Annotated in this window: 36 protein-coding genes, 1 other RNA gene and 1 pseudogene; 15 read left to right on the top strand and 23 right to left on the bottom strand. The window is 40.2% G+C overall.

Features of this window, described 5'->3' with window-relative positions; all coding sequences use genetic code 11:
* Positions 1–185: 185 nt before the first annotated feature.
* Together I6F53_RS15825 and I6F53_RS15820 are read right to left on the bottom strand one after the other, a co-directional pair.
* Positions 186–623: a hypothetical protein gene (locus tag I6F53_RS15825; protein ID WP_197240217.1), complete on the bottom strand. Its 438-nt coding sequence runs from the start codon at positions 621–623 to the stop codon at positions 186–188.
* A gap of 295 nt (positions 624–918) precedes the next feature.
* On the bottom strand, positions 919–1,542 hold the full coding sequence (locus I6F53_RS15820; protein ID WP_197240216.1) for a hypothetical protein: 624 nt from the start codon (positions 1,540–1,542) through the stop codon (positions 919–921).
* Between the two features lie 426 nt (positions 1,543–1,968).
* On the opposite strand from I6F53_RS15820, the gene I6F53_RS15815 reads away from it, so the two are divergent.
* The 5 genes from I6F53_RS15815 to I6F53_RS15795 all read left to right on the top strand — a co-directional run bounded on the left by I6F53_RS15815 (position 1,969) and on the right by I6F53_RS15795 (position 6,906).
* Complete coding sequence (locus tag I6F53_RS15815) at positions 1,969–3,393, top strand: sugar porter family MFS transporter (protein WP_197240215.1); 1,425 nt, start codon at positions 1,969–1,971, stop codon at positions 3,391–3,393.
* 240 nt (positions 3,394–3,633) lie between these two features.
* Positions 3,634–4,893 carry an OmpP1/FadL family transporter gene (locus I6F53_RS15810; protein WP_197240214.1) on the top strand — a complete coding sequence of 420 codons (1,260 nt, stop codon included), beginning with the start codon at positions 3,634–3,636 and terminating at the stop codon, positions 4,891–4,893.
* Between the two features lie 3 nt (positions 4,894–4,896).
* Positions 4,897–5,310, top strand: a complete 414-nt coding sequence (locus tag I6F53_RS15805; RefSeq protein WP_165740903.1) for a YeeE/YedE family protein — start codon at positions 4,897–4,899, stop codon at positions 5,308–5,310.
* Positions 5,311–5,313: 3 nt separating this feature from the next.
* Positions 5,314–5,715 carry a DUF6691 family protein gene (locus tag I6F53_RS15800; RefSeq protein ID WP_165740904.1) on the top strand — a complete coding sequence of 134 codons (402 nt, stop codon included), beginning with the start codon at positions 5,314–5,316 and terminating at the stop codon, positions 5,713–5,715.
* A gap of 96 nt (positions 5,716–5,811) precedes the next feature.
* Positions 5,812–6,906: a mechanosensitive ion channel family protein gene (locus I6F53_RS15795; protein WP_197240213.1), complete on the top strand. Its 1,095-nt coding sequence runs from the start codon at positions 5,812–5,814 to the stop codon at positions 6,904–6,906.
* A 33-nt stretch (positions 6,907–6,939) separates the two neighbouring features.
* Here I6F53_RS15795 and I6F53_RS15790 read toward each other — a convergent pair whose 3' ends face one another.
* Complete coding sequence (locus I6F53_RS15790) at positions 6,940–9,075, bottom strand: TonB-dependent siderophore receptor (RefSeq protein WP_197240212.1); 2,136 nt, start codon at positions 9,073–9,075, stop codon at positions 6,940–6,942.
* A 234-nt stretch (positions 9,076–9,309) separates the two neighbouring features.
* On the opposite strand from I6F53_RS15790, the gene zigA reads away from it, so the two are divergent.
* From zigA to I6F53_RS15775, 3 genes and pseudogenes are all read left to right on the top strand, one after another.
* Positions 9,310–10,512, top strand: coding sequence for a zinc metallochaperone GTPase ZigA (gene zigA / locus I6F53_RS15785; RefSeq protein WP_197240211.1), 1,203 nt, complete (start codon positions 9,310–9,312; stop codon positions 10,510–10,512).
* Positions 10,509–11,198: a DUF1826 domain-containing protein gene (locus tag I6F53_RS15780; RefSeq protein WP_197240210.1), complete on the top strand. Its 690-nt coding sequence runs from the start codon at positions 10,509–10,511 to the stop codon at positions 11,196–11,198. Before zigA ends, I6F53_RS15780 begins: the two co-directional genes overlap by 4 nt.
* Positions 11,199–11,401: 203 nt before the next feature.
* Positions 11,402–12,556, top strand: a pseudogene (locus tag I6F53_RS15775) (multidrug effflux MFS transporter); the annotation flags it as partial.
* Between the two features lie 262 nt (positions 12,557–12,818).
* Here the strand turns inward: I6F53_RS15775 and I6F53_RS15770 are convergent.
* The 3 genes from I6F53_RS15770 to I6F53_RS15760 all read right to left on the bottom strand — a co-directional run bounded on the left by I6F53_RS15770 (position 12,819) and on the right by I6F53_RS15760 (position 15,751).
* Positions 12,819–14,342, bottom strand: coding sequence for an acetyl-CoA hydrolase/transferase family protein (locus I6F53_RS15770; RefSeq protein WP_197240208.1), 1,524 nt, complete (start codon positions 14,340–14,342; stop codon positions 12,819–12,821).
* Between the two features lie 297 nt (positions 14,343–14,639).
* An RNA gene (ffs, locus tag I6F53_RS15765) (signal recognition particle sRNA small type) lies at positions 14,640–14,736 on the bottom strand.
* Positions 14,737–14,875: 139 nt separating this feature from the next.
* The gene (locus I6F53_RS15760; protein WP_197240207.1) at positions 14,876–15,751 is read right to left on the bottom strand and encodes a DUF3014 domain-containing protein; all 876 of its coding nucleotides are present in this window, start codon (positions 15,749–15,751) and stop codon (positions 14,876–14,878) included.
* A gap of 219 nt (positions 15,752–15,970) precedes the next feature.
* On the opposite strand from I6F53_RS15760, the gene I6F53_RS15755 reads away from it, so the two are divergent.
* Positions 15,971–17,116: a patatin-like phospholipase family protein gene (locus tag I6F53_RS15755; protein ID WP_024599802.1), complete on the top strand. Its 1,146-nt coding sequence runs from the start codon at positions 15,971–15,973 to the stop codon at positions 17,114–17,116.
* Positions 17,117–17,131: 15 nt separating this feature from the next.
* On the opposite strand, the gene I6F53_RS15750 is transcribed toward I6F53_RS15755, so the two are convergent.
* Positions 17,132–19,105, bottom strand: coding sequence for a monovalent cation:proton antiporter-2 (CPA2) family protein (locus I6F53_RS15750; RefSeq protein WP_197240206.1), 1,974 nt, complete (start codon positions 19,103–19,105; stop codon positions 17,132–17,134).
* 133 nt (positions 19,106–19,238) lie between these two features.
* On the opposite strand from I6F53_RS15750, the gene I6F53_RS15745 reads away from it, so the two are divergent.
* The gene (locus I6F53_RS15745) at positions 19,239–20,135 is read left to right on the top strand and encodes a GGDEF domain-containing protein (protein WP_197240205.1); all 897 of its coding nucleotides are present in this window, start codon (positions 19,239–19,241) and stop codon (positions 20,133–20,135) included.
* 73 nt (positions 20,136–20,208) lie between these two features.
* Here I6F53_RS15745 and I6F53_RS15740 read toward each other — a convergent pair whose 3' ends face one another.
* From I6F53_RS15740 to lpxB, 6 genes are all read right to left on the bottom strand, one after another.
* Complete coding sequence (locus tag I6F53_RS15740) at positions 20,209–20,550, bottom strand: hypothetical protein (protein WP_197178554.1); 342 nt, start codon at positions 20,548–20,550, stop codon at positions 20,209–20,211.
* Positions 20,551–21,870 carry a tRNA lysidine(34) synthetase TilS gene (gene tilS, locus I6F53_RS15735; RefSeq protein ID WP_197240204.1) on the bottom strand — a complete coding sequence of 440 codons (1,320 nt, stop codon included), beginning with the start codon at positions 21,868–21,870 and terminating at the stop codon, positions 20,551–20,553.
* 83 nt (positions 21,871–21,953) lie between these two features.
* A complete protein-coding gene (gene accA, locus I6F53_RS15730; protein WP_197240203.1) occupies positions 21,954–22,910 on the bottom strand; it encodes an acetyl-CoA carboxylase carboxyl transferase subunit alpha in 957 nt (318 codons plus the stop codon).
* A gap of 16 nt (positions 22,911–22,926) precedes the next feature.
* A complete protein-coding gene (gene dnaE, locus I6F53_RS15725; protein WP_197240202.1) occupies positions 22,927–26,418 on the bottom strand; it encodes a DNA polymerase III subunit alpha in 3,492 nt (1,163 codons plus the stop codon).
* A 2-nt stretch (positions 26,419–26,420) separates the two neighbouring features.
* Entirely contained in the window at positions 26,421–27,023 is a 603-nt protein-coding gene (gene rnhB, locus I6F53_RS15720; RefSeq protein WP_197240201.1) for a ribonuclease HII, read from the bottom strand.
* On the bottom strand, positions 27,013–28,170 hold the full coding sequence (lpxB, locus tag I6F53_RS15715) for a lipid-A-disaccharide synthase (protein WP_197240200.1): 1,158 nt from the start codon (positions 28,168–28,170) through the stop codon (positions 27,013–27,015). The genes rnhB and lpxB overlap by 11 nt, the downstream gene beginning before the upstream one ends.
* Before the next feature lie 299 nt (positions 28,171–28,469).
* Between lpxB and I6F53_RS15710 the strand changes: the two genes are divergently transcribed.
* From I6F53_RS15710 to cydC, 5 genes are read left to right on the top strand one after another with little or no spacing between them, the layout of a single operon-like run.
* On the top strand, positions 28,470–30,053 hold the full coding sequence (locus tag I6F53_RS15710) for a cytochrome ubiquinol oxidase subunit I (RefSeq protein WP_165739353.1): 1,584 nt from the start codon (positions 28,470–28,472) through the stop codon (positions 30,051–30,053).
* Positions 30,050–31,189, top strand: a complete 1,140-nt coding sequence (gene cydB / locus I6F53_RS15705; RefSeq protein WP_231615026.1) for a cytochrome d ubiquinol oxidase subunit II — start codon at positions 30,050–30,052, stop codon at positions 31,187–31,189. The genes I6F53_RS15710 and cydB overlap by 4 nt, the downstream gene beginning before the upstream one ends.
* A gap of 12 nt (positions 31,190–31,201) precedes the next feature.
* On the top strand, positions 31,202–31,366 hold the full coding sequence (gene cydX / locus I6F53_RS15700) for a cytochrome bd-I oxidase subunit CydX (protein WP_197178565.1): 165 nt from the start codon (positions 31,202–31,204) through the stop codon (positions 31,364–31,366).
* Positions 31,356–33,149 (top strand): thiol reductant ABC exporter subunit CydD, encoded by a 1,794-nt coding sequence (gene cydD / locus I6F53_RS15695; protein ID WP_197240199.1) that lies wholly within the window; start codon positions 31,356–31,358, stop codon positions 33,147–33,149. Before cydX ends, cydD begins: the two co-directional genes overlap by 11 nt.
* Positions 33,142–34,887, top strand: a complete 1,746-nt coding sequence (cydC, locus tag I6F53_RS15690) for a thiol reductant ABC exporter subunit CydC (RefSeq protein ID WP_197240198.1) — start codon at positions 33,142–33,144, stop codon at positions 34,885–34,887. Before cydD ends, cydC begins: the two co-directional genes overlap by 8 nt.
* On the opposite strand, the gene I6F53_RS15685 is transcribed toward cydC, so the two are convergent.
* The 10 genes from I6F53_RS15685 to I6F53_RS15640 all read right to left on the bottom strand — a co-directional run bounded on the left by I6F53_RS15685 (position 34,870) and on the right by I6F53_RS15640 (position 45,010).
* Positions 34,870–35,262 carry a septal ring lytic transglycosylase RlpA family protein gene (locus I6F53_RS15685; RefSeq protein ID WP_197178572.1) on the bottom strand — a complete coding sequence of 131 codons (393 nt, stop codon included), beginning with the start codon at positions 35,260–35,262 and terminating at the stop codon, positions 34,870–34,872. The two genes, cydC and I6F53_RS15685, sit on opposite strands and share 18 nt — an antisense overlap.
* Positions 35,263–35,408: 146 nt before the next feature.
* On the bottom strand, positions 35,409–36,179 hold the full coding sequence (gene lpxA / locus I6F53_RS15680; RefSeq protein ID WP_197160167.1) for an acyl-ACP--UDP-N-acetylglucosamine O-acyltransferase: 771 nt from the start codon (positions 36,177–36,179) through the stop codon (positions 35,409–35,411).
* A gap of 2 nt (positions 36,180–36,181) precedes the next feature.
* Positions 36,182–36,634: a 3-hydroxyacyl-ACP dehydratase FabZ gene (gene fabZ / locus I6F53_RS15675; RefSeq protein ID WP_166421101.1), complete on the bottom strand. Its 453-nt coding sequence runs from the start codon at positions 36,632–36,634 to the stop codon at positions 36,182–36,184.
* A gap of 20 nt (positions 36,635–36,654) precedes the next feature.
* On the bottom strand, positions 36,655–37,683 hold the full coding sequence (lpxD, locus tag I6F53_RS15670; RefSeq protein WP_197240197.1) for a UDP-3-O-(3-hydroxymyristoyl)glucosamine N-acyltransferase: 1,029 nt from the start codon (positions 37,681–37,683) through the stop codon (positions 36,655–36,657).
* A gap of 7 nt (positions 37,684–37,690) precedes the next feature.
* A complete protein-coding gene (locus I6F53_RS15665; RefSeq protein WP_024606271.1) occupies positions 37,691–38,209 on the bottom strand; it encodes an OmpH family outer membrane protein in 519 nt (172 codons plus the stop codon).
* Positions 38,210–38,220: 11 nt separating this feature from the next.
* Positions 38,221–40,692 carry an outer membrane protein assembly factor BamA gene (bamA, locus tag I6F53_RS15660; protein WP_166421103.1) on the bottom strand — a complete coding sequence of 824 codons (2,472 nt, stop codon included), beginning with the start codon at positions 40,690–40,692 and terminating at the stop codon, positions 38,221–38,223.
* A 96-nt stretch (positions 40,693–40,788) separates the two neighbouring features.
* Positions 40,789–42,141, bottom strand: coding sequence for a sigma E protease regulator RseP (rseP, locus tag I6F53_RS15655; protein ID WP_197240196.1), 1,353 nt, complete (start codon positions 42,139–42,141; stop codon positions 40,789–40,791).
* A gap of 1 nt (position 42,142) precedes the next feature.
* A complete protein-coding gene (gene ispC / locus I6F53_RS15650) occupies positions 42,143–43,348 on the bottom strand; it encodes a 1-deoxy-D-xylulose-5-phosphate reductoisomerase (protein ID WP_197240195.1) in 1,206 nt (401 codons plus the stop codon).
* On the bottom strand, positions 43,345–44,211 hold the full coding sequence (locus tag I6F53_RS15645) for a phosphatidate cytidylyltransferase (RefSeq protein ID WP_197240194.1): 867 nt from the start codon (positions 44,209–44,211) through the stop codon (positions 43,345–43,347). The genes ispC and I6F53_RS15645 overlap by 4 nt, the downstream gene beginning before the upstream one ends.
* Before the next feature lie 19 nt (positions 44,212–44,230).
* Entirely contained in the window at positions 44,231–45,010 is a 780-nt protein-coding gene (locus tag I6F53_RS15640) for an isoprenyl transferase (RefSeq protein ID WP_166421107.1), read from the bottom strand.
* Positions 45,011–45,236 lie beyond the last annotated feature (226 nt).

The raw sequence follows: 45,236 nt of genomic DNA, 5'->3' as shown, positions 1-45,236 counted from the left end.
TATCTCCTAATTGAAATTCAGAAATAGCTTAATCGGTTTGACGAGTTACTGGCAGGTGCACTTTGCTAGACGCTTACTAATTAAACGTGAAACCTGAGGGAATAGTCCATTAGAAAGTGATTTTACGGGCTGTATGTATACAAAAATCATCCGACACTTTCCACTTTAGAGTAATTCTAGAGCCTTCACTTATGTGCTTGTTCGCAATATTTACTTAAATATATAGGGCCAAGTATTTCTAAATTTTTGTTCCATAATTCTGATATTAATGAGAGCGAAAACCGATGAAAGTGTTCCGCTTTAAGATCTCTACTTTTAACTATGCCATTAAGCGGTACAAAATGTTCGTCTAATAACCTAAATATTGGAGTGTGAGCGGCGTCATTTCTTAGATCGCGAAACCAGTCATAAAGAAGAAATTGGAATTCATCAATTTTCTCTTCTTTTTTTAACTTTTGTAACCTTTGATAATGATTTTTTAAAACCACATTTGGCATATAGTGATCAGATAAGGTTTTCACCATCATTTCAACAAAAGCATGAGATACAATAACAAGTAAACGCGGGTTATCTTTGACAATACCGATCTCATCTCCAATTTGAAGCATATAATCAGAATCCAACGCGACTCTCCTTATATTGTTAACGAGCCTGTAGAATTTCTATTTTAGAAAAAATAGCCTCAGAATTTATTAAAAATTTAGCCTCAAATTGCGTTGCTACGTAAAATCTGAGGGAATAATCTATTAGGAAGTGAATTTTACGGGCTGTATGAACACAAAAATTATCCGTTACTTTCCACTTCTGAGTAATTCTACAGCCTCAACGCCGCATTAAGCGGGTTAAAATTGTAGATTATACTACGAAGCGGAATTTAACCCACTGTTTTATTTAATTTAAATGCGTTTTTAGGTATTTTCATTTAGTGCTACGCCAGAGTATATTAGCTACATTTTCCATAGCTTCAATTACCTCAAACAAGTACGCCTGTTTGATATTGAGGTGAACTCTTGCGTATTCTTCAGCATCTAAATTTGGACTTTTATTAACTATTTTCAGTTGTTTTTTATGACTTTCTTTATCTAAATACCCTGCGTTATGAGCTACAATATTTCTAATATCACGAGCATCAATTATTTGATTCCAGCTCTTTATTTCCGTTGGGACACTAATTTTTGCAATTTTTACTAAATATCTTTTTGCCCTTTCAATCCCAGAACCATTATATTCTTTTAAACTACAGCAAAAATCATTTTCAAAATGCAGACTGTTGCATAATTGATTTAAGTAATCTTCAAATAAAGATACCAGCATAAGTAAGTATGATTGTTTTTGATATTGAGGGAATATTTCCTGAAAGTGAGCACTAAGATCACTCCGATATCGGTATCTATCCCAGCAAGTCCTTTCATCCGTTTCTATATCTGATTCATTGTATTTGATTGATTCCTCTTCCCAATGTCGATCTGATAATTCGACAAAAATTCGAAATCGCTCTAAATCATACAAGAAGTATGGCGATACCTGTTCAGATTTCTGCACTCTACCTCCTGATACCTAACAACTTAGTCTAAAACATCTGTCGCTTTAGACAGACAAATGTTCCTATTTTATAATCTATTAACCTTAACCACCAAATAACCACATGTAAACAATTACTAAACCTCATATCAGTTTATGTAACTGCAAAAACACACCTAAAGGTACAGATCAGTAATATTGTTCCAAGAGGCACTTTCCATATAAAGCACATTGTTTATTAAAATTCAGTCTGTGTTATTTAAAAATTGGTTACCTAGTTTTAAAGTATTTAAACTAAAGCCTTTAAGCTAATACCTTCAAATTAAAGCTTTTAAGAATGCCTCAATTTATACTCACCAACCCCGTTATACCCGCACAAATGTATTCAGCCATAGCGCTTTACGATATTATGCTCCTTTATATTTAATTTATATTTCAGGGCATATAATGACAACACACACATCGCCTACTCATTCAGCCAACACAGCTGAAAACACCTCTCTTTTTTACGTAATATTTATCTCTGCAGTGGCTGCTATTGGTGGCTTTTTATTTGGTTTTGACTCGGGCGTTATTAACGGTACGGTATCGGCGCTGGGTAATGCATTTAATTCTAGCAGTGTGGCTACGGGCTTTAATGTAGCGTCTGTGTTACTTGGTTGTGCCTTAGGTGCACTTGCTGCAGGGCCGCTAGCTGATAAGTTTGGCCGCCGTGCAATTATGATCATCACTGCGATTATTTTTGCCATTAGTGCGTTTGGGTCGGGTATTAGCGAAAGCTCTGCGGAGTTTATTTTTTACCGCTTATTTGGTGGTTTAGGTATTGGTGCTGCATCGGTATTGGCGCCAGCTTACATTGCTGAAGTTGCACCACCCGCACTACGTGGTCGTTTAGCGACACTACAACAACTCGCTATTGTACTGGGTTTGTTTGCTGCGTTTTTAAGTAACTATTTAATAGCTGATGCAGCAGGCAGCGCGCAAAATATTTTAATGCTTGATATAGCCGCTTGGCGCTGGATGTTTTGGGCAGAGCTTGTGCCTGCTGTACTATTTTTAGTCGGTGTGTTGTTTATTCCGGAGTCGCCTCGTTATTTAGTGGCGCAAGGTAAAATAAACGATGCCAAAGCGGTATTTAGTAAAATTTCGAACGACAATGTTGATGCGCAAATAAGCGATGTTAAACGCTCCTTGCATAGCGATACAAAGCCAAGTATTCGTGATTTATTTATTGATGGCAGTAAAAAAGTACACCCAATTGTTTGGGTAGGTGTGGCGCTGAGTGTGTTTCAGCAATTTGTGGGTATTAACGTGGTGTTTTATTACGGCTCTGAGCTTTGGCAAGCCGCTGGGTTTGATGAGTCGCAATCGTTATTTATAAACGTGCTCGCAGGCACTACCAATATTGTATCGACCTTTATTGCCATTGCGTTAGTTGACAAAGTTGGCCGTAAACCACTGTTGCTAGTGGGCAGTATTGGTATGTTTATTAGTTTAAGCGCACTTACTTATATATTTGGTAGCGCAGGCCTTGATGAAGCAGGCAAGCTTGCGCTTAGCGATAACATGGGTACGTTTGCACTTATTATGGCTAATTTATTTGTGGTATTTTTTGGCTTAAGTTGGGGCCCAATTGTATGGGTGTTATTAGGCGAAATGTTTAATAACCGTATTCGTGGTGCAGCGCTTGCCGTTGCTGCCAGTGCCCAGTGGATTGCTAACTTTGCAATCACCATGACCTTCCCTATTATGCTTGCCAATATAGGCCTTGCCGGTGCTTATGGCTTTTATGCGTTATCAGCACTTATAAGCATCTTTTTTGTTGTTAAATACATTAAAGAAACGCGCGGTAAAACGCTCGAATCTATGTGATTTTAAAAAGCGGTGATATTAGTCGCCGCTTTGCCTTTGTATAAAGCAGCGTTATCTAGGGTCTTATATGGACTCCCTGTATAAATAACCTAAAGGTTAAATAGCAATCTTTGCTCATTTATTTTAACTTTATAGCCAATGCTCTATTACCTTTTATTATAACTAATCTATTTAAATTCCTTTTTAGAATATCAAAAATTAGCTATTGTCCGCCCATTCCAACTTTATGTGTCTACTAAAATGAAAAAACAGTTAATATCAGGCTTAGCTTTAACGTGTGCGTTAGGTTCGTTCAGTGCATTTGCTACTAATGGTTATTTTACTCACGGCTATGGCATGACCCACAAAGGCATGGCTGGCGCAGGTGTTGCCCTTTCAGAAGAGTTAATGTCTGGCGCTAATAATCCTGCTACTTTTTTGCCAAACGGAACACAGCTATCTCTGGGCTTAGAGCTTTTTTCACCTGAGCGAAAATACACTGCATCGAAAGTAGATACTTTTTACCCTGGCGCATTTTATCTTGAAGCAAAAACACAAAAAAGCGACAACTCCGTATTCGCCATTCCAGAATTTGCTATTGGCCACCAATTAAATGAAAAAGTAAATATTGGCTTATTAGTGTATGGCAATGGCGGTATGAATACCGAGTACGGCGCAGAGTCTGCTCCTGAAGGAACCTTTTATGGTGGTACGGCAGGCGTTGATTTAAAGCAGCTCTTTATAAGCCCAACAGTAAGCTATAAGTTGAATGAACAAACACGCCTTGGTGTATCCCCTATTTACGTAGTCCAACAATTTGAAGCGCAAGGGCTTGGAAACTTTGCTCCTTTTTCGCAGTCACCAGAAGCGCTTACTAATAATGGTACTGATACAAGTACGGGGTTTGGTGTTCAATTAGGGATAAGCCATGCAATTAACTCATCGCTTAGTTTAGGCGCAAGTTACCGCTCATCAGTGTCGATGGAAGAGTTTGATAGCTATAAAGGTTTGTTTGCAGAGCAAGGCGGATTTGATCTGCCAAGTTCGTTTCAAATTGGTGCAGCTTATAAACTTACACCTAGTAATCAGGTGGTATTTGATTGGCAAAAAATAAATTACAGCGAAGTAAAAAGTATTTCAAACCCAGTTGATAACTTGATGTCAGCGCCTTTAGGAGCTAACGCAGGTGCTGGATTTGGCTGGAACGATATGACTATTTATAAGCTTGGCTATCAGTGGCAGCGTACATCGCAACAAAAGATTCGTTTTGGGGTGTCTTACACCGAGCAACCTATTCCTTCGTCGCAAGTTATATTAAATATTTTAGCGCCGGGCGTTCAGGAGTGGCATTTTACAACGGGCTTTAGCCATTCTTTTACCAACAAGGTACAATTAAACGCTATGGCTTTTTATTCGCCAGCTAAAAAAGTAACGGGTGCTAACTATTTAGCGCCAAATCAGCAAATATCAATCGAAATGAAACAAACCGGTTTAGGTGTTTCTATTGTTTGGGAAATTTAAAAAATGGTAACAGAATTCACCCCAGTATCGGCTGCAATAGGCGGTGCATTAATAGGTATAGCGTGTACGTTATTACTTGTTTTATACGGAAAAATTGCGGGTATATCAGGCATTGTTAAATCTGTATTTGCTAAAGCAAATTCGGGCTCGCGTTGGCAGTTATACTTTATTTTAGGATTGTTGTTGGCAGGTGTAGCTGTAAGGGTATTTGCGCCTTCTTTATTAGAGGGCGAATTACAGTTGCCGCCTTGGCTTATTATTGTTGCGGGGCTTTTAGTTGGCGCTGGTACAACTTTAGCTAATGGGTGCACAAGTGGCCATGGTGTGTGCGGCATGTCGCGCTTTTCTACTCGCTCTTGGGTTGCAACATGCACATTTATGCTTGTCGCCTTCATTACAGCAAACCTTGTAGGATAAATAATGAAAGCAATTATGATGGTTGTTATAGGCTTTATATTTGGCTTAGGACTTATTATTAGCGGGATGACAAACCCCGCTAAAGTGATTAACTTTCTTACCTACGGGAACCAATGGGACGCAAGCTTAATTATAGTGATGGCTGTTGCCATGCTAATAATGATGCTTACATGGTTATGGGTTGCAAAAAAAGAGAAGCCACTTATTTCAGGCACATTTAATTTAAGTGATTTAAAAAAAGTTGATTCGCGCTTAATTATTGGCTCAGTACTTTTTGGTTTAGGATGGGGTTTAAGTGGCATATGCCCAGGCCCGGGCTTGGTTCAATTAGTGTCTCTTAAAATGGAGTTTTTATTGTTTTTTGCAGCCGTGCTAGGCGGTATGTGGTTAGCCAAAAAAGTATAATATTTGCTGCCGACTAAACTCGGCAGCTACTTTACCCAAACAAAGGTACATAACTTGCTGCAATATATATAAAACTATATTGAACAGGTTTAAGTTATGCTAGATAAAGCGCTGGAATTTTCTAACAGCACACCTTGGTTAAGCGCAGCGTCCTCCCTTTTACTTATAGCTATACTACTGTTTTTAATTCGTTTTTTTGTAATGTACTGGCTAAAAAAATGGACTTCAAAAACCAAATTTATATTCGATACTTTACTAATAGAGTCAATATCTAAGCCGCTAACACTGTGCACAATTATTGTGCTACTCACCATTTTAGAGCACGACACCTTCATTATTAGTACTTCTATTTCTCAACAGATCCCTTTTAATAGCATTAATATTGTATTAGCGCTGCTTGCACTTATTATGTTTTTAGACCGCTTTATTATTGGCACTATTAATTACTATGGCGAACAATCTGCCGTGGTTTTTAATTCCAAAAGCATAATTAAAGGCGTGATACGCGTTACATTATCGTCAGTAGGATTACTGGTGTTAATGGGCACGTTAGGTATTTCTATTACGCCTATTATTGCCTCGTTAGGAATTACATCACTGGCTGTTGCCCTTGCTTTGCAACCTACCCTCGAAAACTTTTTTTCTGGCGTGCAGCTAGTAATAGATAAACCTATGAGGGTGGGTGATTTTATTGAGCTTGAATCTAAGGAGCAAGGCTTTGTTGATCATATAGGCTGGCGATCTACATGGGTTAAAATGCTACCCAACAATATGATTATTATACCTAATAGCCAATTATCTAAGTCGCGTATTATTAATTACTTTTACCCTGAAAAAGAGCTAAGCGTGCCTGTTGATATAAGCGTGCATTACGATTCAGATTTAGAATTTGTTGAGCAAGTAACACTTGAAGTGGCTCGTGAAATACTTATTTCACACGAATGGGGTGTTGATGATTACAATACCTTTGTGGTTTTTCATACCTTTGACAGATCAAGTATTAACTTTACGGTTATGCTGCGCGCAAAAGAATACTTTAATCGCTTTTGGGTTAAATCTGCTTTTATAAAAGCCCTGCATAAACGCTATAAAAAAGAAGGTATTGTAATCCCCTTCCCTATTACGGCTATTAACACGACTCAAGAAGCAGCTAAATTTAATAGTGATAAAAAGGTGCAAGGCAACACTTAAAAAAAGCGCGAGTAACTCTCGCGCTAATAAGTATTAAAACTTGTAAGTTATTTGCCCAATAATTTCACGAGGGCTGCCAGGAAAGTGGCCGTTCCGCTCACTAAACCCACTTACAGCATATTCTTTATCAAACAGATTATTAATATTTACACTCAATAACACGTTATCAAAGCGACTCGTCCAGCTCATATCAAATACGGTAAATGGTTTTACTTTTTGACCACTTGTACTAAGTTGCTCACTTACGTAATTTGCACCAAAGGCAATTGATGAATCAATCGAATCCAGTGCGTAGCGAGTCCATAAACCTGCCTGGTGGCGTGGTGCATTAGCAAAGCGCGAACCATCTCCAAATGTATTTGAAAGCGTATCACCCGTTACGCCGTCTACCACTTGCGTATCGTTGTACGCGTAGTTAGCCGTTACGGTCCAGTGCTGCGACAAATCGCCAACTAAAGTTGTTTCAAATCCTCGGCTTTCTACTTCACCTATATTTAAAAGTGCAGCAATGCCATCCCCCGCGCCAGTATCGTCAGGGTTGCTCATTACCACGTTTTCTTTATTAATTTGGTAAATTGCAAAGGTGCTCATTATTTTGCCGTCAAGCCATTGGTTTTTCATACCCAGTTCGGTTTGCTTGCCGGTTTCTGGTTCTAAATTACCTTCGCCCTCTACATCTTCTTGGTCGGCTGACGATGTAGGGTTAAAGCTCTCTGAGTAGTTAATATATACCGATGTGTTTTCTACTGGCTGATAAGTAACAGCAACGCGCGGCGTTATGTCGTTATCTGAGTAACTAAAACCAGTTTCTTGATTAAACTCTTTAAAATGGTCATAGCGCAAACCTGCAATAATTGTCCACTGCTCGCCTACGCTAATTACGTCTTGTGCATACACACCAAATCGGTCGGTATCAACGCCATCGCGGTTCATGTCGGTAAGGTTATAAGTGCTTGGGTCGGTTTCACCGTAGTTTAAATTAAAAATATTTAAATTAGCGACGCCATCGGCCTCATATCGGGCACGTAAGTAGTCATATTCGGTATCAACGGTGTGGTAATCACCACCAAATAAAAACTGATGGGTTAATTGTCCTTGTCCAAAGTTATAAACAAAGTCGGTGGTTAAGCTTGCTTCTTTATTGGCACGAAATTGCTTACGGTATTCTCGTTTGATGGTTTCGTCATCAATGTTTGCTTCGCCATCACCATTTACATCTACCCAGCTTTGCGACTCATGGTAGGCTTGGTCTCGCTCGTTATCCATGTAGCGAAACGTAGTACTTAAAGAAAAATCATCATTAAAATAATGGCTAAGTTCTGCTTGAAGCACCAAAGCTTCCATATTTTGATAATCAACCGCTTCATTAGCGTTATAACTTGGGTCAACTAAAAAGTTGCCGTTGTCATCTACCGGTACGCCCCGTAAGCGGTTACCGCCCAGGTCTTGTTTTATGTAGTCAACACTTGTGGTTAAGGTTGTTGAATCACTTAAATCAAATAACAATCCGCCTGTTAGCTCGGTATTAGCTGAGTCTGCATTGTTACGAAAGCTGTCTTGCTCTTCATAATAACCACCCAATCTATAAGCCATTGTATCGTTTAAACCACCCGTCATATCGAGTGATGCACCACGGGTGTTGTAATTACCCAAAGTAAGCTTTAATTCGCGTTTTTGTGTGTAGCTTGGCTTTTTAGTTACGTAATTAATCATCCCACCAGGTTCGCCACCGCCATACAAAGCAGAGGCAGGCCCTTTTAATACTTCAACACGTTCTACATTAAATAACTGCGGTACACCAAAGCCCGAATATGGGTCGCCACGCACACCATCGTAAAATACATTTGCGTCATCTCTAAAACCACGAAAAGTTACGCCTGAGTAGCTATATTCGCTCACTCCCGCAATAGATCGGTACAAATCGGTAATGTCGCGGGCTGCTTGGTCAATTATAAGCTGCTCTGTTAAAACCTGAGCAGACTGAGGAAGCTTAATAAGATCTAAATTGGTTTTAGTACCAATCTTACTTTCGGTTTCTAGGTAAAATTGCTGGGCGCGGCCTGTTACTTCAATTTTTTCAATGTCTTTATTTTGCTCGGCAAGTGCCAAATGAGGAAAAGCAGATAAAGACGCGGCAATACTCAATGCCAAATAGCTAGGGTTAAACATGATAATTCCTGAGAGGAGTGTAAGTAGTTAACAAGCTAAATGATAACTCTTATCATTTTTAAGATCAACGAAATTGAACTTTAACACTTCTTAATTTTAGAACGAATAACACTTAAAACAGTGAGTTACTTGATGAGTTACTACATAAATAAGTAATAAAGTGACTAACATAACTAGCACACCAAATTGATATGGTATAACATAATGAAAAATGTAATTTAGCAAGACTCTAAAATGATAAATAAACTGCCCGTCACAGTGTTATCTGGTTTTTTAGGCGCTGGTAAAACAACCGTGCTCAGCCATATCCTTAATAACAGGCAAGGTAAAAAAGTCGCCGTTATAGTTAATGATATGAGCGATATAAATATCGATGCCGCCACAATTAAAAGTGCTGTATCGCTAAGTCACAGCGACGAAAAACTCGTTGAAATGAGTAATGGCTGTATTTGCTGCACTCTACGAGAGGACTTACTTGTTGAAGTTGGCAAACTTGCAAAAGAGGGTCGCTTTGATTACCTCGTCATTGAATCTACGGGTATATCTGAGCCCCTCCCGGTTGCCGAAACATTTACCTTTACTGATGAAAACGGTATTTCACTTGGTGATGTTGCCACCCTTGATACCATGGTAACGGTAGTTGATGCGGTTAACTTTTTAAACGATTACGAACAAGCAAACGATCTACAAGACACTGGCGAATCGTTAGGAGAAGACGACGAGCGAAGCGTCGCTGGCCTACTTGTTGATCAGGTTGAATTTGCCGATGTTATTTTAATTAGTAAAACTGATTTAATTACAAACGATGAATTAAATCGACTTACTGCCATTTTAAATACGCTTAATACTCAAGCTAAAATTATTCCTATATCAAACGGCAATATTAATATTAATGAAGTGCTAAACACCGGCCTGTTTAATTTTGAGCGAGCACAACAAGCTCCAGGCTGGCTTAAAGAAATGCGCGGTGAACATATTCCCGAGACCGAAGAGTATGGTATTAGCAGCTTTAACTATACGGCGCGCCGCCCATTTGATCCTGAAAAATTTTATAACTTTCTTCACAGTACCGAACAATATGGCAAGCTTATTCGCTCAAAAGGTTACTTTTGGCTGGCTACTCGGCCTTTATTTTGCGGGCAATGGAGCCAAGCAGGCGGTATTGCTCACTACGGATTTGCTGGCATGTTTTTTAAAGCCATCCCTCAAAAAGAGTGGCCTACAGAGCCCGAATTGCTAGCCGATATAAACAGTAAATGGGTAGAACCCTTTGGTGATATGCGCCAAGAGCTTGTGTTTATTGGTCAATCTTTGAATCAACAAGCGATGATTGAGGCTCTTGATGACTGCTTATTATCAGAAGATGCCGTACTTAAAGGTAAGGACTTTTGGAGAACCTATAACGACCCGTTTCCTATTTGGGAGGAAGAATTATGAACGCACTAGCCCCTTTAACTCACTCTACGCCAGCTACAATGCAGCTATTGCGTAAAGCGGCTCAAAGCACTAATGCTAATGTACTTCCGCAAATTTATAACGAAGATACCAACATTGTTATTTGGCAAAGAAGCGCAGCCGAAAAACTAACAAAAGCAGTTAATACACTCATTGCCACCAGCGCGTTAAAACCATTAGAACTTGCTGTATCGCCCGATGACGCTTTTGATCAGTTAATAAAGGCACTGAAGCCAGAAGATAATAACCGTGATGAGGTTAATACACTTTGTGAAGATATTGCCCTACTTGTTGAAATGTTTTGCTGCCTATTTGATTTAAAGCGCGCAGGTTTAAGACTAAAAGTGCTAGATAAACCCATGTGTCCGCGCTTTCACGTAGACAAAATTCCGTGCCGATTAGTTACAACCTATCAAGGTGTTGCTACGCAGTGGTTAAATCACAGCGATGTAAACCGCTCAAAGCTAGGTACTGGTAATTTAGGTAAACCAGATGAAGAGTCTGGCTTATTTAAAAGCTTAAGTAATATTAACCAGCTAACAGAAGGTGATGTTGTCCTGCTTAAAGGAGAGTACTGGGATGACAACGAAGGTGCAGGTTTAGTGCACCGCTCACCACCGGTAGCTGCAAAAGAGCAACGCTTATTACTAACCCTAGATTTTATTTAATATATTTTTTATAAGAAGGTGTTGCCTTAGCAATATCCTCTTATAACGTTAAGCAAACATAAAATATTACTATAAAACGTCATAATTTATTAAATATTGAATGTAGACTGTGAAATAATTACAACTTATGTACTGTGTTATTTTGGAGTTTTAGTGTGAAAGTAGAGTAACCTTTTTTAGGTAAAACCGGCACGTTATTATTTTTAGTTATTGTGAGTGCCTTTCCGCCTTTAACTACCGATTTATATTTACCTGCCTTGCCAACTATGGTCGAAAAGTTAAGCACTAATCAGGCAATGGTTAACTTAACCCTTAGCGTTTATTTTGTAGCTTATGCTATTGGGTTACTTTTTTGGGGGCCATTAAGCGAAAAATATGGGCGAAAACCTATAATAATGCTTGGCTTAAGTATTTACATAATAGGCAGTTTACTCTGCGCACTTTCGAATCAAGTAGAAATGCTTATTGGCGCCCGTTTAATTCAAGCCTTTGGTGGCAGTGCCGTAACGGTTGTAGCAACGGCTATAGTAAAAGATTTATACGATGGTCGAGAGCGAGAAAAAATAATAGCCACTATTATTTCGTTAGTGATTATTGCCCCTATGGTTGCACCTGTCATTGGCGCATTATTATTAAAAGTAGGCTCTTGGCATATGATGTTTTACGCACTGGCTGGTTTTGGCACTATGTCGATGTTATTAGCGCTTACTTACCAAGAAACATTACAAAGTAAATACACAGGATCAATTATACAATCTTGGGGAAGATTAGGCGTTGTTATAAAAAATCCGCGTTTTCTTTCTTTACTCGCTATTTTTACTATTCCCCCCATGACACTAATGGCATTTTTAGCAGCTGGTTCGTATATTTATATTGATGGCTTTGGCTTATCAGAGCAAACCTTTAGTTATGCGTTTGCTGCTAATGCGTTTTGCGCATCGTTTGGTCCTAGTATTTATATGAAGCTTTCTCAAAAAATATCAGTGAAAAAAATAATTACTACCTGCTTTACATTACTCATGTTATGCGGCGTACTTACTCTTACTTTTGGGCACCTTTCCCCGTGGATTTTCGCAAGTATTGCAGCTCCCGCCACACTTATGGTTATTATTACGCGCGTACCAGGTACTAATTTAATGTTAGATCAGCAAACTGGCGATACAGGCTCCGCTGTGGCGATTATTCAATTTTGTTCGATGATTGCAGGGGCAACAGGCATGATGCTGGTGTCAATTCGCCCAGATGAACTTATAAGTGACTTAGGTATTATTCAGTTAAGTATCGGCACTATTGCTTTGGTTTTATGGTTACTGGTAAAAAATAAAGCGTACGTGATAAACAATCTATCTAAAATTTAAGCAACCTGATTTATGGTTAATAAACTTGCTAACACATTGAATAATAGTGATATTATATTTATTTTTTCTAGCCAAAAACCGCCAACAAAAAAGGCGAATTTACGTACCAATTACTGGCCTAATGAAAATGAATTCAACGCAGTTACCGCTGAAAAAAGCTGCTTGTAGTAGATTTATTACCCACAGCTCAGATTACATTCTCTGTTGCAAAAAAAACGCTCCATAAAGGAGCGTTATTTAAACGAGTTCAACTAATGCTGGTTTAAGCTGATAGCGGTATATCTTGCACTATAGATGCTTTTTTCATGCTGCCTTCTTGCTCTAGGCGAATATGCCAGCTAAACGCTTCTTCGAGTAAATGCGGGGTATGCCCGCCACGCTCACAAGCGCGATTGTAATAGTCGAACATCGCTTCGCGATAATCTGGGTGCACACAATGCTTAATAACTTGTACAGCACGCTCACGCGGTGCTAAGCCACGTAAATCAGCTAAGCCTTGCTCAGTTACTAAAATATCAACATCGTGCTCGTTATGATCAACATGGCTCGCCATAGGCACAACACTTGAAATAGCGCCATTTTTAGCAATCGACTTAGTCACAAATATAGCTAAATGGGCATTTCGGGCAAAGTCACCCGAGCCGCCAATACCATTCATCATTCGTGTGCCACACACATGCGTTGAATTTACATTGCCGTACATATCAAACTCAAGCGCAGTATTAATGGCAATAATACCTAAACGGCGCACTATTTCAGGGTGGTTCGAAATCTCTTGAGGGCGTAACACTAGCTTGTCTTTGTATTTTTCTAAATTATTAAATACTTGCGCGTTACAACGCTCAGACAAAACAATTGAGCTGCCTGATGCAAAGCTCATCTTACCTGCATCAATTAAGTCAAACGTCGAATCTTGCAGTACCTCTGAATACATTGTTAGGTCTTTAAAGTCAGAGTCGAGTAGCCCCATCATCACCGCATTAGCAATGTTACCAATGCCTGCTTGTAATGGACCTAAATTAGCTGGCAATTTATTTTGAGCCACCTCATCTTTAAAAAAGTTAACTAAATGGCGCGCAATTAATGCGGTGTCTTCATCTGGGTCGGTAACGGTCGAAAACGAATCGCTTTGGTTAGTAAAAACAATACCAACAATTTTTGCAGGATCGATAGCAATTGCAGTGCTACCAATGCGGTCGTCTACTTTAACTAACGGCATTGGTTGGCGAGTAGGACGATACGAAGGAATGTATATATCGTGCAAACCTTCAAGATTAGGGTTATGCAGCATATTAATTTCAACAATGACTTCTTTTGCAAAAATAGCAAAGCTTGCTGAGTTACCAACCGATGTAGTAGGCACAATATGCCCTTCTTCGGTAATGGCAACGGCTTCAATAACAGCTACATCAGGCATAGTTAATTGATGATTGCGTAAATGCTCAACCGTTTCAGATAAATGCTGATCAATAAACATTACTTCACCGTTATTAATCGCTTTACGTAAAGTGCTATCTACTTGAAAAGGCATACGACGCGCTAAAATTCCCGCTTCTGTAAGGAGTTTATCTAAGTCATTACCTAGTGATGCACCCGTCATTAAATTTATTTTGATAGGACTTTTTTTGACTTGCTCAATTAATGCTCTGGGTACTGCTTTAGCTTCTCCGGCACGAGTGAAGCCACTCATCCCTACAGTCATTCCATCTTTAATAAACAGACTTGCCTGCTCAGCAGACATAACTTTATTATGCAGATTACTATTGCGAATACGTTCCAAGTTCATTTTGAGCCCCTTTCTAAATTTGGCATTATTCTAATCCTAACTTCGTACTACACAATATAGACTTAAGTCGCATTTACGAATCGAGGATGAGCAACATGTTTAAAAGGGAGGTTAATTTACTTTTAATTAATACTATCACGTAGTTATTAGTAATATTTTTAACAAAAATGACATAACAATCTATAAAGTAATTTATAAAGTAATCTATAAATAAATAGTATTATTTAATTAGAGGAATTATTTTTGAGGAATTAACTTTATTAGTTCAAACACCCAAATGAGGAATTTGGGTGGCAGTCTTACCAGCCACATCTCGGCACACACGTCACAAACTGTGGCTGCTCCCTTCCGGGCCTGACCAGGTTCGCCTGCTAGTGTTGCGAGAGGACCAATAAGACTACCATTGAGGGCCTTGGTTGGCGCGGGAAGGATTATCTCTACTTTTGCTCTGTTATTCAAGGGATAATCTAAAAAGAAAGTGCGATTGCATATTTCATATACAATCGCGGCGTATTTAGCTGTTTTAGTGCGTATTAATTGCTCTCTAACTGCGCTTTTATATTACGAAGTGCTGCTTTTACCTTTTTCATGTTTTCTGGGCCCATGCGTAAAAGCTGTTTTTGTGCATCAGGAAGCTGTTCCCATTCAGAGAATGCATATTGATACGTTACTGAATCACGAAGTAACGGTAAGTCACCTTCTGGCTCTGGCGTATCAAGTAATAAATCGATTGCATCTTCAAGAGTTTGATTAAACTCGTCATCGCCGTAACCAATTTCACTGTATGCATTATTAATAAGTGGCTTATATTCTTCGTACATACGAACGGCTTGCGCTGCACTCATACTGGTAAATATTTTTACATACGGTGTGTAACGCTCATAGCTATTAGGGTTAATTGTTAAAATATCACCTTCATTTACGCTAAACGTTTCTTCTGGTTGAACAACAGGCGTGTGCTTTTTAGCTACTTTACCTTTAGCTAGGTTATCTACAAATACAACACCACGGCGAATTACGTCGTCGGTTACCATTAAGCTCATTACTGAATCACTTAGGTACTCATCCATTTTAGCAACTACAACGGCATCGCTTTCATTAAGCGTTGGTAATGGCTTTACTTCAGGGACAGGCTCACTTGGGCTTTGTGCTGGCACTTCAAGCTCTGCTGGCTTTTCTGGCATAACTGATGGCGCGTCAACTACGGGATCGTTTTCAGGTTTAAGCTCCATCATTGGTTGCTCTTTTGGTGCTTGCTCTACCTCTGTGCGTGTTTGTGGCTCATCACTTGGCTTTAATAGTACAAACGCGGCTGCGCACACAACTATTATTAAAATAATAACGGCGAAAAGAAAATTGTTATTAGGCGGACGTTTTTGAACATCTGACGCTTCTGGTTTATCTGACATACAAACTCCATAAAAATTAAAAGTGCGTTATCACTCAGAGTACCCTGAGTGGAAAAAATTCATTATGAATAGTAACTATAAATACATAACTATTTTAGCTTACAAATATAAACATAAGCTTACTGTACTTACTATTACTCAGTTATCCTTTGATTCTTCTAGCTTAAAGACTTACAGTTAATAAATAAAGTAAAGACGTTGAACAGTTTAAACACCAATATGAAAATCAAGCAAGTCGATCCAGAAAAACCAAAAATAGCCCTATTATTAACGGGCGGTGGCGCACGAGCTGCTTATCAAGTGGGTGTACTTAAAGCGCTCGCTCATAGCATGCCGCGTACAGCTCCATTACCGTTTAGAGTAATAAATGGCACCTCTGCAGGGGCTATTAACTCTGCTGCTTTAGCATGTTACGCCTCTTGTGCACATTTAGCTGTACGAAAACTTGAATCAGTTTGGAAAAACTTTTCGACCTCTATGGTTTATAAAAGTGACTTTTTAAGTGTATTTGGTCATATTGCGCGCAATATTTTAACCAGCTTTCAGTCAGAGCATATTAATCACCCACCAGCGAGTTTGCTAAATAATCGCCCTCTACGTGGTTTGCTCAATGAGATTTTAGACTTACACCGGATAGAGCGTAACTTACACCGAAATTATTTAGATGCGCTTTCAATTACGGCTTCTAGTTATACAACGGGCGACTCTGTTGCGTTTTTTCAATCAAATACACAAACACCATGGCAACGCGCTAAACGCGAAGGCCAAGCCACGCGTATTAACGTTGAGCATTTAATGGCGTCGAGTGCGATTCCTATGGTGTTTCCAAGCGTAAATATTTATAACCATTATTTTGGTGATGGCTCAATACATCAGTTATCGCCGCTCAGCCCATCTATTCATTTAGGGGCTGAAAAAATATTTATTATTGGGGTCGACCAACCTAAAGAGCTTCACCCACCGGGTTACTCGCCACATTACCCTGGCTTATCGGCTGTTGCAGGGCATTTACTCGACAGTGTATTTACCGACACAATGCAGTCTGATTTAGAGCGGTTAGAACGTGTTAATCGCACTTTAGGGCTACTGCCCGCTCGCGATAAACATCAAGAACTTAAACAAATCGATACCTTTGTTATTAACCCGTCGCAAAACTTTAATGCTATTGCTGCGCAGTATTACGACGATATGCCGTGGGCGATTAAAGTATTGCTGCGTACAATCGGTGTTAAAAAACATTCGCAATCGAGTTTAACCAGTTACCTATTGTTTGAAAAACGCTACACCCAGCATCTAATGCAAATTGGCTATGAAGATGGCATGGCGCAGTTACCTAAAATGCGTGAGTTTTTAGAGTTAGATTAAGCCCAAACAGGCACGTTATTCTATTCCGTCGAGCAGGTAGTGCTCTACCCGCTCTACTCGCCTTGGTTTACCTTGTAGTACTAAAACGTCGTTAGCTAACAAGGTTGTTTGCGCTGATGGCGTGTCTATTTCGGCTCCTTCTCTGCGCAGTGCTTTTACGAGTACTCGCCGCTTTTCTAAATTAAGATCTTCAATTGTTTTACTCACGGCATAAGCTTGCTGAGGTAGCGCAACAACGTGTAAATATTCTAATCGGTCAGTTGAGGCATCTTCGCTATCTTTAAAATACCCTGCGTAAAAGCTTTGCATTAGCGGGTAACGGTTTCGACGCTCTTTACTCACTCGGCGCACAATACGTGTCATGGGTACGCCCGACATAGACAACACATGCGAAACGAGCATTAAGCTCGCCTCTAACGACTCGGGCACTACTTCGGTTACACCAAGCGCTTTTAAATAATCGAGCTGGCTGTCGTCACGAGTTCTAATAAGTATTTTAACGTTAGGTGCTATTTGTTTTATGGCATCGATAACAACTTGTGCGTGGTCAAACTCAGTAAAAGTAATAATTACCAGCCGAGCTCGCTCTACTCCTGCGCATTTTAAAATATCTTTTTGCTTAACATAGCCAAATATTACAGGTTCACCCGCCGCTTTGCCTTCTTGTACAAGTATTGGGTTACTTTCAATAGCAACGTAATCTATTGCTTCGGGCTTTAAAAAGCGCGCTATGGTTTGCCCAACACGCGAAAAACCACAAATAACAACATGGTCACTATAAAGCGTACTGCTTTGTGGCTCTGCTTCTAGCGCTAAACTTGGACGATCGAGTATGCCCAAACGATTTAAAATAAATGGCGTTTTATCAATCAAAAATGGTGTAAGCGCCATTGAAAGCACACCCAACGCAATTAAAAATGAGGCTTGCTCTGAGTTTAATAACTGATGCTGCCCAGCAAGTGCAATAAGTACAAAACCAAATTCCCCCATTTGCCACAGCATGATGCCACAGGCGAGTGAATCTTGGTTTCGTTCATGCATTAGCCGCGCACTAAGTGCGACCACTGTAATTTTCAATACGAGTAAACCAAGCAATGCGCCAACAATTATTACTATATGCGCCAGTACAAATAAAATATCTAACTGCATACCCACAGTTACAAAAAACAGCCCCATTAATATATCGCGAAATGGTCGTATATCGGCCTCTAACTGGTGCCTGTAATGGCTCTCACCTAACATCATTCCCGCTAAAAAAGCGCCCAAAGCCATAGACAAGCCAAACATATACGTTAAAAAGCCCGCAAATAGCGCCACTAATATGGTTGTAAGTACAAACAATTCATCGGTTCGTACTTGCGCTATTTCTTTAAAAACAATGGGCAATATCCATTTACCTATGGCCCAAAGTAGCACACATACAAAAGCCCCCTTGCTTAGGGCAAATGCTAGAGCCCAACCAATGGTTTGAGAGTCACTTGATGCAAATAAAGGGAGTATTATTAATAGAGGAACGACAGCAATATCTTGAAATAGCAGTACACCTACGGCCAATTGCCCTCGGCGCTGATTAAGCTCACCTGTTTCTTTTAATAACTTGACCACTACAGCCGTTGAAGAAAGCGCCATAATTGTGCCAATGGTAAAACTGGTGAGTAAGGAAAAGTCTAAACAATATAAAATAATAATGAAGAGTAAACTGGTTATACCTACTTGCAGCGAGCCCAGTCCAAATACTAGGTTTCGCATTGCCATTAGCCGCGAAATAGAAAACTCTAATCCTAAACTAAATAACAAAAACACAATTCCAAGCTCTGCTACAAACTCTATTTCGTGAGATTGTGCCAACCAGCCAATGCCATGACTACCGGCTAAAACCCCAGTTGCTAGGTACGCTAAAATAGGCGGCAAGCCAATGCGTTTAAAAAACCACACAAACAACACTGCCGCTACTAATAAGCCAAAAATTTGAGCATTAATACTTTGCAAATGCAGCCTCGCGTTTAAATTAAACTAGTAGCTTGTAAGTAAATATAACAACCATCTGTTTTTCATGCAATTTTAAAATATGGCACAAAAATCGCTTAGTTACTGCAAAGCAACACCCTCGGGGGAGATTTTAGTGGAAAACGTCCATATTTTGACGCAGCGTGTGTCTGGTCGCGGTGATTTTTTGCCGTTTTCGGCCGAACATACACAAATAAACGAGTCTGCGGCAACGCATGATCTTGTTACAGAGCTACAAACTAGCCTAGTAATAGAAGATGTTTTAGCTATATATGCAAAATTTGCAAAGCAATTGCTAAATTTTTCTGGATTACAGTTCCAATCAACCTTAGGTACAGCTCAAACTTCAGATAGCAATACCGATAATACTCCATATATCTTTGATCTATCTATTGAGAAAGATCATTTAGGCCAGCTAATTTATTTTAGTAAATTTCCGCTTGGTCAAGCAATTGAGAAAAAACTAAATATTTTACATACTGCGCTGGTTTATCCACTTCGCAATGCGATGATGTATAGCCGTGTACTAAAACTTGCCACAAAAGATGCATTAACAGGTTTAAACAACCGTAGTCAATTTAATGACTTTTTGCTGCAAAAGCTCGAAAACTGTCGCCGTTACCAGCGCCCATTTAGTTTAATGCTGCTTGATTTAGATAACTTTAAACAAGTTAATGACAACTTTGGTCATAAAATTGGTGACGATACACTTAAAGAATTTTCAAAAGTACTGTGTAGCAGCATACGCGGTACCGACTCAGTATTTAGATTTGGTGGTGATGAGTTTGCTCTACTCATTGAAGACCCTGAGTTTACAACTAACAAGGTCGTCGCTGAGCGCATAATGTGCTTAGTCAGAAAATCGCCATTAATGTCTAAATACAAAGTAACAACCAGCGTTGGTTTTACTTTAGCTAACAGCCAAGATAGCGAAACCGAAATTTTTGCTCGAGCCGATAAAGGTTTGTACAAAGCAAAAGCATCTGGCAGAAACTGCGCAAAAGCTTATTAATATTTGCTTAAATTAATTAAATAAAAAAGCCTAGCTTCCCCCGCTAGGCTTTTTTATTGCTAAAAATCCAATACTAAGGTTTTGCACTCACCAATTTATAAATAAACAAAGCAGCACAAAAGCCAAAAAAGAATCCACTAATTAAATTAAGTAATGCGGTAATAGTAGCAAGTGGTGTAAATAATACTAAAAGTAGTGGGAGGCTCACGCCTAAAATAAAAAACAATCCCCCCTTACCTAACCAGTAAGCCAATAAAAGTGCTGCAGATACAACCCCACCCACTACTGCATAGCCTAACGTTACAATATTTAACTCAAGTAAAACATTAGCGATAACAGCAATAACTGCGGTTATTAGCATACCCATAGGCGCTTTAGTCACTAACGACAAACCAACATGCGGCTGCTTACTCATTTATTTACACTCCCAAAAAACACCATTTTCATCAACATGCTTAGCACTCATAAAATAACCAACCACTTGCACTAATTCATCATTATAAAAAATAAGCGGCACACTGGCGCGCAGCCAAGGCGCTATTTTTGCATCTTTAAACCAATGTTTTACGGTATTGCTACCCGGCTTTTTAAGTGGTTTTATACGTGCGCTATTACAATTAAAGCGCACTGTTACTTGTTCGTTTTTGTTTGGAGGCCTTACTCCGCAGCCATTGGATTTAATTAGTAAACGCCCGTCTGCAAGTTTTAACTCTGAATGATTGAGCTCAATATAATTAAGCTCAGCATCTGTTAATTCTGCACTTGGTGTTACAAAGTACAAATAACCTTGATGACGACGTATTTGTCCATCAGTTAAATCAATACGCATTTGCGCGTCATTTTTTGCATTAACTGCTTGATTAATAATTTGTTCAAGTTGCTTTTGCGATGGCATCACTTGCGTAAATAATGCAAGCCACGCACGTACTATATTTGCAATTCGCGCTGCACTGTATTCGCTTACTTGATTAACGCACAGTGCTTGATACTCGTTAATACACTTATTTAAATCGAGCTGTGTATATTCATCAAGTAGTGTTTGCTGTTGCTGTAGCAACTCAATACTTCGTGCAGTACATTGCTCAAACCCATTAAAGCGCTCAGCTAACACCGGTACTATTTTTGAGCGTAAAAAGTTACGGTCAAAACTTTCATCTGTATTAGAGTCATCGGTTATGTGGTTAATGCTAAACTGCGCTGCAAAGGCTTCTATATCGCTGCGCGCTACATTTAACAATGGTCTAAAACATACGCGACCACTTTGAAGTAAACGCGCTTGGTGCATTGCGCCAAGCCCTTTTAAACCCGAACCTCGCTTTAAGCGCAGCAAAAATGTTTCTACTTGGTCGTTTAAATGCTGGCCCAGTAAAATAATACTGCCTTTTGGACTTAGTTCATCAAGTGCTTTGTAACGGGCGTCACGTGCTTGGGCTTCAAGGCTTGTACGCGATTGTTGCTCAATAACTACTTTCGCGGCTTCAAAGGACACATTAAGCTCTCTGCACAAATTTTGGCAAAAGCGTTGCCAATCATCAGCATACTGGCTCAAACCATGGTGTACATAGATAGCCGATATATTAATTGCAGGGTTATCTGCTTTTAAAGTACGCATTAAATGCAGCAACACCACCGAATCAACACCACCAGAAAGCGCAACTGTAAAAACAGTATTGCCTTGCTCAATATAGCTATTTAGTGATTTTTTTAATTGCTGATAAATTGCTGATGTATGCATATGGGCGCACTTTTATATAAAAACTCTGAACATTTTAAAGCAAAAAAGCCGCATAAGCGGCTTTTTTTTAACATTTAATGTGTTTAGCAATAACCAAACGACATTAAACGTTTGTAACGTTGATCAAGCATTTCTTCAAGCGTAAGCGCTTGTAGGTCTGCTAAGTCACGTTTAAGGCGAACTTTTAAGTTACGTGCCATCGCATCGTAATTGCGGTGCGCGCCACCTAGAGGTTCATCAATTAAGTTACTGATTAAGTCTAGCTCTTTAACACGCTCTGCGGTTACACCCATTGCTTCTGCTGCAAGTGGTGCTTTGTCGGCACTTTTCCAAAGAATAGACGCACAACCTTCAGGCGAAATTACAGAGTAAGTACTGTATTGCAACATGTTAACTCTGTCGCCAACACCAATCGCTAATGCACCACCTGAACCGCCTTCGCCAATAACCGTACATATTGTCGGCACTTTAAGTGTCGCCATTACTTTTAAGTTACGCGCGATTGCTTCAGATTGACCACGTTCTTCAGCGCCAACACCTGGGTATGCACCCGGCGTGTCGATAAAGGTCATGATTGGCATTTTAAAACGCTCAGCCATTTCCATTAAGCGTAATGCTTTACGGTAACCTTCTGGCTTTGGCATACCAAAGTTACGTTTAATTTTTTCAGCAGTGTCACGGCCTTTTTGTTGGCCAATAACCATTACTGGTTCGCCATCTAAACGCGCAACGCCACCTAAAATAGCCGGATCGTTGGCAAATGTACGATCGCCAGAAAACTCGTCAAATTCCGTGAAAATGCGCTCGATATAATCTCGAGTGTAAGGACGCAACGGATGACGTGCTAACTGTGATACTTGCCAGGCGCCTAAATTAGAAAAAATCTCCTGTTTTTGCTTGGCGCTTTTTTCTTTTAATTTGCTGACTTCCTCTTCTAACTCAAGGTCTAATTCGCCAGCGCGGCTTATATTTTGTAATTCTTCAATTTTTGCTTCTAATTCTGCAATTGGAAGCTCAAAATCAAGATAATTGAGGCTCATGCTCTAAACTACCTAATTAGTTAAATTCTAGTTCTACGTCTTGCGCCGCCATGAGTGATAACTTATGAATTAAGTCGTCACTTGGCGTAACACACCATTCGATCCCAAGAGTTAATTGCGCCAACGCATCTGGACGTTGGTAATAAACCTTGATCGGACACGTTCCCATTTTATAGGGTTCGAGTACTTTTTGTAATTTATCGAAGAAACCTGCCTCGACTTGCACCATGTTCAGCGTCATTTTAATCGCTTTAATGCGTTTTTCACGCGCTTGAGCAATGGTGTTTATTTCTCTGGCGGTCATTGTAATACCACCGGAGAAGTTATCAAAGCTGACCTGTCCAGATATTACCAAGATATTGTTAACTTGGAGCATATCTTGGTACTTTTCAAACTCGTCTGAATACAAGCGTACATCAATCCGTGCACTCTTGTCATCTAAAGTTACTAAGGCCCAACGATTTCCTTTTTTATTAATTAATACCCTAGAGGCAATCACTAAACCAGCAGCGGTTGCAAACACATCACGGTTAGTGGGCTGTAAATCAACTATTTTTCCGCTGGTATAATGCTTAAGTTCGCGGCGGTACTGATTTATCGGATGCCCAGTTAAATAAAGGCCTAGCGTTTCTTTTTCGCCTTCTAACCACTCGTTATCGGTGAGTCCTGTGGCTTTAATAAAGGCTTGTTCAACCTCATCAGGCTCGGTGGCTAATAAACCAAACAAATCACTTTGCCCTAACAGCTCCGCTTTGTTGTGTTGGTCAGCCGCACGCATTGCATCCTTTAAGCTAGCTAGTAATGTAGCACGCCCAGGTTGTGTTTTTTCTGGCCCTAACTTATCAAGTGCACCTGAATAAATTAATTTTTCGGTTACGCGTTTATTTACGCGTTTTAAGTCCACTCGAGCACAAAAATCGAATAAATCTTTAAATGGGCCCCCTTTCGCACGCGCTTCTAGTATTGCATCAACCGGTGCTTCACCCACGCCTTTAATTGCGCCAATGCCGTAAACAATTTCGCCTTGCAGGTTTACTGTAAACTTAAACTCGCCTGCATTTACGTCTGGCGGCAATAAGGTGAGCTTCATGTTTTCACATTCATCCACCAAAATAACTATTTTGTCGGTGTTATCCATATCGGCCGACATAACCGCAGCCATAAACTCTGCAGGATGATGCGTTTTCATCCACAGCGTTTGATACGATACTAATGCATATGCCGCTGAGTGAGATTTATTAAAACCATAACCTGCGAACTTTTCTACCAGATCGAAGATTTTTATCGCGAGTTCGCCGTCAATGCCGTTATTTCTTGCGCCATCTTCAAACGTTGAACGCTGCTTTGCCATTTCTTCGGGTTTTTTCTTACCCATTGCCCGGCGAAGCATATCGGCGCCGCCTAGCGTATAACCTGCTAGTACTTGCGCTATTTGCATTACTTGTTCTTGATACAAGATAATGCCGTACGTTGGCTCGAGTATTGGTTTTAAGCTTTCGTGCTGATACTGTGCGTCTGGGTATGATATTTCTTCTCGGCCCAGTTTTCGGTCGATAAAGTTATCTACCATGCCTGATTGCAGCGGACCTGGGCGGAACAAGGCCACCAATGCAATCATATCTTCAAAGCTATCGGGCTTTAACCGGCGTACTAAGTCTTTCATACCGCGCGATTCTAGCTGAAATACAGCGGTCGTTTCGGCGCGAAGTAGCAACTCAATACTTTTTTTATCATCCAGTGGAATGGTGTTTATATCAACGAGGTCTTTACCTTGGCGCTTCATGCGCACGTTGGTCATATCGACAGCCCACTGTAATATAGTCAGTGTACGCAAACCCAAGAAATCGAACTTAACTAAGCCTGCGGTTTCTACGTCATTTTTATCAAACTGTGTTACCGGAAACTTACCTTCGTCATCACAATAAAGCGCAGAAAAGTCGGTAATTGTCGTTGGCGATATTACTACGCCACCCGCATGTTTACCGGCGTTACGTGTACACCCTTCGAGGATACGACACATATCGATTAAATCTTTTACTTCATTGTCGCCATCGTAGGCTTCTTGCAAGCGTGGTTCTATATCAAACGCTTTGGCAAGTGTCATCCCAGGATCGCCTGGAATCATTTTTGAAATACGATCGACAAACCCGTAAGGATGCCCAAGCACTCGCCCTACATCGCGTATTACCGCTTTTGCAGCCATGGTGCCAAAGGTAATAATTTGCGATACGGCATTACGCCCATACAAAGCCGACACGTGATCAATTACTTCGTCTCGTCTGTCCATACAAAAATCGACGTCGAAATCGGGCATTGATACACGTTCAGGATTCAAAAATCGCTCAAACAGCAAGTCGAATTCGAGTGGATCCAAATCGGTAATTTTAAGTGCGTACGCAACCAATGAACCTGCACCTGAACCACGGCCAGGTCCAACAGGAATATTGTTATCTTTACTCCACTGAATAAACTCCATTACGATTAAGAAGTAACCTGGGAATCCCATTTGGTTAATTACGCCAAGCTCTATATCTAGTCGCTCATCGTATTCAACACGTTTTACTTTTCGCTCTTCTTCATCGGGGAATAAAAACTGTAGTCGCTCTTCAAGGCCGTCTTCTGATACCTTAACTAAAAACTCATCAATCTTAAGTGAGCCAGTTGGGTAATCAGGTAAAAAGTAAGTCCCTAGCTGAACAGTTACATTACAACGTTTAGCTATCTCTACTGTGTTTTGTAGCGCCTCAGGTATATCGCAAAACAACTCAGCCATCTGCTCTGATGTTTTTAGATATTGTTCTTCAGAAAATCGCTTCGGCCTGCGTTTATCGTCAAGCGTGTAGCCGTCAAAAATGGCAACACGAATTTCGTGCGCTTCAAAGTTTTCTGGCTTTAAAAACACCACTTCGTTGGTCGCTACAACAGGTAACTGCTCTTTGGTAGCAAGCTCTACCGCCATGTGTAAGTAGTCTTCTTCAAGCGGTCGATTGGTTCGAACAAGCTCAAGGTAGTAGTTATCGCTAAAATGCTGCTTATAAAAGCTAACTACCGACTCAATTACACTCGGGTTATTTTTTAATAACGCTTTACCTAAATCACCGTCTTTAGCGCCCGAGAGAATAATTAAGCCGGTTTTATGTTCCACCAGCCATTCTCGATCAATCACTGGGCGATGAAACACATGCCCACGTTGATACGCTTTAGATATTAATAAGGTAATATTTTTATAGCCGTCGTTGTCTTTGGCTAATATGGTTAAGCGGCTTGGCTCGTCAGGAAATTCTGGGCTACGAACCCAAAAGTCAGCACCCACAATCGGTTTAATGCCGGCGTTATGCGTTGCGCCATAAAAACGTACTAAACCACAAAAGTTCATTTGATCGGTAATCGCAATGGCTGGCATTTGCAGCTCTTGCGCTTTTGCGACTATTGGCTTTGTTTTAGCAAGGCCATCAACCATCGAAAAGTCTGAATGAACTCTTAAATGAACAAAATCAGGAGCAGCCATGCTTAGCCCTCACCATTGGCTTGCGCCAAAACGCGCTGAACAGGTTTAAAACTTTTACGATGCTCGTCAATTGCGCCGTACTGCTCAAGCGCTGCAAAATGTGCTTTAGTCGGGTACCCTTTATGCCCTGCAAAGCCATATTCTGGGTGGCGCTTATCGAGTTCAATCATTTCGTCATCGCGCGCTACTTTGGCTAAAATAGATGCCGCTGAAATTTCGGCCACTAAGCTATCGCCTTTCACAACAGCTTGCGCGGGAATCGTGAGTTTTGGTAAGCGATTACCATCTATAAATACAAATTCTGGTTGTGTGCTTAACGCCTCTACTGCGCGGGTCATGGCAAGCATAGTTGCGTGCAGAATATTTAATTCATCAATCTCTGTTGGATTGCAGCGGCCGTATGCGTAACACAATGCTTTTTCTTTTATTTCAATCGCAAGCGCTTGGCGTTTTTTATCTGTTAATTTTTTAGAATCGGCTAAGCCTGCAATAGGTTTTGAAGGGTCTAAAATAACGGCGGCAGTAACTACGTCGCCAACAAGTGGGCCGCGACCTACTTCATCTACACCGGCAATTAAGGCTACGTTGGGTCTATCAATTTGCATTTATTAACTCCGCCACAGCATTAGCTGCTTGTTCGCTGGCATTTAATCTAATTTTTTCGTGAATAGCTAAAAAGCGTGCTTTTAGCTCAATGTTATCGGTATTAAGCATTGGGGTAAGCGCATTGGTTAAATTAGCCACGTTACACTCGCTTTGTAAAAACTCAGGGACTAACTCTTCGTCTGCTAATAAATTAGGCAGCGAAAAGTACTTTATATTAAACGTAAATAAGGTTTTAAAAATCCAATAGCTCAACGGCTTTATTTTATAACCCACTACCATTGGCTTTTTATAAAGCATACCTTCAAGTGTGGCAGTGCCCGACGCTAATAAAATAGCATCGGCGGCTTGCATCGCTAATTTTGATTGCCCATCAAGCAGGTTAACATTAAGGTTTGGCGCGGTAGAGTTTAATATATCAGTAAACTGCGCTTTGCGTTTCTCATTAACCAATGGCACCACAATTTTAAGATTGGGGTTTTTAGCTTGCAGCTCTGCAGCAGTTTTAATATAAGTTTCGCTTAGTAAACCAACTTCAGAGCCTCTACTACCTGGTAGTAACGCCAGTACTTTGTCATCAAGGCTTAAGCCTAATTCTGCACGTGCTTTAGTATCGTCGTGCTCAAGCGCTATATCGTCAGCCAAGGTATGCCCTACAAATGTACATGGCACTTGGTGCTTATCGTAAAATTCTTTTTCAAATGGTAATAACGCCAACACTAAGTTAGTCGCTGCACTTATTGTATGTATACGCTTTTCGCGCCACGCCCAAACAGATGGGCTTACATACTGTACGGTTTTAATGCCCATATCTTTAAGTGGCTTTTCAACGCGTAAGTTAAAATCGGGTGCGTCTATACCTATAAATACATCAGGTGGGTTATCTACAAAATGCTGCACGAGTTGTTTACGTATTTTAAGCAACCGCGGCAAACGCCCAAGTACCTCAACAAGCCCCATTACCGAAAGCTCATCCATGTCGTAAAGTGTTTTACAGCCTTGCGCTTGCATTTTAGGCCCTGCTATCCCTTCAAAAATAGCATCCGGGAAGTGCTTTTTAAGGGCTTTAATTAAGCCTTCGCCTAAAATATCGCCCGACAGTTCACCTGCCACAATACCAATTCGTAGTTGTTTTTTATCTTTATTCATTTGATTTTATTTCACAAGTAAACCAGGCGTTCATGAGGATTAGTTTACCGTGTTTTACTGTTTGGTTAAACGCTTTAAATAACTGGTTTTTTATCACCTAAGTTAAGGCTTTATGTTGTTTGTTTTTAATACTGATGTAGCATAGGAAATATATTAAGTTTTACTAATATGTATGTTGACAAAAATTGCACAAAAGTAAATACTATCACAAACTTTCAGTAATTACTGAAAGTTCATTAAAGCTTAACTTTGCCAATTAAATGTTGCCCTGTTAATCCGTCACTCTCAAGGAGCCAATAATGATAGATGAAACCTTTGTGGATCTATCGCGATTACAGTTTGCTGTTACCGCTCTCTTTCATTTCTTATTCGTACCGTTAACGATAGGTATGACCTGGATTTTAGTTATTATGGAATCGGTTTATGTAATGACCGGTCGCGAAATTTATCGTGATATGACTAAGTTTTGGGGAAAATTGTTTGGTATTAACTTTGCAATTGGTGTGGCCACAGGCCTTACCATGGAGTTTGAGTTTGGTACTAACTGGTCTTATTACTCGCATTACGTAGGTGATGTTTTTGGGGCTCCCCTTGCTATTGAAGGTTTAATGGCATTCTTTTTAGAATCGACCTTTGTTGGCATGTTCTTTTTAGGGTGGGACAGACTCTCTAAACGCCAGCATTTAGGTGCAACCTTTTTAATGGCCATTGGTACTAACATGTCGGCGCTGTGGATTTTGATTGCCAACGGTTGGATGCAAAACCCGGTAGGTGCTGAGTTTAACTATCAAACTATGCGCATGGAAATGACCAGCTTTGCAGAGCTTGTGTTTAACCCTGTAGCACAAGTTAAGTTTATTCATACTGTATCGGCAGGTTATGTAGCTGCATCAATGTTTGTATTGGGTATAAGCAGTTGGTACATATTAAAAGGCCGCGACCTTGCATTTGCTAAGCGTTCGTTTTCGGTCGCTTCTGGTTTTGGTTTAGCGTCAATTTTATGTGTAATTTTACTCGGCGACGAATCAGGCTACGAAGTAGGCGAAGTTCAAAAAGTAAAACTGGCAACAATTGAAGCCGAATGGCATACAGAAGAAGCCCCAGCTGCGTTTACCGCATTTGGTTTCCCTGATTCAGAAGAGCAAGTAACACATGCTGCGGTTAAAATACCTTACGCACTTGGGTTAATTGCAACTCGCTCGCTCGATGAGCAAGTAACCGGTATTAACGACCTAGAAAAACAACACGAAGTACGAATCCGTAACGGTATGATAGCTTATAAATACCTTACAAAACTCAGAAACGGTGAAGACACGCCTGAAAATATAGCGACATTTAATACCCTAAAAGATGATTTAGGTTATGGCTTGCTACTTAAGCGCTACACACCTGATGTTGTAGATGCTACCGAAGATCAAATTCAAAAAGCCGTTAAAGACTCTTTCCCTAAAGTAGGCCCTATGTTTTGGTCATTTAGGATTATGGTTGCCTGTGGTGTAGCGATGCTTGGTGTATTTATATTGGCATTTTACTACAACGCACACCGCGTGATTGAGCAAAAGCGCTGGTTGTTATGGGCTGCTGTATTGAGCATTCCACTACCTTGGATAGCTATTGAATTTGGCTGGATAGTTGCTGAATATGGTCGCCAACCTTGGGCTATATCTGAAATACTGCCGACCTTTTTAGCCACGTCGTCACTAACAATAAACGACATTCTAATTAGCTTAACTGGATTTATTGTTTTCTACACTGGTTTAGCCATTGTTGAAGGCTGGCTGATGATCCGTTTTGTTAAGCAAGGGCCGAGCTCGCTGCATACAGGTAAATATCATTTTGAGTTACCAAACAAAGCTGAGCAAACTGAAGGAGAGCAATCATGATTTTTGATTATGAAACATTAAAAATGCTTTGGTGGTTGATCATTGGTGTGCTGCTTATTGGCTTTGCTATTACCGATGGCATGGATATGGGCGTTGCTATGTTGCTTCGCCTAGTTGGTAAAACAGATTCAGAGCGCCGCACAGTAATAAACACAATTGGCCCGCATTGGGACGGTAACCAAGTATGGTTTATAACCGCAGGCGGTGCGTTGTTCGCAGCGTGGCCTATGGTTTATGCCGCTGCATTTTCGGGCTTTTACTTTGCCATGATGTTAGTACTATTTGCCTTGTTTTTTAGACCACTTGGGTTTGATTACCGTAGTAAAGTAGATTCAAAACGCTGGCGTAATAACTGGGATTGGGGCTTGCTTGCAGGCAGCGCAATTCCGGCATTAGTTTTTGGTGTTGCATTTGGTAACTTATTTTTAGGCGTACCGTTTAATATTGATAACCTAATGCGTGTTAGCTACCAAGGCTCATTTTTTGGCTTGCTTAACCCATTTGGATTACTTGCAGGTTTGATTAGTATTACCATGTTAGTTGCTCATGCTGGTATGTGGTTACAACTTCGTACAGCAACTGTAGTAGCAGAGCGTTCAGGTCAATATGGTCGCTACTCTCTAATTGCATTTATTGTATTATTTGCAGCTGCTGGTTTTTGGGTTGCTAATTTAACGGGTTACCAAATTGTATCTATGCCTGATACGCAAAGCCACGCAGACCCTTTAGCTAAAGTAGTAACAACAGCGCAAGGTGCATGGTTAAGTAATTACAGCGATCGTCCGTGGACAATGACCTTCCCTATATTAGCGTTTGCAATGGCATTAAGTGCTCTTATATTTTCTAAATTGAATAAGCCAGCACTTGGGCTTATTTCAACAAGCTTAATGTTAGTAGGCGTAATTATGACGGCAGGTGTTTCACTGTTCCCATTTATTATGCCATCAAGCAATAATCCTAATATTAGCTTAACAATTTGGGATGCGGTATCGAGCCATAGAACGCTCAATGTAATGTTTGTTGCAGTATCTATTTTTGTACCACTTATTTTAACCTACACCACATGGTGTTACGTAAAAATGTGGCGCAGAGTGACAGTTGAAGAAATTGAAAATAACACTCACGGTAGCTATTAAGGAGACTAAACTATGTGGTATTTCGCTTGGATTTTAGGTGTACTTTTGGCCTGTACCTTAGGTGTAATAAATGTAATGTGGTACGAGTTTCATCAAAATAAAAACAGCATTGCTGATGATGAACAACCTATGCATGATTTATTAAACGAGGCTAACTCGGCTAAAGATGACGACTAACCCTCGACCAGATCGCGCGCAGCAGCAGTCACTGCGCGCTTTTTTAAAGTTACAAAGTAAACCCGCTGCAGTGTGGTTAAAGTTAAGCATTGCACTGGGGACTTTTAACGCATTACTAATGATTGCAGGCGCCTATTTATTGGCTCAAGCTATTCACAATGTAATGTTTGAAGGCAGTAGTTTAAGCAGCGTTACATATTTACTGTGGCCGCTAGCTGGTATTATTTTACTACGTGCAATATTTTTAGCATTAAGCGAACGCTTGAGTGCATATGCTGCACTTAAAATAAAATCGGCTATGCGCCAAACACTTCTAAATAAGCTCAGCTTACTTGGGCCAAGCTATATAGAACAACACGGCCAAGGCGCTACACTCAATACCTTACATAATGGTGTAGAAGCTCTTCACGACTATTATGCTAAATACCTACCAGGTGCTGCTTACAGCGCGCTTATTCCGCTGGCAATATTGGTTGTTATTTTTCCGACAGATTACAAAGCTGGGCTGATATTTTTATTAACCGCCCCGCTCATTCCTTTTTTCATGATTTTAGTAGGCTCTAAAGCAGAGGCACTAAATCAAAAGCGTTGGAAACAACTTGCTGTACTGGGCAATTACTTTTTTGACCGCGTACAAGGTCTAACTCAACTCAAGCTATTTAATGCAACACGTACCGAGCTTAAACAAATAGCTAAAATTTCAGATGATTTTAGACATGCAACACTCGATGTTTTAAAAATCGCGTTTTTATCATCATTTGCACTTGAGTTTTTAGCCACTATTAGCGTGGCATTAGTCGCAGTAATTATTGGTTTTAGACTGTTTTTTGGCACTCTTGATTTTGCAACCGGCTTTGTAGTGCTACTTTTAGCACCTGAATTTTATTTGCCACTGCGCCAATTAGGTAGCCATTACCATGCACGCTTACAGGGGATTAGTGCCGCCGCCGATATGGTTGCTATTTTAAACGCTCCACTGCCAAGTGACGAAAATGCGTTAGTGACTACAACCACGCCTGAAAATAATTTAACTTTAAACACAATTAACTCAATAAGTATTATCGACCTTAATTTTATATACCCTGATAGTAACGAAGGGATTAAAAATATAAATTTAACATTGCCTAATAAAGGCTTAATTGCGGTAGTAGGCAGTAGTGGCTCAGGTAAAAGTACCCTGTTTGATTGCCTATTAGGGTTTCACCCCGAGGTGATTAACCACCTATCTATTAATGGGCAGAATTTAAGCACAACCGATATTACTTACCTGCAAAATAACATTGCATGGATACCGCAAAAAGCGACGCTGTTTTACGACACCATTGCTGCCAACATTAAATTGGCCAAACCAAATGCCACTCAACAAGAGCTTGAACATGCTGCAAAGCAAGCGGGTGTGCTTGAATTTATAAATACCCTACCCGATGGTTTTAAAACATTAATAGGTGAGCAAGGTGAAGGGCTTTCTGGTGGCCAAAAGCAACGCATCGCACTGGCACGTGCATTTATAAAACAAGCGCCAGTCTTAGTGCTTGATGAGCCTACAGCGCATCTTGATAGCCAAACTGAGCAGCTTATTCAAGATGCCATTAATGAATACGCAAAAAATAACTTAGTGTTAGTCATTGCTCATAGACTCAATACCGTTAAACACGCCAGTAATATAATTGTTATGCACGATGGAAAAATAGCTGAGCAAGGACACTTTGAAGAACTTGCAGCGCAAAATGGTGCATTTTCAAATTTACTCAAAACAGCTGAGCAAGGAGTAATGCATGACTAACTTTATTCGCTTATTAAAGCTTTGCGCTCCTCATTACAAAGCAATGCTACTAGGCACGTTTTTAGCGACGATTACGGTATTAGCCAATGTAGGTTTACTGGCTATATCTGGCTGGTTTTTAGCATCAATGGCCGCTGCAGGTATTGCCGGCGTGCAAATGAACTACTTTACTCCAGCAGGAACGATTCGATTTTTAGCAATTGTACGAACTGCGTCGCGCTATGGCGAGCGTTTGGTTACTCATAACGCCACGTTTTTATTACTAAGTGAAATACGCACGAATGTATTTGCAACGTTAAGTAAGCTTAACAATGTTGATTTAGCAATGAGCCGCAGCGCTGATTTAGTTAACCGATTACAAAACGATGTAGATGCTCTCGACAAGTTTTATTTAAACGTTTTACTGCCTATGCTGGTCGCTCTTTTAAGTGTGCCAATCATCATGCTGTTTATGTCGGCCTATAATGGTAACGTCGCCCTTATTTGCTTTACTGGCATTATACTTATTGGCGTAGTTATACCTGCCCTACTCAGCGCAAAGCTCACTAAAAACAGCCATAAAGAAACGCAGCTTAGTGCGCAACTTCGCTCTGAACTTTCAGATACACTTACAGGGCTAAGAGAGTTGAGTATTTATCAAGCTCGTTCGCAGCAGCTTAATAAGTGCGATGAATTAAGCGAGCAATACAATCATCAATTATTTATTCGCCACAAAGCACTGGCAAACTCAGATGGGTTAAGCTTGTTAGTTGTTCAATTAGCCATGCTTGCTAGCATAGTCACCATAGTCCCGTTGGTTTACGCCAATACTATGGTAAATGTAGAACTTGCTATGTTAAGCCTGTTTGTACTGGCAAGTTTTGAGAGTGTATTACTACTTCCTAATGCGTTTATTGAGCTTCCTAACGTTTTAAAAGCAGCAGAGCGGTTATTTACGCTTGAAGATAAAGCAGCTAACTCGCAAGATAAAAATGCAATTATAGAGACAAATGAAAGCTTTAGCGCGCAAAATAACACATTGGCACTTAACAATATTAGCTACCAATATGGAGAACAAACAGCACTAACTGATGTTAGCTTTGAGCTAATGCCTCAGCAAAAAGTAGCGATTGTTGGCAGAAGCGGCAGCGGTAAAACAACGCTTGTAAATTTACTGACTGGTTTATGGCCCTTGCAACAAGGTAGCATTACTCTAAATAATCAAAATAGTGTTGTTAACTTACATTCATTAAATAGCGATATACGCGCAAACGTTATAAATATACTCGCTCAGCAGCACCATATTTTTGATGGCACGTTAAGTGAAAATTTACGTTATGCAGCGCCGAATGCTACTAAAGAGCAAATGATTGAAGCGCTCTCATTAGCGCAATTAAGCCCATGGTTTAATGAGCTAAAAGAAGGTTTAAAAACACGATTAGGTACTGGTGGACGTAACGTATCGCAAGGCCAATCTAGGCGTATAGCCATTGCGCAAGCGTTACTTAAAAACCCGGCTATTTTAGTCCTTGATGAACCAACAGAAGGCCTTGATAATCAATCTAAGCAAGGTGTAATGCAAGCAATTATGCATGTTATGAACAACGCGAGTGTACTAACAATTACGCACGATCCCGCCCTACTTGCTCAAATGGATAATGTGGTATGGTTAGAAGACGGTAAAGTAGTTGCACAAGGCTCTCATAAAGAGCTCAGTAGCGCTTATCCAGATTATGTGGCACTAACTACCCGGTTTTAATACCTTTACAGACACGTCAATAACGCCGACTTTAGGGTCGGCTATCTTTTTAAACATACTCTTTGATAAATCAATAATACGACCTCGCACATACGGGCCTCTATCGTTAATTCTTACCGTGACTGATTTGTTATTAGCGAGGTTGGTAACAATCACTTTAGTACCAAAATCAAATTCTAAATGGGCTGCTGTTGCAGCTTGTTGGCTAAAGCGCTCTCCATTAGCGGTTGTTCTCCCGTGGTATTTATCAGCATAAAAAGATGCTTTACCAACTTGAGTAACTTCTCCAGTAGATGATTTAACAATAGGCTGGCTACTACAAGCGGCTAAAACTGAAGTAATAAAAAGAGTAAAAATTAACTTAGATAAACGCATAGGATGGCTTTTATTATAAAAATTAGGCGCATACTAACTTGGGTAGCCTGAGTATTAACTGAATTAGCTTAAAAGCAGGACAATAAAAAACCACCTTCGATTTATCATCTAGGGTGGTTTTTTAATGCTTAAAGCAAAGCCTGTAATTACCTTACAATACCGCGCTCTGAGTTTTTCACAAAATCGACCATCAATTTCACAGCAGGATACTTTGCAGCATCTTCACTAAGCGATTCAATAGCTTCTTCAGCACCTAAGCTCTTACGGTAAAATGCTTTGTATGCACGGCGTACAGCCATAATTTCATCACTTTCGAAACCACGACGTTTCATGCCTTCTTTATTGATAGCGGCAGGACCCGCTGGCATACCAATAGTAGTAACAAATGGCGGTACATCTTTGTTAACACCCGAATACATACCAATAAATGCATGGTCACCAATTTTACAAAACTGATGAACACCCGAATTACCACCTAAGATAACCCAGTCACCTACATGTACATGGCCGGCTACACTTGCGTTGTTAGCAAAAATCACGTTATCGCCAATTACCGCGTCATGTGCAACGTGTGTATAAGCCATAAATAAATTATTACTACCAATTTTAGTAACGCCTTGATCTTGAATTGTTCCACGGTGAATTGTGGCACATTCGCGGATAACGTTGTTATCACCCATGATCAAGGTAGTTGGCTCGTTGTTGTATTTTTTGTCTTGGCAGGCTTCGCCTACAGACGCAAACTGAAAAATATGGTTGCCAGAACCGATTGTAGACGGTCCTTTAACAACAACGTGAGATTCAATAATACAGTTATCACCGATAACAACATCATTGCCAATATAACTATATGGACCAACTGAGACATTGTTGCCTAGTTTAGCGCCAGGTTCGATTATTGCTGTAGAATGGATCACTATTAAAACTCTCTTCTCGCACACATAATTTCGGCACTACATACTATTTTGCCGTCGACTCTAGCTTCTGCAGCAAACTTCCAAATGTTGCGACGTTCTTTTAAAAACTCAACATGAAGATGCATTGTATCGCCAGGAATTACAGGTTGTTTAAAACGTGCATTATCAACAGCTGCAAACAAATATAATTCGTTTTCGCTACGATTTTCTACTGTTTTAAAACCTAATAAACCTGTAGCTTGCGCCATTGATTCTAATATTAGCACACCAGGAAAAATTGGCTGATTTGGAAAGTGCCCAGTAAAAATTGGTTCGTTTATAGAAACATTTTTAATAGCATGTAAAGACTTGCCAGGTGTAAAATCAATAACACGATCAATTAATAGCATCGGGTAGCGGTGCGGTAATAAAGCTAAAATTTCTTGAATATCAAGGCTATTTAATTCGTTTGCCAAAATAGCATCCTTATTAGTGTTCAACGTTGTGACTTAGCCAATGCTTCGAGCGCTTTAAGACGAGATTTCATGTCTGAAAGGTTACGCAAGTGAGCTATTGATTTACGCCATTCTTTGTTAGTTGTATGGGGCATACCAGATGAGTAAATACCTGGTTCGGTGATTGATTTTGTCACCATACTCATGCCAGTAATTATAACACCATCACATACAGACATGTGACCATTAATTGCAACCATGCCACCAATTTGACAGTTTTTGCCAATGGTAACGCTTCCTGCAAGCACAGTGCAGCCCGCAATTGCGGTGCCTGAATTAACTTCAACGTTGTGCGCTATTTGACACTGATTATCGATAATTACATTGCTATGAATAATGGTATTGTCCAGTGCGCCACGATCAATTGTGGTACTTGCACCTATTTCAACTTTATTGCCTATGATCACAGAGCCAAGCTGAGGTATTTTTACCCACTGCCCGTGCTCGTTCGCATAACCAAACCCATCACTACCTACAACACTATTTGCTTGAAACAAACAATCTGAACCAATTTCAACATCGTGATAAATAGTCACACTAGGCCAAAGCTTAGTGCCAGAACCTATTTTAACACATTCGCCGATAAAACTGTTCGGACCAATTTGCGCGTTGTCACCAATCACTGCATTAGCTTCAATGACTGCGTTAGCACCTATAGCGGCGCTGTCACTAATAATAGCTGTAGGGTGAATAGTAGCGCTTGGATGAATACCTGTAGATGCTGATCGTGGTGTCGTATCCATAAATTGCGCTAATTTTGCGTAACTTACATACGGATTAGCAACAATAACTTTGCTACCACTAAAGTACTCTGCATCGGCTTGGCTTACTATTACAGCGCTAGCTTGAGTGGTCTCAAGTTGCGTGCGATATTTTGAGTTCGCTAAAAATGCAATATGCCCAGAATGGGCATTTGCAAGTGTCGCTATTTTTTTTATTTCTAAAGCGCCATCACCCTGAAGTTCGGCGCCTAGAAGTTCCGCAATTTGCGAAAGCGTATAATTTTGCATAGAGTGATTATTTCTTACTAACAGCGGCTACAACTTTAGATGAAAGATCAGTCACTTCTTTAGGGTTAAAGTAAATTGTTGTGTCTTTTACTTTAACTTCGTCGAAGTCACCATCTTTAGCAATTTCTTCAATTGTTTTGATGATTACGCCTTGAACTTTAGCAAGCTCTTGGTTTTGACGTGCTTTAATTTCTTGCTCTAAAGGACGACCTTGTTCAGCAAGATTTTTTTGCATGCCCTGAATTTTTTCACGTAATGTATCTTTTTGAGCTTGGCTCATAGTGGTACTTTCGCGTTTAAATTTTTCAGCTTCAAAACGAATATCGCCTTGTAACTTTTCAAGCTCTTGACGGCGCTCAGCAAACTCAGTTTGTAAAGACTGTTCAATTTTAGCCATTTGAGGAATTTGCTTGTAGATCTCTTGCATATCAACAATACCTACTTTATGTGCAAGTGCACTCGCAGAAGTACCCATCAATAACGTTGCTAGAACAGCTACTGCCGTTGATTTAAATAATTTAGTCATAAAAAACTCCTTTAAAAAGTGTTACTAATGTTAAAGCTGATGGTTTTCGTATCGTCATCTTCTTCTTTTTGCAATGGATACGCAAAACTGATCAGCATTGGACCCATTGGAGAGATCCACTGTAATGAAAGACCGGTTGACACCCTAAAGCGCATAGGGTCTGAATAGTCATCTAATTTAGCACGCTCATCCGGTGCTAAGTTTTGGAAACGGTCTACATTAAACTCTGTATCCCATACGTTAGCAGCATCAACAAAGAAGCTAGTACGTACAGAACTAGTATTCTCTTCGTCTAAGAATGGTGTAGGAACAATTAACTCCATACCCGCTACTGCTTTAGCATTACCACCAATACGACCTTGTGGTATTAGAATATCAAAGTCTGATGCACCACCAATGCTACCGGTTGTAGTACCGTCTGCACCAGGCGTACCCGGAATAGACTGCGGTATACGCGATACAGCACGTGGTAAAATTGTATTACGGTCAAAGCCACGTAGTTCCATTTCTGTTATACGGAAGTACTCTTGGAACGGAAGTGTTTGCTCATACCCGTTTGTAGAACCATAACCATTACCATAACCAAGCGCCGCACGCGTTGAGAACACCCAGCGGTGATCGTTTGATATAGGCCAGTAAAAACGCGAATCGTAATTAAGTTTAAAATACTGAAGATCAGAGTTAGGCGTTGTTGCTGTTAAGTTTAGCGTTTGACGCGAACCCGCTGTAGGGAATAAACCACGGTTAACGGTAATACGCGACCAACCAACACTCAGCTCATACTTAGTAAAGTCAAAGCCAGCATCTGGGTTATCTGGATCTAAGAATGTTTCACGAAGTACACGCGTTTGCTCGTACTCAGCAATATCCGAAAGTTCTTCTTTAATCCAACGTGCGCCAAAGTTAACACGATTTACTGCATCAATTGGGAAGCCAATATTTGTGCCTAAACCATAACTTTTCGATTTATATTCAACAAGGCTAAATTTACTTGCATCGTAGTTTCTGTAAAAGATACTACTGCCCTGTGATACACCATCTGGCGTAAAATATGGGTCTGTGTACGATAAGCTTAAGCTTTCAGAACCTGTAGACGTATTAAGGTTTAAACCAATTTGGTTACCGGTGCCTAAAAAGTTAGATTCTGTTACACCAATATTAAACTGCAGACCTAAGTAAGAGCCATAAGCAAGGCCAGCATTAAAGCTACCCGCTGATTGCTCTTTCACTGTGAAATCTACATCTACTTGGTCATCCACACCTGGAACAGGCACTACGTTAAAATCAACTTTTTCCATGTAAGGTAAGCGTTGAATTTGTAGTTTTGAACGCTCAAGGTTTTGATTAGATAACCATGCGCCTTCAAGTTGTGTCATTTCGCGGCGTAATACTTCATCAGCGGTGTTTTGGTTACCACCTACAATAATACGACGAACGTATACACGCTTACCTGGATTAACCGATAGTGTTAGTTGTACTTCTTGCTTTTCGTCGTCAATTTCTGGAATTGTACGCACTTCAGCATTCGCGTAACCAAAACGTGCTAGGTAGCTTTTAATAAATTCTTCAGATGACGTAACTACAGAGCCATTATAAAGTTCACCCGCTCTAAGTGGGATAACACTTTTAATTAAGTCTTCACGACCAAGCAAGTCACCAATAAAGTCAAAACCTTTAACTTTATATTTTACGCCTTCAGTTAAGTTAGCTGTAACGTAAACTGATTCACGTTCAGGGCTTACTGATACTTGTGTTGAATCGATATTAAAACGTAGGTAACCACGGTCTAAATAATAACTGCGAATTTTTTCTAAATCGCCTTCAATGGTTTGCTTTTGATAGCGATCGCTACCCATAAACTGCCACCAAGGTAAATCTTGCTGAGATTCAGCAAGCTTTAAAAGTTCTTCATTAGAAAAAAGTTCATTACCCACTAAGTTAATTTGGCGGATAGAAGCAGCATCACCTTCGTCAAACTCTAATTTAAGTTTAACGCGGTTACGTGGCAGCTTAGTAATACTGATATCTACTTTAGCGTTGTACTTACCAATACTGTGAAAAAACTCAACTAAACCTTTTTCGATATTATCGATTACGGTTTTATCAAGTGGTTCACCTTGGCGAATATCTTGCTGATCAAGAGACTCATTAAGCTGCTCGTCTTTAATGTCTTTATTGCCGTCAAACTCAATAAAGCTGATGGTAGGACGTTCCGTTACTTTAAAAATAACGTTGTTGCCATCACGAAGTGCTTTTATGTTGTCAAAGTGCCCAGAACGATAAAGTGACTTTATTGTTTTTGAAATCGTATAGTCATCAACATTATCGCCTACGTTAATAGGAATATGTGTAAGCGCTGCACCAAGTGCTACACGCTGTAAACCTTCAACTTTCAGGTCTTCAACAATAAAGGAGTTTTGGCCTAGGGCTGCAAAACTTGCACCCAATAAACTTGTTATTGCCAAATGTTTTTTTATAGCCATTTTATTATCTTTATCCTTTACAACTGTATTACCGCATAACACCCTACTAGTGGTGCTTTACAATCGTGTTCTAATTAGTAATTTGCCACGCTGTAACTACAAACGCGATACATCATTGAACAAAGCGAAACATGTTAGAAAAATGAGTAACAAGGCACCCACTTTAAAACCAAACTCTTGTGTCTTTTCAGAGACTGGCTTTTTGCGAAAAAGTTCAATTATGTAATACATTAAGTGTCCGCCATCAAGCACTGGTAAGGGTAATAAATTAAATACACCCAAGTTAACGCTTATTAAGGCTAAAAAGCTTAAAAAGGCCACTAACCCATAGCTTACGCTAGTTCCAGCGCCTACAGCAATGCCAACCGGACCACTTAAATTTTTAACCGAAACCTGGCCTGTAATTAAATTACCAATCATGTCAAAGCTGAGTGTAATTAAGCGCCACGTTTCTTTTGTGCCTCGCACAATACTATCGAGCGGGCCAAAATGCCTAGTCTCTACATAACCATCAGGCCATTGCTGTACAACGGGAGCCACACCTAAAAAGCCTTGCTCATTACCGTTATTATCAATGCGTCCTTTCGGAGTTACTATAATGGTTTGTATAGTATCTTGTCTTTTTACACTAAATTGTAAAGATTTGTTAGCTGATTGCGTAATAAGATTAACTAATTGCTGCCAATTGCTTATTGTTTCACCGTTTACAGCCAAAATTGTATCATTAACTTGTAAATTAGCGTGTTCTGCGGCGGAATCTTTAGTTACGGCGGCAATTGTTAAAGTGGCTTGAGGCCTAAATGGCACAATACCTAACGAGCTCAGTGGTGGTACGTCTCGCTGATCAAGTTTCCACCCTTCTAAATTAAGTGTTTTAGTGCGTGGTTGAAGGTTTTCATCACGCACAATAACTTCAACGCTTTGCTCGCCTAAGTTAGACATAAGCGCAAACGTGGCATCTTGCCATGTCGTTATATCGTCATCGCCAATTTTTATAATGTGTTGAGAAGGCATAATGCCTGCCTGCTCTGCACGGCTACCTTCGGTAATGCTTCCTACAACGGGTTTTACCGACTGCACACCCACCATATACATCACAGCAAGTGCAAAAATGGCAAACAAAAAGTTGGCCATTGGACCGGCTGCAACAATAGCAATACGTGCTTGAACAGATTTTTCGTTAAACGATAAATGACGTTGGTTTGCCGGCACGTCATCAACGCGCTCATCAAGCATTTTTACATAGCCGCCTAATGGAATAGCGGCAATCACGTATTCGGTATTATATTTGTCGTGCCATTTTAAAAGTGGTTTACCAAAACCAATTGAAAAACGCAGCACTTTAACGCCCATTTTACGTGCAACCCAAAAATGGCCGTATTCATGTATGGCCACTAAAATACCAAGCGCTAAAATAAATGAGCCAAGATTCCAAAAAAAATCAAACATATTAATGCGCCACTTTTGTTATAAACTCTGAAGCGCTAATACGCGCTAATTTGTCGCACTCTAAAATTTCATCTAGGCTTTGCACATTGGTGTAAGTTGCAGCTTCAAGCGTTTGTGCATTTATTTTGTATATATCGGTAAAGCCAATCCTACCGTTTAAAAATGCTTCTACGGCTATTTCATTTGCTGCATTAACCGTTGTTGTCGCGCCCTGCCCTGCACTACACGCATCAATCGCTAATTGTAAATTTGGATAGCGAGAAAAATCAGGTTTAGTAAACGAAAAATCACAAATATCAGAGAAGTTTAACGGTTTAACACCCGCATTAATTCGCTCAGGATACGCAAGTGCATGGGCAATTGGCGTGCGCATATCGGGGTTACCCATTTGCGCTAAAATAGAACCATCGTGGTACTGCACCATTGAGTGAATAATACTTTGAGGATGAATAACCACATCAATATCGCTTGCATCACAATTAAATAACCACTTAGCTTCAATAAACTCTAAGCCTTTATTCATCATAGTTGCAGAATCTACTGATATTTTTTGCCCCATTGACCAGTTAGGATGCGCTACGGCTTCGCTAACAGTTACATCTTTTAACGTATTTATATCACGCGTTAAAAATGGGCCACCAGAGCCGGTAAGCAAAATTTTACTTACGCCATGTTGCTGTAGTTTTTGATCGCCTTTGGCATTTTGTAACGAAGAAGGTAAGCATTGAAAAATTGCATTATGTTCGCTATCTATTGGCAGCAAAGTGGCTTTATGTTGTTTAACTTTATCGATAAACAACTGACCTGACATCACTAAAGATTCTTTATTGGCTAGTAGTACTTTTTTGCCTGCTTCTACTGCACTTAATGTGGGTAGTAAACCAGCTGCACCTACAATTGCCGACATTACAATGTCAACATCAGGGTGAGCACATAAATCACTCATTGCTTGCTCACCGTGCATAACAAGAGTTTGGCACTGAGTATTAGCTAAATACGCAGATAACTGCTCTGCGGCCTGCTGGTTAGCCATAATCGCATAAAGCGGTTCATGTTCAATACACAACTCCGCCATTTTCTTTGCATTTTGTCCTGCAGCCAAAACAAAAACATCAAATAACTCTTTATTGCGCGATACAACATCAAGTGTACTTAAACCAATTGATCCTGTTGCGCCTAAAATAACCAGCAATTGCTTTTGGCTCATAAACTAAGAGTCCACGCATAGCACATAACAAACATTGGAGCTGCAGCGGTTAAGCTATCAATTCTATCCAAAATACCGCCGTGCCCTGGTAAACAACGGCCGCTATCTTTTAAGCCGGCTTCGCGTTTAAACATGCTTTCCAGTAAATCACCCACCGCAGAAAATAACGCAATAAATGCTGTCATTATTGCGTAGATAGGCCAAACAACTAAATCAACATCGGTAAAGTGACAAAATGCTAATACAAAAATGATAGAAGCGACTACACCGCCCGCTAAACCTTCAATAGTTTTATTAGGGCTCACTTTTGGCATTAATTTATGTTTACCAAAGCTCTTACCTGAAAAATAAGCACCCACATCTGCACTCCACACAATACCCAATACCACTAAAATAAGTACAGAGCCAAAATGTGTTGATTCAGCATATTGCGCGCTACGTAGTGTATTTAGTGCAAGCCATAACGGCACAAGCGTGAGTAATCCTGCAATGCCGCGCATAACTAAACCTTCATTCCACGCTTTAGCCATTTCTGGGTAGCGCCAAATTAGATAGCTAGCAACAATCCACCAAGCAAATGAAAGCGTAAATACGTAGTTTGCATCACCGACTAGCTTGCCATTTTCCCATAATGATTCAATAGGCCAATGTAAATTAAGCAAGGCAAGTAAAGCGCCAATAAACACAACAAAGGCAGCACGTTTAAGCTTGTCGCAAAGGCCCATAAATGCAGACCATTCCCATGCGCCTAATAATACAATTGCACCCGCAAAGTAACTAAATAACGTAAGCGGTGTATAAAAAACCAAAGCCAATGCTAATGGAGCTAGCACGAGTGAGGTTAAAATTCGTTGTTTTAACAAAATGTGACCCTTATTCTATTTAGGTTTGAGCGAGTAATTGTTTTATTTGTTCGCCCGTACAACCAAAACGTCGCTCTCTGGCAACGTAACACGCAATGGCCTCAGCAAATGCTGCTTCATTAAAATCAGGCCAAAGTGTCTCGGTAAAGTAAAGTTCTGCATAAGCAACTTGCCATAGTAAAAAATTACTAATACGAACATCGCCACCAGTGCGAATAAGTAAATCAGGCTCGGCCTGATCTGCCATGCTCATATGCTGTGCTAAGCGCTCTTCTGTAATATCTTCTGCGTTAAGTGTGCCCTGCGCAACTTGCAAAGCAAGTTGTTTAGCCGCATTCGCCATATCCCAACGACCACCGTAATTAGCTGCTACATTTAAACACAGCCCGGTGTTATTTTCAGTCAGCTTATGCGCAGCGTCTACCTTGCTACGTAATCCTTCAGAAAATCGTGATAAGTCTCCAATAATGGTCAGTTTTACATTGTTTTTATGAAGCTTTTTAACTTCCTTTGTTAAAACAAATAAGAAAAGCTCCATTAAAGTGTTTACTTCGTCTTCTGGGCGGCGCCAGTTTTCACTACTAAAAGCAAATAAGGTTAACGATTGTATCCCTAATTTAGTACAAAACTGAACAGATTGACGAACTGCGTCCACGCCTTTTTTATGCCCATACACACGAGGTCTATTTCTAGCTTGCGCCCAACGTCCGTTCCCATCCATGATGATAGCTACATGTTTGGGTAAACATTGCTGTGAAATTGTATCAGCATCTAGAACCATAAATATCGAGTATTCCATAAAAAAACGCCGCCTAGTATACCCTAGACGGCGTTTCAAAACTAATAATTTTAATAGGTCCTGTCGACCTTTCAGGATTGTAATTTGTTCAATCTAGGGGCGATTTAATCGCGGCGCGAGATTTGTAACCTAGTGGACTAAGTAAAAATCGAGCAAAGCTTCCGCGTCCTGCTCACGCCCCTTACCTACATCCATGTCATAGGTAAGATCTTAAGAAATTGAGTTG

The sequence above is a fragment of the Pseudoalteromonas sp. SWN29 genome (assembly GCF_015864465.1).
Classification (GTDB): domain Bacteria; phylum Pseudomonadota; class Gammaproteobacteria; order Enterobacterales; family Alteromonadaceae; genus Pseudoalteromonas.
The sequence above is the reverse complement of the archived record's forward strand: the minus strand, read 5'-3'. Positions and strand labels throughout refer to the sequence as shown.

Bases quoted from the DNA above. Each gene is read 5' to 3' on its own strand.
- I6F53_RS15815 (WP_197240215.1), top strand. From the start codon at position 1,969: ATGACAACACACACATCGCCTACTCATTCAGCCAACACAGCTGAAAAC.
- I6F53_RS15810 (WP_197240214.1), top strand. From the start codon at position 3,634: ATGAAAAAACAGTTAATATCAGGCTTAGCTTTAACGTGTGCGTTAGGT.
- I6F53_RS15805 (WP_165740903.1), top strand. From the start codon at position 4,897: ATGGTAACAGAATTCACCCCAGTATCGGCTGCAATAGGCGGTGCATTA.
- I6F53_RS15800 (WP_165740904.1), top strand. From the start codon at position 5,314: ATGAAAGCAATTATGATGGTTGTTATAGGCTTTATATTTGGCTTAGGA.
- I6F53_RS15795 (WP_197240213.1), top strand. From the start codon at position 5,812: ATGCTAGATAAAGCGCTGGAATTTTCTAACAGCACACCTTGGTTAAGC.
- I6F53_RS15790 (WP_197240212.1), bottom strand. From the start codon at position 9,075: ATGTTTAACCCTAGCTATTTGGCATTGAGTATTGCCGCGTCTTTATCT.
- zigA (WP_197240211.1), top strand. From the start codon at position 9,310: ATGATAAATAAACTGCCCGTCACAGTGTTATCTGGTTTTTTAGGCGCT.
- I6F53_RS15780 (WP_197240210.1), top strand. From the start codon at position 10,509: ATGAACGCACTAGCCCCTTTAACTCACTCTACGCCAGCTACAATGCAG.
- I6F53_RS15770 (WP_197240208.1), bottom strand. From the start codon at position 14,342: ATGAACTTGGAACGTATTCGCAATAGTAATCTGCATAATAAAGTTATG.
- I6F53_RS15760 (WP_197240207.1), bottom strand. From the start codon at position 15,751: ATGTCAGATAAACCAGAAGCGTCAGATGTTCAAAAACGTCCGCCTAAT.
- I6F53_RS15755 (WP_024599802.1), top strand. From the start codon at position 15,971: ATGAAAATCAAGCAAGTCGATCCAGAAAAACCAAAAATAGCCCTATTA.
- I6F53_RS15740 (WP_197178554.1), bottom strand. From the start codon at position 20,550: ATGAGTAAGCAGCCGCATGTTGGTTTGTCGTTAGTGACTAAAGCGCCT.
- tilS (WP_197240204.1), bottom strand. From the start codon at position 21,870: ATGCATACATCAGCAATTTATCAGCAATTAAAAAAATCACTAAATAGC.
- accA (WP_197240203.1), bottom strand. From the start codon at position 22,910: ATGAGCCTCAATTATCTTGATTTTGAGCTTCCAATTGCAGAATTAGAA.
- dnaE (WP_197240202.1), bottom strand. From the start codon at position 26,418: ATGGCTGCTCCTGATTTTGTTCATTTAAGAGTTCATTCAGACTTTTCG.
- rnhB (WP_197240201.1), bottom strand. From the start codon at position 27,023: ATGCAAATTGATAGACCCAACGTAGCCTTAATTGCCGGTGTAGATGAA.
- lpxB (WP_197240200.1), bottom strand. From the start codon at position 28,170: ATGAATAAAGATAAAAAACAACTACGAATTGGTATTGTGGCAGGTGAA.
- I6F53_RS15710 (WP_165739353.1), top strand. From the start codon at position 28,470: ATGATAGATGAAACCTTTGTGGATCTATCGCGATTACAGTTTGCTGTT.
- cydB (WP_231615026.1), top strand. From the start codon at position 30,050: ATGATTTTTGATTATGAAACATTAAAAATGCTTTGGTGGTTGATCATT.
- cydX (WP_197178565.1), top strand. From the start codon at position 31,202: ATGTGGTATTTCGCTTGGATTTTAGGTGTACTTTTGGCCTGTACCTTA.
- cydD (WP_197240199.1), top strand. From the start codon at position 31,356: ATGACGACTAACCCTCGACCAGATCGCGCGCAGCAGCAGTCACTGCGC.
- cydC (WP_197240198.1), top strand. From the start codon at position 33,142: ATGACTAACTTTATTCGCTTATTAAAGCTTTGCGCTCCTCATTACAAA.
- I6F53_RS15685 (WP_197178572.1), bottom strand. From the start codon at position 35,262: ATGCGTTTATCTAAGTTAATTTTTACTCTTTTTATTACTTCAGTTTTA.
- lpxD (WP_197240197.1), bottom strand. From the start codon at position 37,683: ATGCAAAATTATACGCTTTCGCAAATTGCGGAACTTCTAGGCGCCGAA.
- I6F53_RS15665 (WP_024606271.1), bottom strand. From the start codon at position 38,209: ATGACTAAATTATTTAAATCAACGGCAGTAGCTGTTCTAGCAACGTTA.
- bamA (WP_166421103.1), bottom strand. From the start codon at position 40,692: ATGGCTATAAAAAAACATTTGGCAATAACAAGTTTATTGGGTGCAAGT.
- rseP (WP_197240196.1), bottom strand. From the start codon at position 42,141: ATGTTTGATTTTTTTTGGAATCTTGGCTCATTTATTTTAGCGCTTGGT.
- ispC (WP_197240195.1), bottom strand. From the start codon at position 43,348: ATGAGCCAAAAGCAATTGCTGGTTATTTTAGGCGCAACAGGATCAATT.
- I6F53_RS15640 (WP_166421107.1), bottom strand. From the start codon at position 45,010: ATGGAATACTCGATATTTATGGTTCTAGATGCTGATACAATTTCACAG.